The organism is Marininema halotolerans, from assembly GCF_900116235.1.
Taxonomy (GTDB): domain Bacteria; phylum Bacillota; class Bacilli; order Thermoactinomycetales; family DSM-45169; genus Marininema; species Marininema halotolerans.
Genome location: NZ_FPAA01000007.1, coordinates 1 through 57,671 on the forward strand (window position 1 = coordinate 1; position 57,671 = coordinate 57,671).

Consider the following 57,671-nt stretch of genomic DNA (forward strand, 5'->3'; position numbering starts at 1 on the left):
CTGCGCCGATGGTACTTGGGGCGCGAGCCCCTGGGAGAGTAGGGCGTTGCCGGGCAACACACGAAGCACTCACATTGCGTGAGTGCTTCTTTCGTTTGATTGTATATCTGGATTTGTTAATCAATATCGTCAGCTATCTCGGGGTTGCCCCTTGGTTGTTGAACATAATACAGTAAGGTCTTCATGATCGCCATGATCGGCAAATAACCGAGTAACATCCATTCCATTATGGTTTTAGTCGTCATGGTTTCCTCCAAAAAGAGATTGCCCCTCGATTATCGTGGGGGTATTACATGAAATGCGGTATGATTTGATTGGTTACATTTGATGCTTGATTCCCTTTTGTACAACCCACCAATTGGCTGGATAACTGGTTATAAAACCAACTATCAAAGCAATTTGCATCATAAACCAAAACGTAGGGGTGGTTGGCTCAGGCGGATGTGTGAAGAAGACAAAATGGACCAACGCCATCCATGTAAACATGCCGACTTCATAGGCGACAAGAGAAAATGTATCCGCTTTGATCGCATGATAGAGTCGCTCTTTCAAAGTCGTTCCAGTGACCATGGGGAGTTGAAAAGAAAGTCCAAATAGATAAGCTAAGGTGAATTCGACAGCATAGTCAGCGAATAGTCGGGATCCTATGATCGTCAATCCGAAGCCTACAACAATAGGGACTCCGATCAAATCACCTACAGCACACCCTGCTGCACAATGAGTCGTTGAAGTGAATACGGACTGCCAGAACGGCTTTTTATTGTGCTCATGATGATCATGCGAATGTGAATGGCTAGGGGAGTGATTATGTACATGCTGTTCGCTTCGTCCCATTTTCCAATAGGCCCAGAGCCCAATCGGCCCTAGATATAATCCAGTAATGGGCCATACAATATTCATGATGCCATGAGTTGATCGTAAGCGATAAATATCCACCCCAATAATTACAGCAGATAGCCCGCCTAAAAGAAGTGCCACTGTCGAGATGTTCGATAACACGATACATAAACCCTCCTTGTAGGGTGCTCTTCCCGGCGTCAAGTAAGATGAAACTTTTCTAAGAGAATGAAGATGGGGTTTTACTAGCATCGGGTACAACCAAAGAAATAAGAAATTAATTACTAATTTTATTAGATAATGGAATCAGAGGATGGAATTAACGCGGTGGATGCAATGGCCAGTTAAATGCGACAGAATCAACGGTTTATTCAATTTATACGATTTCATCTGGATGAATTATCAATTATTAAATGTAAAAATTATATTAAGAAATGGACTTGCCCCCTTCCAAACATGGTATATTTAATTTTGATGTCCAACACATCTCTCAGGGGGCTAAGTACATGCGACGTGTAGTTACATGGTTCATGATTGTTGCCTTATTATTTACTTTTGTACCGATTGCAAACCATGTTTTTGCAGAAGGACCGAATGACCCAGCACCAGAAATTAAAGCGAAAGTTGTCAATGGGAATGCGGGTAAAAAGATCCTGTTTGACAACACCCATGGTCAAACATCGGGTGCTGCAGACTGGGTGATCGACGGAGGGTTTTCGGACTTTGCCAATGGATTGGCGGATGACGGGTTTTATGTCAAGGAATTGCGCAAGAATTCCGAACTAACTTACGACGATCTAAAATCCTATGATGCTTTTGTTATTGGGGAAGCTAATGTCCCTTATAAAGTATCAGAACAAGACGCGATGCTTCAGTATGTGAAGAATGGCGGAAGTATTTTCTTCATTGGTGATCATTATAATGCAGATCGTAACAAAAACCGTTGGGATGCAAGTGAAGTATTTAACGGTTATCGTAGAGGCGCCTTCACCGACCCTACTAAGGGAATGAGTGAAGAAGAAAAAAGCTCCGCTGCGATGAAAGGGGTTTCAGGATCTGATTGGTTAAAAGATAACTTTGGCGTACGCTTCCGTTACAATGCGCTCGGGGATATCAATGCGGATCAGGTTGTTTCTTCCGACCAAACATTTGGTATTACGGAAGGTGTTAAGAGTGTTGCCATGCATGCAGGTTCTACCTTAGCCATTACGGATCCGGAAAAGGCAAAGGGGCTTGTCTACTTACCAGAGACGGATGCTGCATGGCCTTATGCAGTTGATCAGGGTGTATATGCAGGTGGAGGCGTAGATGAAGGTCCTTTCGCAGCCATTGCAAAAGTTGGAAAAGGAAAAGCGGCTTTCATCGGTGACTCCTCTCCAGTAGAGGATGCAACTCCAAAATATCTACGAGAAGAGACCGGTGCTAAGAAAACCACTTATGATGGTTTTAAAGAAGTGAGCGATGGAAAATTTCTTGTTAATCTGGTCAATTGGCTTGCAAAGCAAGAAGACTATACACGGTTGAGTGATGTTGATCAATTAGAATTGGATAAACCAACACCACTGTTGGATATTGAAAATCCAGCCACATCGACTGAACCACAAGCAGAGCCATGGGCTCCGCCAAGTGAGGGTTACCAGTGGTGGAATGCGAGCACCTTTAAACCAGGTTCATATGGTTCTAGCAAAGAAGCGCCTGTGACTGCGACGTATGATATGGTCCGTCAGGATGTCCTACCAAATAAGAAAGAATTTAAAATCCGAGTGGTTGGCGATAAGATGGCAGCCAACTCCACGGTAACCGGATTCCAATTGGGGATTTACCAATCTGGTGGTCAACAAGTTGCTAAAGTGCAAAACGAAGATGGTACATGGCCTTCCAGCTATGGTTATAGTGAGAAGTTCTCACTCACAGCCAATGATAAAGGGCATGCTGCAAAAGAATTGTCCATCTCCATCAATCCTGATGTTAAAGGCGATGCGAGCTTGCGTCTTCGCCTCAATGGAAGCAACCTGAAAACCGAAACCGTCTCCATCGACGATGTTGAAGTAAAACCGCTTCCTGAAGATGGACCCAGTGTTCCTGATAAAATCTCCATTGCAGATGCTCGGGAGAAAAAAGCAGACGATATCGTAACGGTTGAAGGAACCGTCACTTCCAAGCCTGGAATATTTGGTGGACAAGCCTTTTACTTACAGGATGATACCGCGGGTATCTATATCTACCAATCCGAAGCTGGATTTGACCTTGGTGATCAAGTAAAGGTTAGTGGTAAGCTCACCACCTATAACAACGAAAAAGAACTGACGGATATTGTGCAGATTAAAAAAACAGGCACAAAAGATCTGCCAGAACCCAAAGTAGTACAAGCGATTACCGAAGGAAATCAAGGTCAGTTGGTTCGCCTTGAGGGGGTAACGGTTCAAGGGATTGAAAAGAAAGGCAGCTCCTTTGAATTTAATGCGGTAGCTGGAGAGAATACAACACGGGTGCGTGTAGATGGTCGTACGGGTTACACCGTGGATGATTTTTCAAAGGATTACCCAGAAGGAAGCAAAATTCAATTAGTTGGGGTTGCATCCATCTTTAAGGATCAATTTCAATTAAAACCTCGTTCCTCAATGGACTTTGCAAAAGCCAATGTAGATAAAGTAGCACCGGTAACGGAAAGTAAGTTGGAAGGGACGAAGTTATCTCGTGGCGAGTTCCTCGAACAAGCCACATTCGCTTTAGAAGCTTCCGATGATCAAAGTGGTGTCGAAAAGATTGAATATCGCCTGGGTAGTGAAGGTTCATGGACAACCTATGAAAAGCCTTTGACTCTCGATCAAGCAAAAACCTACACCGTAGAATATCGGGCGATTGATCAGGCAGGGAATACCGAAGAAAGTAAGCAAACAACCATCAAGGTCATTGCAGGTACGTTGACTCAATTGAAACAATCCATTCAGGCAAGTGACATTAGGTTCTCCTCTACCAAGAAGCTATTGCTGCAACAAATGAACATTGTTAATGGTTCGTTAAAGAAAGCAGAAAAGGCAGAGGACCGTGGTCATGAAATACTCGCGGATGTGTATCGTTTTACGGGTAAAACGCAACTAGGCATCTTTCAATTGACCGTAAAGGGGCTCCCCTCCTTTCTCATCAGTGATGGGGACAAGAGTGATCTTGTGAAAATTGCAAAGGTCGTAGAAGGAACGCTTCAGTAACGATTAGACAGTCTATAAATATCCCCAGGGTTCTCCTTAACCCTGGGGATATTTGTGTATGGATGGCACAAGTTTAATAGGATAGGCACCCCTGTACATCTGTCAGCAACTATAGCGTATGGAAGGGGGGAGAAATGTGACTGAGGTCGAGGTATTGGGTATTCCCCATATGGAGGAGGGGTTGTGATGAAGCTTGAATTTAATTCTAAGGAGGAATTAACTCGATTCATTGCTAAGGAAGTCATCAACTCATCTGCAGCTATTGGGATTTTGGGGTGTTCACGTCAGAATTTTTTCGATGTAATTAGGCGAGGAAAGGATCCCTCGATTAAGAACAGAACCGATTGTTTTGGAAAGAAGACAGACTGATCCGAAAAGAGGAAGCGGATTGGTGGAAAGGAACTGGATAATAACAAGAGTTTGGGATTGATCCTGTTGGTAGACGGAAGTTGCCTAGAATCCACCACCTTTTTAGCGTTAGCGTAGGTGGGATCCAATGGATTCATCCATGACAGAAGGGTGTGTTCTCTATGCCGAATCCTCAAATAACACAAACGAAGTATCGCGAGCGTCTATTGAAAATCATTGCCCAATTGTTAAATGATTCGGGCCCTTATTCAATCCATGAAACAGCAAGCCAGTTTAAAGTGAGTACCCGAAAAATTCGCTCAGATATTGATTACTTAATTGAAAAGTTAAATGATGTTAACGGTAAAGAGTATATTATTAAACATCACGGTTCCTTTGAGGGGAACTTTTCACGGGCGGTTGCTGATTTGAATCCGGAAGTTCGACTTTATTTGTTTATGGCGTTAAAACAAATGCAACCGATGCTAGTCGGAGGAGAGGACGGAGAGCGCGCCTATCAAGATTTATTGAAATTTACATACTCTGTCTTGTCTGAAGAGGATGCAAAGCGATTGAAAGATTGGGAGAACTACTATTATATTAATCAGTTTGGATTACCAAAGAAAAGCGCCCATATGTATCGGACGCTGTCAGAGATATTTGATGCAATTCGATACAGGCAAATTCTATTTTTTTATAAAGGGAGTGATAAGCGATACATGGACCCCTTTAGTGTCTTACAGGCAAAGGGTGGGTTTTATTTATTGGGTCAGTTTCTATCATACCCAAGGGAGAAGGTGAAGGTGGAGGAAATAAATCCACAACATATCCGCCTCGATCGAATTCGAGATTTACAAAGATACCAAAACATTTTTTCAAAGTTGGATCGTAGTCATCGTGAAATTTCGGATTTTAAATTGAATCAATCAAAAACCTACTTTAAATGCATGCTTGAGGCAGAATCTTACGGAGAGAAAGAAACCTATACTATCGATATATGGGATGAAAAGGTATACCAGCGGATTGATGAAAAACGGTGGCATCCAGATCAGGTTGTTTACCCCATTGAAGATGGGAGTTCCAAAGCGATTGGTCGAATCATTATCCGTAACGTTGCCAGTTGGCAGGAACTTAGAAAATGGATACTAGGATGGGGAAGTGCCGTTGAACTGATATCACCCAAGGATAAGCGGTTAGAAATACGGGAGAAAATTAAAGAAATGAGCCGTCGTTATCAAAAATAAAACAAAAAAACCAACTGTAAAAAAATAAAATACAGTTGGTTTTTTTGTTAATCGGAATATCGGAATTGTTAGGAGTTCCAAATTGAATTTTATAACGATTGATCTATTTTAAAATATGAGATAGCCTATCAATAGGGAGGTGAGGAAATATTGTCCATCATTACATTTGTAGATGACTTACTGATTAACTTCGAAGAGCTTACCCACAATGGACAGCGCTTAGCGGATATGGAAGCAAAGGCATATAACTTCCACTTGGGACGAAAAAAAGAATCGAACGGGCTTAAAGTGGAGTTTCTCTCAATCGAACAGAAGAAGAAGCTCACGCGAAATCTACTGGATCAATCGATGAGGGAGCATATCCGTTCAGGGATTCATGCATGCTTGGCGATGATTCACTACCTCGAAGAGTATGAGATCGGTTTTACAGAAGAGGAACAAAAACTTTGTATGATCGCGTATGTTCTTCATGATATGCACAAATTAACCGCAACTAAGGCGATGAATTCGAGCGAGTATCACATCAAGTTAGAGGAGATCACTTTGTTGAGCACGCGGCTTTGCGAGCGATTGGGAGTAGAGCCGCCTCCAGCAGAGTTTATACGGGTAGCAGCTGTATCGAGTTACTCTAACAAACGTGGGGATTATAGTGCATTATCTGGGGAGTATCGCTGGTCATATCTCGCTGATTGGGTACATCTGATGGATCAGATCGCCTCGATTACAGGGGTTGCTGAGTTTCAAAACTCCACCACGTTAAATGGATTGAAGAAAAAATTGCAGCTGGTTCTGCCACCTCGACTGGCTGAATCCATGAGGCTAGAGTATCACGCACTACAAGAAGTCCGAGGAGTGATTACATCCCAGCTTCATAATGGACTAGCCCTATTTATGAAACAGCATGGTTTTTTTCCTTGGTTACGTTTCGGTGATGGAACACTCTATTTCTCCTTAAGACCGCATGAGCTTCCTCAGAAGGAAGTTCTTATCGAAGATCTAGTGAAGGTGTTTTTTCAGTCCGTGGGTGATAGTGCGGATAATGTGGATATGGAGAGGCTCTTGGATCGCTCTACGTTTCGTTCCCAAACGCTTGCATTTATGTTGTATCAAAAAGCAGAGGATTTTGCGAGGCTGTTTCATGCAATTTTTTTAAAACCCTCTGCGAAAAGCAAAGTGTTCCCAGCGGATAAGTTTAACGAAAAGGGACTTGCATTGTATGGATGTGAAGATTTAGATGGGCTATACACCAGATTGGGTGTAGATGCTTTGCTAGAAGAAGATATCAGGGAGAAATGGTCATATACAGCCCGTTACTTGGCAGCTTTGCAGCGGTTAGTTCAGCGTACTCTTGGTCAAAAGTCGAGTGATGCTTTACTATCGATTGCGGACTATGTAGGGGTGGAAGCGGAAGATATCTTAGAGCGAGTGCCAGAAACTCTTCAAACAAACTCAAGGCGATACGATGAAGCCATTTGGTTATCCTACCGTTACTTGATGATCGCCCGTGTGAATGGGAAATCTGTGGCCCAGGTACCGGCAGAGGATTGGCGTGAAGAGGTAAGAAATATGGCCGCAAGATTCCTCGAGGGGAAAGTAACACCTGAGATTGCGCTATCCATTGTTGATCAGGAGCTCAAGATCGCTCAAGATCTATCCCTCTACTTTCAAGAACAACTGACTCTTTCTTGGGAGAGACAAAGAATCCTGAACGAATTGAGCGAAAAAGAGTGGCAGAAGGCGAAGACACGTAGCCAAAAAAGTATTTGCAACATTTGCAATCGAGCGATCTCTCCTGGTGTTGAAAAGAAGGTCAAGGGCTCGATTATTCAAGACGAGGTGAATGTATTTAGTAATCGATTATTACCTAAGAAAAATAATGTTTCAGCTTTACACTGGTGCGGGATCTGTTCTTTTGAGTATATATTGCGGCAGGTATATGGTTTAGTAGCTCCAGGGGATAAGAAAAACTCCCGTCGTCTTTACCTTTTTGCAGTCCCAGCCCATCAATTTTCTGATGAGGTCATGGCGGAGATGAAGCATGATCTTGGGCACATGTTCGGTTCCATCCATGTGCATCACCGTGGACGATTGAAACATGCTTGGCAGGAGCCGTATGTCTCTGCTGAAGAAAGTAAGATGCGTGCTCATATCCGAGAACACTTTGAGCTTCATAGTGAATATTTTCAAACCGAGTTAGCGGAACGGGAACGTCTCCCTAGTACAGGGGAACTTCTTCGAACAAGTCCACTAGGAAATGTGATCACGTTTTTCTTTGATTGTTACAGTCATTCCATCGAACGAACACGGGATGAAGCGTGGATGAAGGGGATGACCGTAGCGCTATCGTTGCACAAACTGTATGGATTCCGGATGTTAGTTACTGAAAAGCCCTTTCTCACCCTATCCGATATAAGAGAACTTCGCTATGCTATTCAATTGGACTCTCCTCCCTTCAAAGTCGGGCAATTACTCCCCGCCATGGTGGACCGTATGACAACGGATTTTGTCATTCCCATCGATTACGTGGATGATATGTTGCACAAACTTGCTTATGTATGGGAAGTGAACCAAGCGGTGCACCCCTATGATTACTTAAAACCAACGGATAAACATGTTTCTTCGATATTACAGCAGTTAGAGGTCCATCCGATAGCAGGCTCCTATTACTTTAAAAGACTGATGAGTGACGGAGCATCTGTTTCGGAAAGTGTCCTTCGGTCATGCAAAGCGTTAGATAAGATTTATGGAGGTGTAGAAATGGAACTAGCCAAGAAAATTGCGATGGCATCGGTTACGTTGTTTGAGCCCTCTTCTAGGATAAGTGGTCGTGCTCATCGATACGAAAATCTGTTTCGTTTGGTCGTAAAAGGAATAAAAGAGGCCAGTACGCTCAGTGAATTAAAAGGGATGGTGATGAAGCGGTTAGAACGATTGGTGGGACAAAATGCTGGGAGAGTCAAATTACCTGTAGATCCAGAGGATGTAAAGCATTTTGTCGAGCTAGTCTATGAAGGGTTTTACCAAGATCGTTGTGGTGGGAACTTGGCCAAGCTTAATCAGAAACAGAATCGATTGGCAGATGGTATATTCTTTGAAACGCACCTTCTAGTAAGGAAAAATCAGACTGATGAAGAGCCTCCAACCGAAAAAGAACAACTACAAGAGGTTTGATTATAACTTCAACAAAAATAAGGGAGATGATTCGTATGAAAACGCTTACGATGACTTGGCAGGATTCCGTGGCAAAAGAAATGTTGGACCAGCATTTAGTAAAAGAGATACCGCTTTCACCACAACGAAATTACGCGAGTATGATCGTTTTGCGCGAGTGCCATTCGACAGCGGTGCTTACGACAGAGGGGACTGTACTTGATGTAGAGCTTGTCCGTAGTGGCGAAGAGCAGGAGGATCTGATCTCTCGTGTCGTCCTACAAAAAAGAAAGCAAGTAGCACCTGAACGGCGTACAGGGCGCGCATTTAATCGACAATTGGAGGTGGGTGAAAAATGCGACTACATGAATGAAATGTGTGGAAAATGTCCAGATTGCTTGATTTATGGTTTTGCGGCAAGTAAAGGGGAAGGGGCACAACGGGCCCGTGTTATGACTGACTCGGGCTTTGCCATCCGCTCTTATGATGGGATGCAGCGTTCTATTACGCTGAATGCAATAAAAGATACCTCCGCAGGGGGTGTCGCAGGTAGTGCCTTTGCGGAGCGAGAACATATTCGTCCCCAGGTTTTCTTTCCAACTGTGGAATCGACGGTGGATGTGACTTCAGCTGAGTTTATGTATATCCTGCGCAACATTCTGACCACGACACGATATGGAGCTGAGAGCAACCGACAGGGGTATGTGAAAAACCATCTGGTTGCGGTTCTTTTCGGAAGTGGTGAACTTCTGTCCAATCTATCCTTGACCCAAAAAGTTTACGATCGGCTGTATGCAAAGACAGGGGATAAGATCCATGAGTTCCCACTCAGTCTTTCTGAAGTAACAGAGGCGACCCATTCAGCGATGAATGATGCGTTAGAAGAATCGTATTTACCCTTCGATCGACTAGTGGGTGAGGATCTCAATAAGTTCTTGGGAAATGTACGGGATCTATGGAAGAGTGAGGAGGGGAATCAACTATGGCAAGAACAGCTAAAAAGCGATCAACAGGAATATATCAGCAATCGGAAATGACCCAGGCTTATCACCTCCGTATCGAAATGGAGGATTATCTGTTCTTTGCTAGCATGGAAAAGGGGAAAGTCGCTGAGACTGCCCCCTTGATCCATAACTATTCATTAGCATATGCGCTAGGTTGGTGTGAGTCCCCGTATTATTTTGAGAAACAAACCCCTCGGTACCAAGAGCACCTTCAACCATTAAATGAAGCAGGAAAATATATTTATCCTGCTATTCCGCTGGATTATTCTCACCGCTTAATGCAATACAACACCACACCGGAACCCTTTCAAATGACTCGAGAACAAAGCATGGGTTTCCCTAACTGGGGGTTTATCAAATGTATCCGCCCAGGTTCTGTTTTTGAAACCTATGTCCTATCGAGTGATGTACTCTCACTCCCTGGCCGGATTCGTCTTGGTAAATGGATGAGCCAAGCAAAGCTAGTTGTAAGCCCATGCGAAATAAAAAAAGGAGAAGCAAGTTCATCTCCTCATCTCATTAATGTAAAAGATATTGATCGGATTCCTTCGTTTTTTTCCTCTATGTACAATATCATGCCAACACGTTTAGTAAGTGAATCAGAGTGGGGAGAAGCAGTACCTGGATATCAAGTAAGACCCGCGTTCTTTACAAAGAACGATCAGGCAGTATTTCTACCGGAGGCATCATTTGGGAGAAGTGGGGCATGACAATTCATTTGAAAGAAGCTACGGCCTATACCTATGATGTTCCGTTTTTAAAAGAAATTCAGCCCTATGCCCATCAAGTCGTGCAATCTCAGATGATCAAGGAAGCAGTCACAAGTAATAAGCCAACGATTATCTGGAATCAAGCGATGACGGGGGCAGGAAAGACCTTGGCTAACTATAGTCTACTGACACATATGCCAAAAATACGTGCTCTTGGGATGTATCCTGTCAATGAATTGATTAAGGATCAGTATCAATCAGTGAAGGATAGTGTGGAGCTAGGGAAATGGGATGAAGTGGCGATTTGGACGGCTGAGGAGATGAGAGGGGAGAGGAAGCCTGGAGAGAGTAAGGTCGATCAGATTAGACGGATGACATCTAGCTTTTATCGAAGTATTTTTACCAATCCTGATCATCTGATGTTGATCTCGCAAGAGCGCTTCTTCTCTTATAAGAAGGGGGATGTACCTGAACTACTCTACCGCCTAGCAGATTATCACCTCCAAATCTTTGATGAGTTTCATCTTTACGACATTGCCCAGGTTAATTTTTTGGCTCAGTGGATGGCATTGATTACGTCGCTTTTTCCTAGCCGCGGGTACGCCTTTGTACTCTCTTCAGCGACTCCCCGTGTCGAATTTTTTCAATTGGCTAAGCGGATGGGCATCCAGATACGAAATGTACAGGAGGAAGTGGATCGGTGGTTAGAGGAAGAGCGTCCAAGAGTTTATGAGGAGCGGGTTTATCTAGAACCGCTTTCCCTCGACCTTTGTTCGACTAATTTACATCGCTGGAATACAAGTGAACGTATTTTGGAACAGTGGGAGGAGCAGGTGGAGTACCTGCGAAAATGGCCAACTGCGAAGGGGATCATTATCTTAGATTCGATTCATGAGGCACAAATGTTGGCTCATACTCTACGACAAAAAGGGTATGACGTAGGGGAAGTTCATGGCTTATCCGATCGCACAAATAGTCGTATAGCTCTGGCGAAGCCGATCACTGTAGCGACAGCAACAATCGAAGTGGGTGTCGATTTCAAGGGGGATATCCATAAGGATTTCCTTATCTTCGAGTCGCGAAATGCAGGGAGTTTCATGCAACGTTTGGGACGAGTCGGGCGTGGAAGTCGCCGTTTGCCAGAGCCCCCTATTAAGGTATGGGCACATGTACCTTCCCATGTGAAGGAATGTATCGACATGGATGAATGGAGTGAAATGACACGACAGGATTTAAAGAGGGTCGTTATGGACTCCTATCAGCGCTACCAAGACTTCTATCCTTTCTTAGAAAAGGTAGGGGGAATGAACCTGGTTCATGGCTACTACCTTGCAAAGCGTCATCAACTAGAAACAGCAAATAACCCTATCTTAGAGAGTCTGAAAACGATTGTGGAGAAGATGTATGGTCTCGGTTTTGAAGAGCAGAATCGTCAGTATCAAACATGGAAGAAACTACGAATGATCGAGCCGATTCTCAGCTTTCGTGGTCAGAATTCCTTAGAAAACCAAGTGCTTCATCCTGACCAAGAAGAGAGATTGGATACGTTTTATCCAGATATCTGGTTCTGGGATGAGACGGAACCCAAGATGCCTATAAAGAAATACGATTTTCGCCATGTGTTAAGCCGAAAACGTGTTCGATTTGAGCCGAAGGAAGTTTTTTTAGCTAAAGCAAAAGGATTCATTTCAGCGGAGGAATGGTCGGATTGGAAGAAAAAGTTTGAAAACGACCGGGTGTTAGGATATGCCACCGTAATGGGTATCCGAGATAAACCAGCCAAACTTTATTGGAAGTTGCCCCCAAATGCCCACCTTTATACTGAGAAGGTGGTGCGTATGAAGAGGTTGCAGCTCCTATCCGATGATCCAGGACTGAATGAACAGCTGAGTGATCTATTTTCAAATCCAGCTAGTACCTCTTGGATCGTTACCATTCTGAAAATCTCTACTGGCGAGGCTAACGATAGACTGAAACTACCACCGATGTTCCGCCTTCACACTGCCCAGACTGTACAAAAAGCGGATTGGTGCATCGCTTTTAATGTAGATGCTTTTAAACTTTGGAGTGTGTGGAGTCAGGAAAGCGTGGTGTACTAACCATGGAATCGACTCAGGTGATGGTAGAGGCCCATGCGATCAATACGTATGCCTATTGCCCGCGGAGATGCTATTACGAATATGTGGAAAAGGTGTTCTATCATAATGTGTATACCATACATGGTAAGCTCCTCCATGATCATGTTGATCAGCCTGGCTATGAACAAAGAGGGGAGCGCGAGCTTACGCGCTCTCTTATTTTTAGGTCGAGTCGGTTAGGACTTGTGGTGAAGTGTGACATCGTAGAAGAAGCGGGTGGAGAGATCTATCCTGTAGAGTATAAGCGCGGTAGCATGTCCGATTGGGAAAATAATTATTTACAACTCTGTGCTCAAGCGATGGCTATGGAAGATAAACTAGGTACAACGATCTCCTATGGGTTTATCTTTTTCTATGCTTCCCAGCGGCGTATTCGAGTGGATATCAATGAGAAATTGAGGGAATCAACTAATGAGGTTATCCGAACAATTCGTAATCTCTTCCAACAATCGACACCACCGGAGGGCATTGATGATTGGTCACGATGTAAGAATTGTAGTCTAGTACATTATTGCCTTCCCCAAGAACGAAAAAAACTGAAAGGAAAAATTCCATGGGAACGTTTTATTTAACTGAGCCTCATTGCTTTGTGCGTAAGAAATCAGAAAGGCTACGGATTTTTAAGAACCGGGAGTTAGTGAAAGAGGTGCGGGTACAGGATTTTTCCCGTTTTTTTATCCACAATGGATCCACGATAACCACAGATGCCTTGCATCTTTTAATGGAAAAAGGGATTGATGTCGTTTATTTTACAGGTAGCCAAGTGACGGGTCGCTTTGTTGGGACGGAGAATAAGAATGTGCGGTTGCGCATTGCTCAGGTAGAGACTCATTTATCGGAGGAGAAAAGCTTTGAGATTGCAAGGAACATGGTGCTTGCGAAGATTAAAAATACTAGAACAAGCCTTCTCCGTTTTTCCAGAAGGCGTGAAGTGAGTTTGGATGAGGCAGTTTTAAGTTTAAAACAGGGTATGGAGCAGTGTTTACGTGTTTCTACCTTGAATCAATTGCGAGGCATTGAAGGAAACGCAGCACGAAGCTATTTTCAAGTCTTCCCATCACTGATTTATAAAAGTGACCTCGTTTTTACAGGACGTAGCCGCCGACCGGCAACTGACCCGATTAACTCTCTACTAAATTACGGATACGCTTTACTTCGCTCGGAGATAACGGGAGCTTTGCAGGCGGTAGGTTTGGACCCCTATATTGGCTTTCTACATCGAGAACGGTATGGGCGTGAATCCTTGTCCCTCGATTTAATGGAGGAGTTTCGCTCAATCCTAGTAGACAATCTCGTAATTAAGATGGCGAACCAAGGGAGCCTACAACTAAAGGATTTTCACCAGGATCAGGGGGAACCTCGGCTGAAGGACCATGCACGTAGAGAGTTTCTCCAAGCATTTGACGCCCGCCGCCGAGATGAAATCTTTCATGAACTACTTAAGAAAAAGATGTCCTACCGTGAAGTGATTCAGCAGCAAGCAATTCTACTAGCTAAATATATAATCGGGGAGCTCGATGATTATTATCCTTTCTTGGCGAGGTAAGGGAGTGCTTTCATATCAAGAGAATTGTAAGTTATGATATCGAAAACGATCGCCGTAGATCAAAGGTCTTCAAACTACTAAAAGATCACGGCCAGTGGATCCAATACTCTCTATTCGAAGTCAACTGTGATGATACTGAGTGGATTCAATTGGAATTTCAATTGCGTGATTTGATCGATTCATTGGATTCTCTATGTATTTATGTAATATGTAGTTCATGTAATAAGAAAACTTTTTATACAGGTGAGTTACGATATCGACTAGAGGAAGATAAGAACAATATTCTTTGAATGTTGAAACCGTGTCGTGCACCTCATTGGGAGGATGTAAGCTAGACAAAAATAATGACTTGTATACTGAAAGGATTGATCTTATTGTATAGTCTCCGTTTGAATATCTCTTCTACTGATGTTCCAAAGGACCAGTGGGTGCTCTCTCGCAGATTTCATGCTTTTATCTTTCATAGCATTCAAAGGCAAGATCCACAGCTATCGGAGTGGTTACATAGCCGCAAGGAACGTCAACTTTTTGGAACCTATCTCTCTTTTAAAACAGGTGACTTCTTTGTTCGTACCCCAATAAAAGAGATTGTACAGTGTTTACAACAATCTTTACTTTCCCAGATGTCCATTGATTTAAAATCTTGGAGTACGCGGATTCAAAGGATGACATGCGAGAGGATTACATCGGAGGAGTTGTTGTCGAAGGTTTCTTCTAAAATCACCTTTGATTTTTTGACACCAACGACTTTTTATCAATGGGGTAATTATTTTCCCATGCCAGATCTTCAGCGTTTGTTTTCTAGTGGGTTAAAATCTTTTCAACTAACAGATAATCAAGGGATTGGCTGGCAAGAAATTGAGCCTTTAATCAAGGAACTACGTGTGGAGAATCTCTCTGTATCGACTGAGCGAGTCGATTTTGGGTCTTTCAAAGTTATTGGATTTCGAGGGACGCTTGCATTTACCACCAAATTTTTATCACTGGAGGATCAGAGGCGACTTTGGCTTCTTGCTTCATATGGTTCAATGATTGGCTTTGGTTATAAAACCGCATGGGGACTAGGTCAGACAAAGCTTCGTGAACTTTCCACAATAAGAGACGACCAAACATTGGATACCAATAAAAAAGCTTTTACAAAGGGAGGATGATTGTGTGTTAAAAGTAGCAATGCATGAATCATTTTTGAAATCATTTAACAAGCTACCTTCATCAGAGCGCAAGAGAACGGAAGATATGATTCGAAAACTACGCAATAACCCTCAGAATACGGGATTAAATGTTGAAAAATATAAGGAAGCAATGGATTCGCGCGTATGCTCAATCCGCACAAGCCATTCATATCGGGCGATTGGATTATTACCGGATCAAGGGAAAACTCTACTCCTTCTATGGGTGGATCATCATGATGAGGCATATCGTTGGGCACGCAAAAAAAGATTTTCGATGAACCCTCAGTCGGATGCAATTAGTATCTGGTCAACTACAGAAGAGCAGATTGGTCAGCCTGATATATCCCAAGATGAAAAACTATACACATTGTTTTCGCGATATACTGATCGAGAACTTTTGGATATCGGTGTTTCCGATGATCTCTTGGATAAAGTAAAAAGTTTGCAGTCCATTGAAGATTTACTGAGAACGAAGGAGTTGTTGTCAGAAGCAAGTTTTGCTGGTCTGCAATTTCTTACAGAAGGAGATTCTTATGATGATGTCTACCAGTTTGTACAGGAATATAGAGTCGATGAATTAGCATTCATTCAACGAAAAGAGCAACAAGTAGAAAATTTCGAACAATCAATCCGAAAAGCTGATAAAGAGATTGTGCTCGTGACATCGGATGAGCATTTACAAGCGATATTAGATCAACCATTGGAAAAGTGGCGGATTTTTCTACATCCCGATCAGCAGGATATTGTGGATAATCATTATGCTGGACCCGTTCGGGTATTGGGAGGGGCTGGGACAGGAAAGACGGTAGTTGCTTTACATCGAGCATGTAAGTTAGTACGTAACTTGTTAATGCAAGATGAAAAGATTCTTATCACTGCATTTAATCTTTCATTGACGGATACCCTTCGTAAGACGATGCAAGGTTTGTGTACGGTTGAGGAGATGAAGCAAGTGGATATCATCTCTATTGACCGACTAGCACGTCAAATAGTAGATAAACATCTGCCTGGTGTGGTGAAAAATGTCGCGATTGATCGTAAGAAGTTTGAGTATATTTGGTTGGAAGCTCTATCGAGTGTGGGTTGGGATAGAAGATCCCTTTCTTTTGTGCAGGATGAGTATGATCAAATGATTCAATACCACGGTATTGAAATATGGGAAGAGTATCAGCATAAGGCTAGAAAGGGCCGAGGTTCTCGGATTTCCTCGTCCGATAGGAAGAAGGTGTGGCAGATTGTAGAGAATTATCGTAGAGAGATGAGGAAAATTGGGTGGATGGAATATATTGATGTATTAAGGTTAGCGCGCAAGTGGTTAGAGGCGCATCCAAATGTAGAAATTTACCGTAGTGTCATTGTGGATGAGGTACAAGATTTTCATCCAGAAGCGTTAAAATTACTGCGTGCATTAGTACCGAATCAGGATAACGATATGTTATTGGCAGGGGATTCACACCAACGGATATATGCTCGCCACACGACTTTTAGAGAATGTGGAATCGACATCCGGGGACAACGATCGAAGCGCCTAAGTCTCAATTATCGAACGACTGAGGAGATTCGTTCACATGCAGTGCAAATACTTGGAGATCATCATTACGATGATCTGGATGGAGGGGAGGATAAAGGAAGAAAGCAAGAACGTTCTATTCTCAGAGGCATAGCACCCAATCGTGTTCATTTTTCCTGTGCTGAGGGAGAATTTTGTTACGTGGTGGAGCAAATCTCCCAATTACTCGAACAAAGAGTATCTTTAGAAGAAGTAGCCATCTTGGCACGAACGAATGGGCTTGCTGAACAGATTAGTCATAAGTTAACTGAGGCTGGGATCTTCGCATGGATGATGACAAATCAGGTAACCGAGGGTAAAGGAATCATGTGCACAACGATGCACCGCAGTAAGGGATTAGAGTTTCGGGTGGTTTTTTTAATTGCCGTTAATGAAAATATACTCCCACCTATCTCGGTTCAACGGATGGCTTCAGATGAAAAATCGAGGGAAGAGATCGATAGATTAGAACGCTCACTACTCTACGTAGCTGCCACCCGGGCTCGAGATTGTGTGCATGTTACATCCTATGGAACAAGTAGTATGTTGTGGCCAGTAAAGAATTAGAAGCTGGGACGACTTGTGTTTGCGAAGACCCCCAGCGTCGGATTAGACCCAAGGGGTGTTCGCAATCGGTGTATGCCATACGGGATAAGGGATGGCGCCATTAGCAGACTTCCCTTACAGAGAAAGGAGGATGGAAAAATGGAGTTTTTGAAGAGGTGTTCGCAAAATGGTGAAGAATAGTAAGTGTATAGAGGGATGGAGCTCACGCCGTAACAACCAAATGCACCTCAGTAAGAGGATTGAAACAACATTTTAAGTTCTCCATGTAAACAAAACCTGTGCCCGTAACAACCAAATGCACCTCAGTAAGAGGATTGAAACTTCGGTAGGCTTCAGTCAAACACAGTTAACCAAAAAAGTAACAACCAAATGCACCTCAGTAAGAGGATTGAAACCTTTCGGAAGAATGCGGTGTTTCAGCTCACCGCGGTAACAACCAAATGCACCTCAGTAAGAGGATTGAAACTCGTATTCAAGATGTTGTTTTCCTTCATAAGTGCCACGAGTAACAACCAAATGCACCTCAGTAAGAGGATTGAAACTCCAGGGCAACTAGCCTTGTCAATACAATACGTTTTGTAACAACCAAATGCACCTCAGTAAGAGGATTGAAACGATTTCTCACGCTTTTTCCTGGCCGCTAGTTCTTGTAAGTAACAACCAAATGCACCTCAGTAAGAGGATTGAAACTATGTCGTCTTTGCGACCAAGGAAGTGCAGAGCAGGTAACAACCAAATGCACCTCAGTAAGAGGATTGAAACCAGAATATGGCGAATTGGTATTTGATACGGTAATTAGTAACAACCAAATGCACCTCAGTAAGAGGATTGAAACCTACTTGGATCATCTCTTGTTTCTCTAACCACGATAAAGTAACAACCAAATGCACCTCAGTAAGAGGATTGAAACTCTCTGACATCTTGCAATTACGAGTAGGGGATATGGTGTAACAACCAAATGCACCTCAGTAAGAGGATTGAAACCCATTGTGAAGTTTCTTGATGATTCTTCTACGCAATGGGTAACAACCAAATGCACCTCAGTAAGAGGATTGAAACGATCGCACAGCAAGGAATGCCGATGGGACCGCGGCGTAACAACCAAATGCACCTCAGTAAGAGGATTGAAACTGCTTTACGGTTCAAAGGAAGGCGCCACCCTTTTTTTGGTAACAACCAAATGCACCTCAGTAAGAGGATTGAAACGGGGACGTTGACGGGGTATCTATCGTGTCCCAGCGTGTAACAACCAAATGCACCTCAGTAAGAGGATTGAAACTTGTTGTTGAACTGGGTGGAAGAACAAAAGCAACGCGGTAACAACCAAATGCACCTCAGTAAGAGGATTGAAACTAATAACTACAAAAAGGCTTGCGCGGTATCCCTTTCTGGTAACAACCAAATGCACCTCAGTAAGAGGATTGAAACGTTTGACAATTTTGTCCTTACGCTGTCTGCAAATTGTAACAACCAAATGCACCTCAGTAAGAGGATTGAAACGGATTGTCCTTTCTTTCGGATCGATAATTCTATCGGCGAGTAACAACCAAATGCACCTCAGTAAGAAGATTGAAATGCTTTCAATTAGAAGTAGAAAACCCGCCGAAGAATGTAACAACCAAATGCACCTCAGTAAGAGGATTGTAACGTCTTGGGTGGATCAAACAGTTATTATTCCGTTCGTCCCCCTGGGGTATTGAACTTCATTGGGTTCCTGATGTTGCTTTTTCTTTGTGTGGAATTAAAGGAAACAACGGAATCGGCGATGCCATATGGGTAGGATGTATGAATTAGCAAAGGGCAAATTGATTTGACTAGCGGGCTAATCCCATGCCAAAGAAGAAATTTGGAAAGCCATAAGGGAGTACCTCACATACGTTTTGATGAGGGGGAGCTGGGGGCCCAGTTCTCTACTCTACTTACCCTTAAACGCTTACCACATCTAATTCTCCGCTTGGTCAATGGCAAAGTTCTTTTTGCCCCTTACATGCCTGTTTGTTTCAATAACGGGTTAATCAACATGCCTGAACTTTTGACTATATGGAGTTGGATGGCGATGATGATAACCAGATGGCAAAAAACGAACGAAATTACAAATGGTAAAATCATCGTTCGTTTTTTCGTTGACGGGTGGAGGTGGTGCTGTTAAACTGGGGGTACATAAGGCAAAAGTACCATCTATCATAAGAAATGAGTTCTCATATATGCTCGGGAATATGGCCTGAGCGTTTCTACCCGGATACCGTAAATTTCCGGACTATGGGAAAATCGATCAGCACGGGGAAATGAAACAGCCCGGGCGGCAGATTTCCCATATCCTGCTGCCTGGGTTATTTTTGTCGAGGGAGATGAGAGAATGGAACAACCGTGGGTGAGCGTCATCATGGGTAGTACGTCAGATTGGCCCACGATGCAACGGACTTGTGAAGTTTTATCGGAGCTAGCGATTCCATATGAAAAAAAAGTAGTATCCGCTCATCGCACACCCGATGAAATGTTTCGTTTTGCAGAGACCGCGGAGGAACGCGGAGTAAAAGTTGTCATAGCGGGAGCTGGTGGAGCTGCTCATTTACCGGGAATGGTTGCATCAAAAACCGTTTTGCCGGTTATTGGTGTGCCCATTCAATCAGCGACCTTGAATGGTATGGATTCACTGTTATCAATCGTTCAAATGCCGGGCGGGGTGCCTGTCGCTACTGTATCGATTGGTAAAGCTGGGGCCGTGAATGCAGGCCTCTTGGCAGCAGAAATGCTAGGGATTCAGTATGCTGAAGTGAGGGATCGTCTCCACCAACGTAGGGAATCGATTCGACAACGTGTCATAGAGAATGGGGAGTTAAGTGAACGATGAGTCTTGGGCTAAAAAGTAGCACAGAAAAAGGCAGTCGTCGTTATATCGCACCGGGTAGTACCGTAGGCATTTTAGGTGGCGGTCAATTGGGGCGCATGATGATTCTTGAGGGGAAAAAAATGGGACTCCGTTTTATCACCTGCGATCCTGCAACCGATTGCCCTGGCTCCCAAGTCGCTGATGAACATCGCGTAGCCTCCTTTAGTGATCAACAAATGGCAAGAGACTTGGCAAGCGTCTGCGATGTCATCACCTACGAGTTTGAAAATGTGGACGGTTCAATCGCTCGATTACTGGAAGAGAAGGCGTGGCTCCCTCAAGGAGCGTCGCTATTGGAAACCACTCGTCATCGGTTGCGGGAGAAACAGGCATTGGTGAATGCAGGCATTCCTGTAGCGCCGTATCGTGGTGTCACTCAGGCAGGGGAGTTGGCTATAGCCATCGAAGAAATCGGACTGCCTTGTGTCTTGAAAACCGTGACAGGTGGTTATGATGGGAAAGGGCAACAACTGATTCGCTATCAAGAGGATATCCCTCGGGCAGCCGCTAACATCCGAGTGGGGGAAACCTGTATCGTTGAAGGGTTCATCCCCTTCATCAAGGAGTTATCCGTGGTGGTTGCACGAGGGCAGGATGGGGAAATATGCTGTTTTCCTCCCGTTGAAAACATCCACAAGAATCACATTCTTCATATGACGTTAGCTCCAGCTCCGGTAGCGGAGGAGATTAACCAAGCTGCGGAGCATCTAGCAAGGAGAGTCGCTGAAGAGTTAGGTGTGGTGGGGATTCTTGCAGTGGAGATGTTTTTGCAGGAGGATGGTACGTTACTCGTTAATGAGTTAGCTCCGCGTCCACATAATTCCGGTCACTTTACACTGGATGCCTGCAATGTTTCTCAGTTTGAACAACATCTTCGGGCGATTTGTGGCTGGCCGTTAATGACACCGCATCTATTAACTCCGGCGGTGATGATCAATGTACTGGGACAAGATACCGAAAAACTGATGAAGCAATTGCCTAAGCTGTCACCCGAAGTAAAAGTGCACTGGTACGGTAAGAAAGAAAGCCGAACCAATCGTAAAATGGGTCATCTTACGGCACTGGGTGCCACAATCGAGGAAGCACAACAATACTTTACGGACGATAACTTGCTGTTTTAAGTCATCAGGAGAGGTGGATGTAACGTGATTCAACGGTACACGCGACCGGAAATGGGCGCGATTTGGACAGAGGAAAATCGATATCGTGCCTGGTTAGAAGTGGAGATCCTCGCATGTGAAGCATGGGCAGAACTCGAGGTGATTCCTCGAGAAGACGTACAGGCCATTCGTAAGAATGCACAAATTCATGTTGATCGCATTCTGGAGATTGAAGCAGAGACGCGTCATGATGTGGTTGCTTTTACCCGGGCCGTGGCAGAAACGTTGGGTCCTGAATCCAAATGGGTTCACTATGGGTTAACCTCTACGGATGTGGTAGATACCGCTCTTTCCTATCTAATCAAACAGGCAAACGACATTTTATTACAAGATGTCGATCGCTTCCTCGATGTCTTAAAGGCGAAGGCCTTGGAGCATAAAGATACCGTCATGATGGGACGTACCCACGGTGTTCATGCAGAACCCACCACCTTTGGGTTAAAAATGGGGCTATGGTATACAGAGATGAAACGCAATCGCGACCGCTTAGTGCAAGCCATGGAAACCGTCGCAGTCGGAAAATTATCGGGGGCAGTGGGTACCTATGCCAACATCGATCCCTTTGTCGAGGAGTATGTTTGTCGGAACCTTGGGCTTTTGCCTGCTCCCATCTCTACTCAAACCTTACAACGGGATCGCCATGCGGAGTATTTGTCGACATTAGCCCTGATTGCTACATCATTAGAGAAGTTTGCTGTTGAAATTCGTGGGTTACAAAAAAGTGAAACAAGGGAAGTGGAAGAAGCCTTTGCCAAAGGGCAGAAAGGTTCTTCTGCCATGCCTCATAAGCGAAATCCCATCGGTTCAGAAAACATTACGGGGCTAGCTCGTGTGATTCGAGGTCATATGGTGACAGCATACGAAAATGTTCCGCTGTGGCACGAACGGGATATTTCCCATTCTTCTGCGGAGCGTGTCATACTTCCTGACGCCACGATTCTTCTCGATTACATGTTAAACCGCTTTTCGACCATTGTTGCGAACCTCACCGTTTTTCCTGAGAATATGAAACGAAACATGACACGTACCTTTGGCTTAATCTATTCTCAACGGGTGCTACTGTCGCTAATTAATAAGGGGTTAAAGCGCGAAGAAGCATACGACCGTGTACAAAAGCTTGCGATGAAAGCTTGGGAGGAAGGGATTCAATTTCGCCAATTGGTAGAGTCAGATGACCAGATCCCGACGATTCTCAATGAGGAAGAAATTGCGGATTGCTTTGATTACCAATATCACTTACAACGAGTGGATGAGCTGTTTCACCGACTTGGGTTGACAGAGGCTTAACAATCAGGCAAGTGCACGATGTTGGTTCAACCAAAAGAAATTACTGGGAAGGGGAAAACCAGCATGAAGCGGGGGGAGCTCCTCTACGAGGGGAAAGCAAAGAAGGTTTATCTCACAGATGATCCAGATCAGGTGTGGGTGGCTTACAAGGATGATGCCACGGCTTATAACGCTCAAAAGCGAGGGAGCATTCAAGATAAGGGGCAATGGAACAATCGCATTAGTGCCCGTCTCTTTCAGTATTTAGGGGAAAAAGGGATTTCTCATCATTTTATAAAAGAGCTCTCCGCCACCGAGCAGTTGGTCAAGCGAGTCTCAATCATTCCACTGGAAGTGATTGTGCGAAATATTGCAGCGGGTTCCTTGGCCAAACGTTTGGGAATGGACGAAGGGGTGCGTTTTTCAAAGCCGGTGTTGGAGTTTTGTTATAAGAACGATCAACTGGGAGATCCCTTGATTAATGACGATCATATTGCCACCTTGGGATTAGCCAGCAATGTTCAATTGGCTCAGATGAAGGAAGTGTCCCTGTTGGTGAATCGATTTCTCAGTGAGAAGATGGGTCAATGCGGGATTACCCTGGTGGATTTTAAATTAGAGTTTGGACTTGATGGGGAAGGAAAGCTCGTGTTGGCGGATGAAATCTCTCCGGACACTTGTCGCTTTTGGGATAAAGAAAGTGGGAAACGACTCGATAAAGATCGTTTTCGTCGCGATCTAGGAGATGTAGAAGAAGCTTATCATGAAATTTGGAGCCGTCTAGGAGGAGAAGCCCATGTATAAAGCGACGATCACTGTTCGTCTGAAACCGAGTGTGCTTGACCCCCAAGGGAGTGCTGTAAAAGGGTCCCTTCATTCCCTTGGCTTTGCTGCTGTGACCGATGTCCGGATTGGGAAGACCATGGAAGTCTGGATCAGTGCAACGGAATCAGCCGAGGCAGAACAAAAAGTAGACGAGATGTGCCAGAAACTGCTCGCCAACCCTGTCATCGAAACCTATGATTACGAGTTAGAGGGGGCGTAATCATGCGTTTTGCGGTGCTGGTTTTTCCAGGGTCCAACTGTGATATTGACTGTGAAAAGGCGATTCAGAAAGTACTAGGTGAGCCGATTGACTTTGTATGGCATACCCAGCGCAATTTGGATGATTATGATGCCATCATCGTTCCTGGTGGGTTCTCGTATGGCGATTATCTTCGTGCGGGAGCATTGGCTCGCTTCTCTCCAGTGATGGAGGGCGTAGTCAAGGCAGCAACTGAAGGGAAATTGGTGCTTGGGATCTGCAATGGCTTTCAAATCCTCCAGGAGGCGGGGTTGTTGCCCGGTGCGATGCGGATGAATGATCATCTTAAGTTCCGCTGTGACATTCAGCCTCTCACCGTGGTAAATAACTCCCTACCCTTTACCCAGGATTATCAGATGAATGAAACGATCCGGTTACCCATTGCCCATGGTCAGGGGAATTTTTACTGTGATGAAGCTACCCACTATGAGCTCACGCAAAAAGGACAGATTGTATTCCGTTATCAAGGGGATAATCCCAATGGTTCAGTGGATGACATTGCCGGTGTGTGCAATCAGGCAGGGAATGTTCTCGGATTGATGCCCCATCCTGAACGGGCAATTGTTGAATGGATGGGGAGTCAAGATGGAGGCAAGATGTTTACCTCGATGCTTCGTTACTGGGAGGAGAAAATCGGTGCAGCCTAATCAGAAGAGTAAAGAGACAACAATGGGAATGGAACCGACACCAGAGGAGATCCGGGATCGTCAACTTTTTAGTGAGCTTGGCCTTACACCCTCAGAATATCAACAAGTCCAGCATCATTTGGGACGGTTGCCCAACTGGACAGAATTGGGAATCTATAGTGTGATGTGGTCAGAGCACTGCAGTTATAAAAATTCGAAACCCCTTTTAAAACGATTGCCCACAGATGGTCCTCGGGTTCTGCAAGGGCCCGGTGAAGGTGCCGGTGTGATCGATATCGGTGACGGGCAGGCAGTTGTCTTTAAAATTGAGAGCCATAACCATCCAACCGCGGTTGAGCCATTTCAAGGGGCAGCAACCGGTGTGGGTGGCATTATCCGGGATGTTTTTTCCATGGGGGCTCGCCCGGTGGCGTTACTCAATTCCTTGCGATTTGGTCCGTTGGAAAGCCCGCGTGTACGCTATCTTTTCGAACAAGCGGTGGCGGGGATTGCCCATTATGGAAATATCGTAGGAATTCCTACAGTGGGTGGTGAGGTGGAATTTGATGCCACCTATGAGGGAAATCCTTTGGTGAATGCGATGTGCGTAGGCATTATTGATCATGAAGATCTTCAGCAAGGGGTTGCTAAAGGGATCGGTAATCCAGTAATTTATGTTGGCGCAAGTACGGGACGGGATGGGATCCATGGCGCGACGTTTGCTTCGGAAGAGTTGTCTGATGCCTCAGAGGAAAAACGACCTTCTGTTCAAGCGGGGGATCCATTTATGGAGAAATTGTTGATGGAAGCCTGCCTTGAACTTGTACAAAAGGAAATCTTGCTTGGCATTCAGGATATGGGAGCCGCTGGATTGACCTGCTCCAGTGCAGAAATGACAGCAAAAGGTGGAGTGGGGCTTGATCTCTACCTCGATGATGTGCCCCAACGGGAAGTCGGGATGACCCCGTACGAGATTATGTTATCCGAATCCCAGGAGCGGATGTTGCTCGTTGTAGCAGAAGGGCGTGAAGCAGAGGTCAAAGAAGTGCTCGATAAGTGGGAGCTACCTTCTGCCGTCGTTGGACGGGTCACAGAGGGGAACCGCTATCGTATTTTCCATCACCGTGAGTGTGTAGCCGATATGCCAGTCAATACGCTCGTTGATGATGCGCCGATTAATTATCGTCAAGGGGAGGAGCCATCCTCCTATCGCGATGGTACTACGGCTTCCCATCAAGACCTGCACCACCTCGATGCGACCGATGCATTACAGCAGGTACTTAGGGCGCCTAGTTTGGCAAGTAAACGATGGGTTTATCAACAATATGATTCCATGGTTCGTACCTCGACGGCTGTTCGCCCTGGTTCGGATGCGGCGGTGATCGTGCTCGATGGGTTTGATAAAGCCCTCGCCATGTCAGTGGATGGCAATAGTCGTTATGTGAAGTTAGATCCTTGGGTAGGTGGAGCCAGCGCGGTTGCTGAAGCAGCGCGAAATGTGGTCTGTGCAGGAGCACGTCCCCTTGCGATCACGGATTGCCTTAACTTTGGCAATCCAGAAAAACCAGAAGTTTTTTGGCAATTGGAAAATGCCATTGATGGGATGGGAGAGGCTTGTCGGCAACTGGCAACGCCGGTCGTTGGAGGGAATGTAAGTCTTTACAACGAGACCAAGGGTGTGGCCATCCATCCGACCCCAGTCGTTGGCATGGTGGGATTGGTGGAGAGCCAAGAGCATATAACGACACAGTCCTTCAAGCAAGCCGGCGATGTCTTGCTATTGCTGGGATCGAATCGCGGGGAGCTTGGGGGAAGTGAACTTCAGCAACAAGTGTTAGGATCGATCTCTGGCCGGCCACCGGTGTTGGACCTGGAGGCGGAAAAAGCGCTCCAATCCACCGTCCTTCACTTGATTCAGACGAAAACGGTTTCATCCGCTCATGATCTCTCAACAGGTGGGCTAGCGGTTGCCCTTGCGGAAGCCGCCTTCGCCAATGCCTTAGGGGTTCACATGGATGTGAAAACGGACCTTGAGACCATTCCATATCTCTTTGGTGAATCCCAGTCCAGGGTGTTACTCTCCTTACCAAAGGAGTCTGTAGCCAAAGCGATTTCGATGGCGGATGAGAAAGGTGTGCCATGGTGTCAACTGGGTGAAGTTCGGGGGGATCGACTCTCGATCACCATCAATGGATCAGAGGTGATTTCTCAGCCAGTAAGTCGCCTGCAAACCATTTGGGAGGAGGCAATCCCATGCGCGATGAATGCGTCTTTGACGAACTAAAGGAAGAGTGTGGGGTGTTTGGTATCCTACAGCACCCTGATGCGGTTCAATTAACCTACTATGGGCTCCATGCCCTCCAGCATCGCGGCCAGGAAAGTGCAGGCATTGTTGCTACCAATGGAGACGGGTTTCGATATCATCGAAGTATGGGGCTGGTTAATGAGGTGTTTACCCCGGATATTATGGCGGGTCTTGAAGGGAACAGTTCCATCGGGCATGTTCGGTACTCAACGACGGGAGAAAGCATGCTAACCAATGCACAGCCGCTGGTTTTCCATCATTCGGTTGTGGGACAAATGGCGGTGGCAACCAATGGCAACCTCGTCAATGCTCATCGATTACGAGAAGAGTTGGAAAAGGCAGGAGCCGTATTTCATACCACCTCGGATACCGAAGTGATCTTTCACTTAATTGCTCGTTCCACGGCAAGGGATTTGGAAGGGGCGATTAAGGATGCACTCAATCAGTTGACAGGTGCCTATGCGCTACTGATTCTCACCAACAACCGGTTATTCGCCGCACAGGATCCTCATGGATTACGTCCGTTGTCTATGGGGATGTTGGGGGATTCGGTGGTTTTCTCCTCTGAAACCTGTGCCTTTGATACGATTGGTGCTGAATTTGTAAGGGCTGTACAACCGGGAGAACTGCTGTGCTTGGATCATGATGGGATGCGAAGTACACGCTTTACCGCTCCTGCGCCTAAAGCGGTGTGCTCCTTTGAATATATTTATTTTGCCCGTCCTGATAGCGATATCGATGGAATCAATGTTCACTCCGCTCGTAAACGGCTGGGTCAAAAGTTATATGAAGAGGCACCAGTGGAAGCCGATGTTGTCACAGGGGTACCAGACTCCAGTATTTCGGCAGCAATTGGTTTTGCGGAAGCAGCAGGCATTCCTTATGAGCTTGGACTCATTAAAAATCGTTATGTAGGCCGAACGTTTATCCAACCGAGTCAGCATTTGCGTGAACAAGGCGTGAAGATGAAACTTTCAGCCGTCCGTAAAGTGGTAGAAGGAAAACGTGTGGTGATGATTGACGATTCCATCGTACGTGGAACCACATGTCGCCGAATTGTGAATATGCTTCGGGATGCTGGAGCAACTGAGGTTCATGTTCGGATCAGTTCTCCACCAGTGAAGTACTCTTGCTTTTATGGAATCGATACGGCTAATCGTCAGCAATTGATAGCGGCGACCCATTCCATTGAAGAAATCTGTCAGGTGATCGGTGCCGATAGTTTGACCTTCCTCAGTCCAGAAGGGTTACTCGCAGCAGTGGATCGTCCCGTAGAGAATGGACACCATGGCCATTGCCTCGCCTGCTTTAACGGTCGTTACCCTACGAAAATTGATGAAGAAGAATCCCTGGCTGTGGAGGGAAAACGATGAGTGAAGCATATCGGCAAGCCGGTGTGGATATTGATGCCGGTAATGAAGCAGTCGAAGGAATCAAGAAACATGTCGCACGCACAAACCGTCCAGAGGTGCTGGGTGGTCTAGGCGGCTTTGGTGGCATGTTTGCTTTAAAAGGCTATAAGGAACCCGTTCTCATTGCGGCGACGGATGGGGTTGGAACGAAGTTAAAGCTTGCTTTTATCACTGATCGTCACGATAGCATTGGTATTGATTGTGTTGCCATGTGCGTGAATGACCTGATTGTGCAGGGAGCAGAACCCCTCTTCTTTTTGGATTATGTAGGCACAGGCAAACTTTCTCCAACGCAAGTCGAACAAATCGTGAAGGGAATTGCCGATGGGTGCCAAGAGGCGGGGTGTGCCTTAATTGGTGGAGAGACTGCCGAGCTACCCGGGATGTATGCCAAAGGGGAATATGATGTTGCCGGATTTAGCGTTGGGGCCGTCGAAAGGGATCAACTTCTTGACGGTAGAACCATTCAACCAGGGGATGCCCTAATCGGTTTGGCTTCAAATGGTCTCCACTCCAATGGTTTTTCATTGGTAAGACGGGTTCTACTGGGGGATGAGGAGGAGCATATCCATCGTCTTCATGAATCGGTCCCATGGGGAGAACACACCTGGAGTGATGAGCTTTTAACACCAACACGAATCTATGTGCGATCCTTTCACCAATTGATTAAACAGTTTACGGTCAAAGGGGCCGCCCATATCACGGGTGGAGGGCTTGTGGAGAATGTTCCCCGAATGTTGCCCAAGGGGCTTTGTGCACAAGTATGGGAAGGTTCCTGGGAAATCCCTGCGGTTTTTAAAGTGATTAAGGAACAGGGTTCGTTGAAGGATGAGGACCTTTATCGGACCTTCAATATGGGGATTGGAATGGTACTTTGCCTCCCCTGGGAGGAAGCGGAGGCTGCATGTGAAGCCGCTTCAGCATTAGGAGAGAAGGCAACGCTTATGGGTCGTGTGTCAGAGGGAGAAGAGCCCTTTATGTGGTCAGGAGGGATGAGGCGATGAGTATTGCGGTGTTTGCATCGGGAAGTGGAAGCAACTTTGAAGTGCTCACTGAACAATCTCGTAAAAAATGGCCCGAAGAAGTTTCCCTTCTGATTTGTGATCAACCCGACGCAGGTGTACTAGAGCGAGCAGAGCGACTGGGAGTGCAAGCGGTCACTATACTCCCTCGTCACTATGAGAATAAAGCAGCGTATGAAAAAGCAATTTTGTCATGTTTACAAGAGCAAGGCATTGAATGGATTCTCCTAGCGGGATACATGCGACTAATTGGCCCGACGTTATTGCAAGCCTACCCATGGCGAATTTTAAATATCCACCCATCCCTCCTTCCCGCTTTTCAAGGCAAGGATGCGATTGAAAAGGCGCTGGATTATGGGGTGCGCTGGACAGGGGTTTCAGTGCATTGGGTGGATGAAGGGATGGATACGGGACCCATCATTGACCAGAAACCCGTTCTTGTCGAACCAGGGGATGATCTTCATACCTTGATGAAAAAAGTTCAGTTTGTCGAGCATCATCTGTACCCCAATACCATGTATAAACTATTAACCGGAAAGATTTCCGATAGTCCCAGGGTTAGAAGATAGGCCTTATCTTTACATGTCATCATTCGTATTGTTCATCCCTTGTCACCATGGTGGTCATTTTAAAGGAGGATTACCCATTGCAACCGATTCGACGTGCACTCATCAGTGTTTCTGATAAAACTGGGGTAGTAGAATTGGCACAGGCTCTCGCATCGCGGGGAGTCGAGATTATCTCCACAGGAGGAACCAAACGCCAGCTAGCTGAAGCGGGAATTCCTGTTATCGGTGTGTCAGAGGTGACAGGATTCCCTGAGATCCTTGATGGGCGCGTGAAAACCCTTCATCCCCGCATTCATGCGGGTCTTCTTGCTGTTCGTGATGAAGAGAGTCACCGTCGTCAATTAGAAGATCGGCAAATTTCGGTGTTTGATTTGGTTGTTGTGAACTTATATCCTTTTCGTCAAACCATTGCCAAACCCGATGTGTCCTATTCGGAGGCGGTGGAACAAATTGATATCGGTGGGCCCTCCATGGTGCGAGCAGCGGCAAAGAATCATCGTTATGTGACGGTACTGGTGGATCCATCTGATTATCATGAAGTGATCCAGCAGGGAAGAGATGGCGTCGATATGGCTACACGTCGTCGTCTTGCGGCGAAAGCTTTCCGTCATACTGCTGCCTATGATGCTGTGATCGCGGGTTACTTGACCGAAGAAGTAGGGGAAGAATCACCGGATTCCCTCACGGTAACCTATGAAAAAGTTCAATCCCTTCGTTACGGAGAAAACCCTCAACAAACGGCTTCATTCTACCGAGAACCCTTAGCAAAAGGCCCGTCCATTGCTACGGCTGAGCAACTCCATGGGAAGGAACTCTCCTATAACAACATTAATGATGCCAATGCGGCATTGGAAATGGTGATGGCGTTCGCTGAACCGACGGCAGTGGGGGTTAAACATATGAACCCTTGCGGTGTGGGCAGTGGGAACACATTGTTGGAGGCATGGGAGAAGGCACTTGCATCCGATCCTGTCTCGATTTTTGGTGGAATCGTTGCTTTGAATCGCGAAGTGGACCAAGATGTCGCTTTACAGTTGAAGGAGATTTTTCTCGAGATCATTCTTGCACCTGGATTCACTAACGAAGCACTTTTGATCCTTCAAGAGAAGAAAAATCTACGTCTTTTGCGTTGGAATGAGGATGCTCAAGGCAGAGCTTCTTCGCTACAGTTGCAGTCCGTTCGTGGGGGGATGCTTGCTCAAAGTGCCGATGAACAAACGGTTACCAAGGCAGAGTGTGAGGTCGTCACAAAGCGAAACCCAACGGATCAAGAGTGGGAAGCACTTCTCTTTGCTTGGAAAGTAGTGAAGCATGTGAAATCCAACGCCATTGTCCTAGCGAAAGAAGGGCGTACTATCGGGATCGGTGCGGGTCAGATGAATCGTGTGGGGGCTGCTAGCATTGCCATTCAACAGGCAAAGGAAAAAGCAAAGGGGGCAGCTCTTGCATCCGATGCATTTTTCCCGATGGCAGACACCGTTGAAAAGGCAGCAGAAGCGGGAATCACAGCCATAATCCAACCCGGTGGATCCATCCGAGATCAAGCATCCATTGATGAAGCAAACAAACATGGCATCACCATGATCTTTACAGGGACCCGTCATTTCAAGCATTAACGCCTAGACCCTCTCTGGCGTATATATAAATCCACGGAATGCCGAGGGAGGGTCTTGTCATGCATGTCATTCGATGGTCGGTCGCCCTCGTAATGATCACGGGAGCACTTATGTTGTTGGCGGCAGTCACAGGTTTATATGTCCCGGATTCATGGCAATACAGCCTGCGAATGGCAGGGGGCGTCTTTTTCTTATTTGCTCTTATCTCAAGCGGAGTGATGTCAATTCCCAGTGTGCATCGGCAGTCGCAAAGTGGGATCACACGGGAGGATTGGGCATTTGTTTTCATAATTTGTACCATCCTGTTGTTTGGAATCAGTCTTTTTTTTAAATAACAAGGGGAAGCGGGCGCAAGTCGCCCATCACCCTTCCTTATGGGACAAGCTCGATGTTGTTTAGAGGTGCGTAGGTTCTCTTGGAAGAATAAAGTTGGCTGGATCATGGTGTAGGAGGGGAAATCATTGCGGATTCTAGTGATTGGTAGTGGAGGTAGGGAACATGCACTTGTTTGGAAGTTAAAGCAAAGTTCGAAAGTCACAGCGCTCTATTGTGCACCGGGTAATAGTGGGATTGGACAAATGGCGGAATGTATCTCCGACTTATCTGCCACCGATATCGAGGGATTACTCGCTTTTGCTGAAGAGAAGGAGATTGATCTGACAGTTGTAGGACCAGAGGCTTCTTTATTGGCAGGGGTCGTGGATGCCTTTACCAGTCGAGGACTTGAGATCTTTGGACCCAATCAAGCCGCGGCTAAAGTAGAGGGAAGCAAGCGATTCGCCAAAGAATTGATGGAGAAGTATCAGATTCCCACTGGGACCTATCGCGCCTTTACTGAAGCGAAAGAGGCTCTTGCTTATGTACAGGAACAGGGGGTACCCATTGTCGTCAAGGCAGATGGACTGGCTGCGGGAAAAGGAGTAACGGTTGCTCATACTCTTTTGGAAGCAGAACAAGCGATTCGTGAAATCATGGATGAGCGTGCCTTTGGTGAAGCCGGTGCACAAATTGTCATTGAAGAATATTTAATGGGGCAAGAGATTTCACTCATGGCATTCTTGGATGGAGAAACCCTGCGTCCAATGGTGATCGCCCAAGATCATAAGCCGGTCTTTTCGGGGGATCAAGGTCCGAATACGGGGGGAATGGGAGCCTACTCTCCAGTTCCTCAAATTGCGGATTCCCTGGTCGATGAAGCAATCAACACCATCCTGATTCCGATGGCAAAAGGGTTGAAAGCCGAAGGCATTAATTATCTGGGTGTTATCTATGCAGGCTTAATGATGACGGAAGAGGGACCGAAAGTAATTGAATTTAACGCGCGCTTTGGGGATCCTGAGACCCAGGTGGTCTTGCCTCGCCTAGAAAACGATCTCGTCGATGTATTGATGGCGACGGTTCACGGGGAACTTCACTCAACTCAGTTATCATGGAGGAAAGAGGCAGCAATCTGCGTGATCCAGGCATCCAAAGGGTATCCAGGATCTTATGAAAAGGGAGCTGTCATTACAGGCTTGGAGGAAAGCAAGTCTTCTGATTCCATCCTCTTTCATAGTGGGACAATCTACCGAAATGGAAAGTGGTTAACCGCAGGCGGACGTGTGCTTGGCATCACCGCTCTAGGCGCTGATCTGACCCGAGCGCGGGAGAAAGTATATCAGCAGGCGAACAATATCCAATTTGATGGGGTTCACTATCGCAAGGATATTGGGGCGAAGGCGGCAGAGGCAGTAGAGAAGGGATAGAGTTGGCGTCACCGGGTGTACTTATGGTTGTTAGACGCTAAGTATATGAATCCTTTACAAGTACCTCTTCAGCTTAGATGAAGGGTACTATTTCATTGCGCCGCAGGTTAAACAAAAGATAGAGGTTTTGAGAGACTAATTTTAACGGAATGACCCATTAATAAAAGGAAGCCACTTAATTAAGTGGCTTCCTTTTATTACGGTAAGCAGCATGGGGGACAACCCTTCTCAAAAATGATGGGTAGAGGTCACACATGTGCAAATCTACAATTCATTTAAATAATCACCAAAACGAAGTTCAAAGTCGCCGGGCTGTCCTAATCCTTTTTTAAGGGCACGGGGGATACGTTCTTGCGCTCCTTGCCAAGTCGATGCAGAACGGAAAATTTGTAGGGTTTCTAAGAGGTGACCCACATCAGGAAGTCCGCTACGGTTAATTAATCGTTTGGCTTCCTTCAATGCTTGTTGATCAAAGGTGGATAAACGGTGAGCAAATCGATCAACGAAAGAGTCTAATTCATCATCAGGAATGGCTCGATTAATCCAGCCATAACGTTCGGCAATCGGTGCATGAAAATCTTCTCCCCCCAGGACAATTTCCAAGGCGCGCGCACGTCCAACTAAGAGAGAAAGCCTTTCGATCCCACCCCCTCCAGGTATCACACCGGTACCCACCTCAGGCTGACCAAGGATGGTTTTCTCCAGGCTTGCAAATCGCATATCACAGACAAGAGCAAACTCACTTCCCACCCCGCGAGCTCTGCCGCGAATCTTAGCGATACTGACAACAGGAGATCGCTCTAATCGAGTCGCAATATCAATAAAAGCCGGCAATTCTGAGGGGATCGTTTTGTCCACTTTTTCTGCAGCACGAGCAACATCAAAGTGAGCGAGGAAAAAATCTGGATTGGCACTGTCAAATACGAGCACTTTCACTTCTGAATCATTCTCTACTTCATCAAGTAAGTTCAATAAATCCGTGTAGGTATCTACGTTCACCAAATTTAGCGGTGGATTATCAAAGGTGACGCACCAGTACTGCGGGGTAATTTTTTGAATGGTGATATGTTTCAATAGGAAATACCTCCAAATACTTGTATTTAATTTTGGTGTTTGATTAATGCGGAATTGGTTTGCGTACAACAATTCGATTGACTCAAGTCTAAGGGATATTATGCTTGGAATGTGCATGGGGTATACAAAGTATTTTGGTTGAATATTTTCATTATAACAATTAGGTATTATTCAATATACATAATTTAATTGACAAGACGATTCATTATATTAAAGAATGAGGAGAAGTAGCCATTTCTAATATAGGGATCAGATAGTCTACTTTCTTTCTGGGGTCGTTGTGGATGAATTGTTTGATCACGTTGGATTCCCTTTGGATGGTCAATAAATCAGAGAACTCAGGTTTTTCCCCTTGTTTGAGTAACTGGAAAGTATATTCATGGTATTGTTTTTGTAATTCATTAGCTTTAGTACGAAGCTGAACATCAAATATGAGTACGATTGAACCAAAATCTCCTCCGGTTTTGAGATATTTAGATTCAATTCTTTGGATATGAGACAGTGAGATACCCACCTCTTCATTTAGTTCCCTGACGATACTTCTTTTAAAATCGACATGCCCATCGTTAATATCAACGGTATCCAGTCCGCCAGCCACCAGTTGTAAACGATTAGCATGGGCGTTATGAGATGCCATTTCGCCAATCACAAAGCAATGGTCTAAGGTTTGTACGAGAGCGGCGGTATGTACTACCCGACAAGCATAGGGGCTACTTACAAAATCTTTGTTAGTGATAGTGTACAAGTAGTGTGCGTAATCGGTATTTGCTAATTGAATATGAGTACCGTCTTTCATCTGCTCGTATTGATGAACAGCAAAGACAGGACCCCTAGTCAATTTTTTACCTCTGCTTACTTCAGCCATCCAAAAGCGATCAATTCTTTCTTGAACAGCTTGTGGCAACACCATTTTTTCGTTACGATAAGTGGCTACAATATGAGAGGGTGCATGTTGAATATGAACGGGTGTATCCATATAAGGTTCCTCCTGTTATAGAGATTGAAGTGCTATGAGTGTTTATTTACTGATTCTTTTGATTTCATTAACATAGTATATAATATATATTGAAAAATTAACATTAAAGCGTAATTAAGAAACGAGAAAGAATTTCGTAGCCAGAGAGGGGAGTGAAAGAGAATCGATATGCCGGTGATTAACCTCGAAGCTTTGACAAATCAACAGCCCTTCTGTGCGGGAGTGATTATAAAACAAGGGTTAGGCATCGTCATTACCTTAAACGAGGATGGGTTACCCAACGAGAGAATGAAGAATTCTTGGCGGGTGGGTGCAGTGGGAGGTGGACAAGAACCGAATGAGACGATTTGGGAGTGTGCGCTTCGGGAAGCGAGGGAGGAAATGTCAACTGAAGTAACATTGATTCATTCGCCAGTGACTTATTATCATGATATCGACACGGGTTTAATTGAAAAGGTGAAAGTGGCAGATGAAATTGCTCCATTTTTATTTCAACGTAAAAAGAATCCATCTCCCAAGCGACCATATAAAGAAGGGTTACCCTGCGGTCCCTATATCTATTTTGCGATGTTTTTAGTAGAAGAAAGGATCAGTTGGGACAAGATGTCCCCTGGCGATGATGTAAAAGGGTTAGTGCTTTTTCCTCAGGATCGATTCGATGAAATTAAGCAAGATCACCCCTTATCATATTGGCTCCAAAGGGGTGCGCAGTTAGTTGGGGTTGAGGATGTTGATACAAATAAAAAATTATGGGCGCCCGCAGATGAGTCTTCCTTGACCGTGGCACGGCTATTGAGATAATGGAAAATCACCATGCCTGATCCAGCCATTATATAAGAAAAAGCAGCCAAAAATCCATTTACCCAAGATGGAACGGATTTTTGGCTGCTTTAAAAAGTAAAAAGGCCTTTGTAGGGTTTGTCCAACATAGAAATGGATGGCGGAGGTACTTCTATCGATCATAAGTGTTAAACAAGATAAAAGCCTGTGCCTAAAATTGCATAAACAATAAGAAGTAGGACGCCTTCGAACCAGTTCGTTGAACCATCGCGTGAGATGGAGGTGGCAATAAAAGCAGCAATCGCAATGGCGGCGATTTCGATCGCCGTAAAGGTGAGATTCATGGTCTTTCCAAAAAGGAGACTGATAAATACCAAGGCAGGGGCAACAAAGAGCGCGATTTGCAGGCTACTTCCGACAGCAATTTCAACAGCGGCACCGATGCGATTTCGCATGGCGAGGAAGATAGCAGCACTGTGTTCAGCGGCGTTTCCGATAATGGCGATGAGGAATGCCCCTACAAAAAGCTCTGACCAACCTAGGGTATGGGCGACAGCTTCGACACTTCCTACTATCCACTCACTCTGAATAGCAACAAAGACAGCGGCGATAAAGAGAAGTAAGATGGAGCGATTCTTCGTCCATTCAGGTTTCTCTTCATGGGCGACTGAGGTTTGAGAGATGTCACTGGTGGGAACTTCCACAGCTGGCTCTTCCCCAAGTTCCTTTTTGTGAGTGATCATTGAAAAGATTAACCACAGTAAGTAACTGGCAATTAATAAACCCGCGATGATCAAGCTAAAAGTTTCCATCTCCGATGGATCCAGTTGGGTGTCAAAGGCTGCCGGACTAAATAGGGCGATAACGGCAAGGAGCATTAATGAAGCATTATGCCCTGCAAGTAGGGTATTGAAGGATTGGGTTTTAAACTTGAGCCCTCCTGCAAAAATACTTAGCCCAAGTACAAGTAATAAGTTGCCAATAATGGAACCGGTAATGCTCGCCTTCACCATATCAAATAATCCTTTTTGTACCAGGAAGATCGCAATAATTAATTCCGCAGCATTTCCAAAAGTCGCATTTAAAAAGCCCCCCAAACGTTCCCCAGCATAGTGTGCAACACTTTCCGTAGCTTTACCCAATAAGGCAGCCCATAGGAGTAGGGATATTGAGGCCAATGTAAAACGAAGGGGTTCATTAGTGCTCCAAAAATGAACGGCAATACTAGCGAGTGTCAGTGCAATGAGTAAGGGAGTAAACCAACGGGATTTCACGATCCAATTCCTCCATGTCAGTAAGTTAAGATGGCAATGATTCCTCGATATTCTTTTTGTTAGTTGACCCAAGAAGAGATAAGATCATACCTCGAAAAAATGCTAAAAGATGTATACGATTCATATTCAATTAAAAGTGGAGTGGTTATCATTCACCTCCGTCGTTATGATTGATGTACCCTTTGATTCACTAATAATATCATGCATGTACTACCGCAAAATGGTATGATAGAAGTTGTGCCCTCGTCAAAACTTTCAGAGTCCTCAGGTGTGGAGAATGTGTAACAACTGGGCTTGTTCAATTGTCGAGAACTCTGTACCATGTTATGATGTCTGTATGGTCATTTGCCTGCGTATGTCGTTTGCGGGAGAGGAGTGATCTTATAATGAAACCTGAACTTATTTTCTCTTTTTTATTAGTTGTACGCAATGAGGAAGCTTATATAGAGAATCTTCTGGATTCGATTCTCCATCAAGATTTTCCTGCGAAACAGTACGAAATTATCGTTGTAGATGGTGAATCCACAGACCGGACACCAGAGATCATCGAGGAGAAGGTACAACGCCATCCTGGACGGATCCGTGTCCTTTCAAATCCACGCAAAACATTACCCACCGGTTGGAATATTGGTATCCAACATTCGAGTGGGCGTTATGTGATCCGTGTGGATGGTCATAGCCAAATCCCGGATAATTTCTTATCACGCACCTATGAAACTGCACAAAAAGTGCCAGAAGCCTCCTGTGTAGGAGGCGTGGTGAAGACGGTAGGGACTGGTTTTTGGGGAGAAGTGAATGCCCATGTGTATTCTCATCCCTTCGGTGTGGGTAACTCGAAGTTCCGCACAGCGAAGAAGGATTGGGAGGGTTATGTTGACACGGTCCCTTATGCCGCATATAAACGAGAAGTCTTTGAAGAAGTTGGCTATTTTGATGAGCAGTTAAAGCGTAATGAAGACTTGGAGATGCATGCTCGTGTTCGTAAAAACGGGGGTTCCTTCTTCTTGTCGACCCGTGTGAAATCCACTTATTTTGTCCGGAACACGTTATCAACGTTTTTGCAGAAATCCTTTGGAGATGGCAAATGGACAATGATGGCAAGTAAAAGAGGCGGCGGAGTTTTACGCTGGAGACATCTCATTCCCTTTGGTGTTGTCATGACGAGCTTGGTATTGGGAATTGCCTCTTTCTTTAGTGCGATTGCACTCGGTACGTTACTGGCATTAAGTAGTCTTTATTTTGCTTTGTTGATCGCCTCATCTTGGGGTATGCTGAAAAAGAAAGGCCCAACGTATTTCTTCGCGTCCATGTTGTCCTTTTTCTTACTCCACTTTAGTCGTGGATTAGGTTCAGCGGCAAGTTTCTTAAGTACCCAATACTGGAGGAATGAACGGGCCTATGAAGAACGATATGGCAAAAAAATTACCAACATTGCCCGTTGATTCTGCGCAAATTCTTCAATATCGATCGATTTGCCAGAAACCCCGTCAATCTGAGGAGATCTGGTCTTGGTATGTACTGCGAAGAATTTCCATCTATGTAACCGTGGCATTAAGCCGCACTCCCATTACACCAAACGGAGTTAGTTGGCTGAGCCTCTTCTTTTTTACGTTATGTGGCTGGATGCTGGCAACAGGGGAAGTTGGCTGGCTCCTAGGTGCTGTGGTAGCTTATAATTTGGGCTACCTAGGAGACTGCTTGGATGGTGAACTGGCTCGGCTGACAAAAGTAACGAGTCAATTGGGTGTTTTCTTAGACACCTTAATCCGAGCGATTAGTATCCCCATCACAGTAGGAATGCTTTTGGGTATCTATCGGTTGTTAGGGAAGACGGATCTAACCTTATCGATGGTTACTCTGATTTATTTGGCGGCACTAATAGGGACATTAGCCCTATTGGTGCCACTCGCTTACAACTATATTAATTTGAAAAGTGATGAAAATGATCCGGTTAGCGACATGCGTACTGCATCCACCCGGCTTGAGTGGATCGCTTTTTTTACCGGAATGCCCGGTTTTTTTGCGTTGTTACCCATCACAGTGGTTGTAGAAATACTGTGGCAGGTTCCCATGATTAGTTTATGGGGAATGGCTTTTCTATTCATTCAGGCTTTGAAAACGATGGTACGATTGTATCTTACCACATCAAAGTTACGTTAGATTTCATCGGTATTAAATTTGTGTAAATTAATGATGACGATTCCTATAATAAGGAGCGATTGGTATGAAAGTGGTAATTCTTGCGGCTGGCGTAGGGAGTCGTCTACGTCCAGAAACAGAAGATAAACCAAAAGCAATGATTCGTGTGGGGGAGAAACCCCTTGTGCAATACCAGGTAGAAAGTGTGCTAAAAGCAGGCTTTAAAGAAGAAGATATTCACATTCTTGGTGGGTATAAGATGGAACGGATTCAAGAACACTTTGAGGGCTCGAATGTTAAATTTATCCACAACCCGGAATATGACACCATGAATAACATTTATTCGTTTTTGTTAACAAAGGAAATCGGTGATGATATTCTTTTGATTAACTCTGATGATTTCTTTGATGGTAAAATGATTTCCTTGCTATTAGAAGATGGGCATCCCACTTCGATCTTAGTTGATCAACAAAAAGAAGTTACGGAAGAGTCTATGCGGGTAAAGCTTAAGGAAAATCGTTTATTTGAGGTCAATAAACGGATGGGTCTTGCTGAAGCGGATGGGGAATACATTGGCATTTCTAAGTTGGCAAAGGAAGACCTGGCAGTCTTATACCGGATGGCTGAAGAGATGATTGCAGCCGGGGATACCGATGCTTGGTATGAAAATGTGTATGAAGCTTGTGCTAGTGATGTTGTCATTAAGGGTACGGATACAAAAGGACTACCTTGGGTAGAGATTGATGACTTTAATGATTTGGAAACGGCTCGGAAACTAGCCGCAACAGTCCTGTCCTGATCGACGGGGAGGAGATTACGAATGGCAAAAAAAGTGCATATCCCACTCCAGTTGATCATTGAACATGAGGCAATTCCCAAGTTGTATAAAAGTCCTATCGGTAGTTGGATCCAAGGTGCACGCATTCTATTGATCAGTGGGAGCGGAAGTACTCGGAAAGTAACCGAAAAGATTTCTAACGCGATCGAAGGCTATGCCTCTGAGGTATCTGTACTTACTTGTCAGGATAATAAGCTGGATACCATCAATGATATTGAACGACAGGTGCTGGAGGATACACCGGATTTAATTTTTGGTGTGGGTGGCGGCAAAGCGCTCGATATGTCCAAAGTGGTCGGTACACGAAGTAATGTACCCGTTGTCCTCTTTCCAACAGCCATTTCCTCTGATGCAATTTGTTCACCAGTTGCTGTGATTAAGATGATGAGTCAATCGACCAGCATTGGGGTGAAGATGCCGCAAGCCGTAGTAATTGACTTGGATGTCTTAACTTCGTGCCCACCTCGCTTGATGTCAGCGGGTATAGGCGACCTATTGTCAAACAAAACGGCGCTTTATGACTGGAAATTGGCTCATCAAGCAGGTAAAGAGGAAATGAATACTTTTGCGAATCTGATGGCCAATAATGCTGTTGATTCCTTTATGAATTTGCTTAACCGACCGGAGCTCAATCAATCTCAGTTAATGAAAGTCGCTGCTGAAGCATTAATTATGAGTGGGATTGCGATGTCGATTGCAGGTTCCAGTCGACCGTGTAGTGGTTCCGAACACTTAATTAGTCATGCGTTGGATTACCATTGTGGGGCGAAGGCCTTACATGGTGAACAGGTGGCGATTGGCGTTCTTTTCTCCCAGTATCTTCAAGGTCAGCAGGAAAAGATTGAAAAACTGACGCCGTATTATGAGAAGTTGGGTCTACCTACTCACTATGCAGATCTTGGATATACACGTGAGGAAATGCACCGCGCCATTGTTAAAGCTCCATCGATGCGGGATCGATATACAATCTTTGATGAGTTTAATTTGACTGAGGATCGGATCGATCGAATTATGGACGAAGTGTACCCCGACCAGGCGAAAAATCGTTATTGCCTGACCGGTTTATCCGTCGGATAAGGAGTAAAGATCCTATGTTTGCAGATATTATGAAGTACAAGGAGTTGCTCTATTTCCTTGTCCATAAGGAAGTGAGAATTCGCTATCGTAATTCTCTGTTTGGGTTCTTGTGGACTCTTCTTGAACCAATTGGTTTAATGCTGATTTACACCATTGTGTTTGGGGTTATCTTAGATGGAGCAGGAAAAAATCATCTCGAGGCTTATCCGGTGTTTATCCTGATTGGTTTAATTCCGTGGACCTTTTTCAATAATACGATCCGTAGAGGGACACGAGCGTTATCGGGTAATTCCTCGCTGATCAAGAAGGTCTATTTTCCGCGAGAGATCTTTCCCATCACGATTCTCTTAGCTAATTTAGTTAACTTCGTCCCAGCTTTTTTATTGGTATTGGTTGTTGGGATTTTCACACCAAATTTACACCTGCAATTTGCTCAATTACTCTGGTTGCCAGGAGTTATTATCCTGCAGTGCTTATTTACCCTGGCCTGTACATTTTTGGTAGCCGTGTTGAATGTGTATTATCGGGATGTTGAGTTTATTGTCAATTTGTTGTTAAGAGGTTGGATGTACCTGTGCCCTATTATTTATCCAATTTCTAGAGTGATGGAAACTAAAGAGATTCAGGAATTTACATGGCTATACTTTTTTAACCCGATGGCGATTATTATCTCTGGATACCATGGAATCTTTTACCCAGAAGAAGGGTTAAATCATATTCCACCGAGCATGATTATCTATGTCATCATTTTGACTTTCTTCTTACTAGGAGTTTTCTGGCTGATCTTTAAGCGGCTAAATCGCCGTGTGGGGGAAGTGATTTGACCATGGAAGCGATTGTCGTCGAGAACCTGACAAAACATTTCCGTAAAGCATATGATAAGACCTTAAAAGGTTATTTTATTTCACTAGCAAAGCGGGAAAATCGCTATGAAGAATTTGTCGCTTTGCACAACGTTTCCTTCTCGGTGAAGAAGGGGGAATCCTACGCCATTATTGGAAAAAATGGAGCGGGGAAATCAACGTTGTTTAAGGTGTTATCGGGGATTATTGCGCCTGATCAAGGGCATGTGCAGATGAATGGAAAAGTGGCTCCGTTAATTGAATTAGGAGCGGGTTTATCGAGGGATTTGACTGGGGCAGAAAACATTCGCTTGAACTGTGCCATCTTTGGTTTATCAAGGGCTCGCATTCGTGAGGTTTATGATTCCATTGTGGAATTCTCAGAACTTGAGGACTTTATTAACACTCCTGTTAAATTCTATTCTTCAGGGATGAAGTCCCGTTTGGGCTTTTCCATTGCGATCCATGTTGATGCTGAAATCATATTAATTGATGAAGTATTGGCGGTTGGTGATAAGGACTTTAAGAAGAAGTGCTATGCAAAGATGGAAGAGCTTCGGAATGAAGGGAAAACCTTAGTGGTCGTCTCCCATAGTCTGAAGCCTTTACGAACGATTTGTGACCGTGCACTGCTCCTCGAAAAGGGAGAAGTAACGGATATCGGTAGTATCGATGAAATTCTCGATAAATACGAGCAGGAAAAGCCTAAGAAGAAAAAAAAGAAGGAAGTGTGAGTTCACATTGAGCGTGGAACGGCAAAAATACACGTTAGAAGAAGTGAAAAGTGCCTATAAGAAAAAAGATGCTTGGTGGACGGTGCTTTTGGTAGATCCAGTGGCCTCTCGTTTAGTAATTCCGACGGCGAACTATACAAATATCACACCGAACCAACTCTCTATCTTCTCCTTTATCTTGGGGTTATCAGCAGTCTACTGCTTTTACCTTGGGGACTATGCGGCGTTAGTTACGGGTGCGATTCTATATCATATTAGTTTTATTGTTGACTGTATGGATGGTAAAATTGCCCGATTAAAGGGAACAGGTTCTAGTTTCGGGGTACTCCTTGATATCAGTCTCGATCATATCCGAGTGGTTTTATGTGGCGCAGCACTCTGTTATAGCCAGTACCGAATAACAGGAGATATATCCTTCTTGTATCTGGCGTATCTCTTTTTAGCAGTTTATTGTGCTCGTCATATTAATGCCTTAAACCTCTTTAAGGTTCGTCGAGATATGCGTGGTAAATTGCGCAAAGCGCGGAAAAAGCTTAGAAAAACCGCGATTGAAGCAGGTGTCATCGTAGAAGAGTCGGAAGCGAAACCCGAAGAAGACGAAGATAATCACCAGGATGAGGAAGAGTCCCTGGACCAGATCGCAGCACCGAAAGAAGTAGAAGAAGAAGACGATTTGCTACAAAAAAAGAAAAAAATTGACCTTCAACAGGGTTTTAAGAAACGATTTTCTTTTTATCTTGGGATACGCGAGTTTTTCTTAAATCGTCGGATACGGATGCACCTTTTTAGTGGAATTGAATTTCAGATGTTTATTTTTGTTCTGGCTCCAATCTTAGGGTTTATAAAAGAAACGATCATTTTTAGTTGTGCAGGGCTGCTTATATTTGAAGTAGCGATTCTCTATAAAATCTGGTTATCGACCAAGGATTTTGAACGAGAGTTTAGCCGTATTAAAGAGAAGCAAATGGAGTTGGACGCGTTGCTGCCTGAAGAAGAGTTAGAAAATGGTTCTACTATCTAAACCAAAAGTCATGATAAAAATCCCCTGGGTGAAATCTCACCTAGGGGATTTTTTTACGCAAACTGTAGGGTTTGTTTTTTGCCTTGAATGTGAAGAGCCTCTATCGGGATTTGAAACCACCAAGCACCTTCAGCTCTTTTAATAGGAGTGTACCCTGCTCGTTTGAGACTGCGTGCAATATCCCAGCTCGCTGTATAGATGATGGCTTCGTCTCCAGTTTGATCAAACTGAATGACAGTCTCTTTTTCTGCTTCGGATAGAGTCATGAAAGCATTCCTCCTGCAAGAGTTAATCTCTCGAACGCTTGTTCTTATTTGTAGTATATAGTATCACGATGCATTCTATTTGTCACCTGCTATTGACGTTTTTTGCTGCATTGGTTGATGGGTAAAACAAAAACGCCAGAGTGATGAACATCTGGCGTCTTATATTTATATCTATGGATGCGGGGTATCGACACGAATTTCACCATTGGTGGTAGAGAGTTGGATAGCGTGTTTGCCTGATCCAAGGGTGAGTTGATCATTCTTCCATTTTACATTTCCGGTTAATTCTCCGGAGGATACGTTGCCATGGATGGTTGCATCAGTCGGTTCAGTAAGAAACAACATGATATTTCCATTTTCAGTGTAGGTCATCCAGTCACCTTTTAGTTTTGACGCATATATCGTGACATCACCGTTGGTGTTTTTTAGATCAAGTGGTCCCATGCAATGATCGACACGAATTTGACCACTCACATTTTCTACTTTGATCGAGCCCTTGATATCGTTCAGCCGAACATCACCCATGTCATGGTCGACAGTGAGATTGCCGTCCATCTGTTTTAAAGAAAGATCTCCCATACTCTGTCGAATGGTGGTGGCAGCCTTTAAATTGCGTCCTTCAAGATCGGCTGACTTCGCTTCAATATCTAAAGCAAGTGATTGGGGAAGATCGATGGATACTTGGGGCTTTTTATCAAAAAAGAGGGAACGTACCCCTTTTTGTGAAGAGCGAATCCGTAAGGTGGCGATATCTCCTTTAACGGACCACTCCAGTAATTCCTGATTGGATGGGCTATCGGTTGGAGTGGGGTAGGTGCCGTCTACATGGATGTCATTCGTCGATTGCCCTCTGAGGATAAGATCTCCCTCTGGAATGTTAATCCGTAGTTTTTTTATGGTTTTCGGTAGGTTGTAATCCTTTGCGATCGTTTTGGACTTCATAGGAGTGAAGGCATCTGACAGGTGGAAAGCGTGAAATGGAATTAAGACGATAGAGACGACTGCGATGACGAAGATGATGAGGATACTGACTCCATCATATTGCACCTTGCCTTCCTTTTTGAGGAACTGATAGGCCAGCACTTCGACTCCCAATAGGATCAGTATAATCGGCCAATATTTGATTAAGGTATCTAAAAACGGGAGCTTACCAAAGGTGCTTGCTAACAGCAGCGTTCCTAATAAGATTAACAACAATCCGGAGGATAACGAGCCAACTCGCCATTTTCTCATGGACGCCTCTCCTCCTCTTTTTGCATAGACTGAGCAGGAAGAATCGGTTTGCCTGAGATAATTCGGTATCCAATGGCAATCATCAGCAATGCAATTAAACCGGTGCGCACCATCGTATAGGTATCCCAGCCGATCACCTCAGGTAGAATACGATCGATGAGTAATAAGATCCCACAAGCGATCAGTACCCAACCGATCCAACGTCCGACGGTTTGTCGATTGGTTGTTAAACTCCATGGGACAAAAGGGTGATCCTCGAGGTGTCCCTCTTCACGTAATCGCTGATGTTGTTGTAAGGCATCAAACATGCCATAAAACCAAAGGATAGGGAGAAAGAAACTCAGAGAGAATTCGAGAAAATTAAACAGAAAAGCTAATCCGAAAAACGCGGTCATTAACTGGAGTCCTCGGTTCATCAGCCCTAGGTAAAAGTGACCCAAGCCAGGAACAAAGGAGAAGAAAAAGGTGCCGACTTTTGATTTTTCCATAGGTTCCTCCTTTAGATAGGTTTTTACGAGAACAATTTGCCAACTTGTTGTTGAAGCAATGGAAAGAGATTGTGGTGATCTGTTCCCACGGTTCCCATGATCGTTGAGAAGCGGAACCATGTATGGTTCACCCAATAGAAGCCATTGCTAAAAAAGATCACAAAGGTTGCGGCTAGAGCAGAGAGGCTATGGATGATTGCACTCTTTTTACGCCAGAAAGGGATGATGGAGATCTTCGTGGGTGCTTTTTTAGGCAACGAGTCCATGACTTGATTGGTAAAGGAATCCGGTTCCGGAATGTCGTGGTCAGGGAAATCCCAAGTCCCCCGTAAACCCTCCATCTCTTGAAGCATCTCTTGGCACGAGGGACATTGAGAAAGATGATGGTGGAAGGTTTGCTCCTCTTGTGACGAGAGTTCACCAAAATGATAGGCCATCAATTGATCCCTTTGACAGTGGTTATGCATCATCGTATCCCTCGCTTTCCAATGGATTGCAGTAGTTTTCGGGCGCGATATAGACGGGTCTCTACCGTTTTTTTTGCAATGCCCAGATCCGTGGCGATTTGATCACAGGAATGTTGCTTTAAGTAGTAGCGCGTAACAACACTTTGGTATTTATCAGGAAGTTCGCGTACCCAGGTTCTTACTTGTTCACTCTCTTCACTAGCCAGTAAAGAGGTTTCGGGAAGACCCACCACCGTGGGAAGGTTTTGTATCAAGGCAGATTCGGGAGGGAGCGGCTGAACTTGGGTTTTACGTTTCCGGTCCAATCCGAGATTGACAGTGATGCGATAAAGCCATGTGGAAAAGGAGGATTCAAAACGATAGTTGGGAAGTGAGCGATAGGCGCGGATAAATGCTTCTTGGGCAAGATCTTCTGCATCAACGCTGTTCCCAGCCATTTTGAGTGCTACGGAGTAGACACGAGGGCGGTAACGGTCGACAAGAATTCGATATAACTCATGCTCTCCTGCTAGTATCTCACGGATGAGTCCGTGCTCTTCATCTTTCATAGCCACCTCCTCGTGGGACCTTCCGTTCTTTAGACGAATCATACAACGTAAACCCTTCACTTTTTTTAAAAAACATGACAGGAAGGCAGGAATTGATTGAGGTACGCAAAAAACGTGGATAACTGACAAAATCCTTGCGAGGAAGACTCTTTTTTTCGTTGAAATGATATGGATGAGGGAGGAGAGGCTGGAATGATTCGAAAATCATGGGTGTTGGTAGGAGTCTTCTTGTTGGTCATCATGGGTACGGCATGTGGATCTAAAGATCTATCTTTAAATCAAGGGAAGAAAGATGAACAGCAGGAGAAGCCACAGGTAACAACGAAGGAGCCTTTTACGGGTGAACCTCTTGTAGAAGAGAACCGCCCCGCCGTCATGGTGATGATTAATAACCATCGTGCAGCCCGCCCTCAGACTGGATTATCAAAAGCGGATATGGTCATCGAAGCATTGGCAGAGGGAGAAATTACTCGCTTTGCTGCTTTTTATCACAGTAATATGGAAGGAACAGTGGGACCCGTTCGAAGCGTTCGCCCGTATTTTTTAGACATGGCAAAAGGAAGTCATGCTGTTGTGGCGCATGCTGGCGGGTCCAAAGCGGCATTGCAAGAAATTAACGATGAAAAGCTCCCTAGCCTTGATGGTATTCACAAGGAAGCGCGTCGATTTTACCGGGTACATTTTCGCAAAGCCCCACACAATTTATACACGGATTTGCAAAAGCTTCACGAGGGTGCCAATGCCATTACGAATATCACCAAGAACCCCATTGTCAGTCCCTATCATTTTAACAGGAATGGCGCAATGGAAAAGGGACAAGTGGCAAAGGAGGTCCATCTCTCATATCATCGTCTCTATAAGGCGAGCTATCGTTATGATGAAGAGAGTGGCCGCTATATTCGTTATTCCCAGGGGATTGAACAAAAGGATCGAGAGACAAAGGAACCTCTTACCATGGAAAATGTTTGGGTGATCAAGGCCCCTCAACGGGTGATTGATTCAGCTGGGCATCGCCGTATTGATTGGGATCAGGGTGGAAACGGGATGCTGTTCCAAAAAGGGAAAGGAATTTCAATCGCTTGGAAGGAAGAGGACGGATGGATCATTCCCCTCATGGATGGCAAAGTGGCTCCCCTGATACCGGGAAAATCTTGGATTAATATCATTCCAGAGAATGAAAAGGTAACATGGAGATAGAAAAAAGGACTAGACGTGCCGCACCAAATGCTATACTTTAAAGGATGAAAGTAGTATTGGTTGGTGCCCGCTGGAAGGGAGGGATATGATGCAACTGGATAAGTTACGCAAAAAAGAAGTCGATAACCTATTTGCTGCAATCTTGCGAATGGAGAACATCGAGGAATGCTATCAATTCTTTGATGATTTATGTACAGTAGGAGAAATCAAATCCCTGGCCCAGCGCCTAGAAGTTGCTCGGATGCTGCGTACAGGATCGACCTATAATCAAATTGAAGCGGATACAGGAGCGAGTACCGCAACGATTTCCCGGGTAAAACGATGCCTCCATTATGGTACTGATGGCTATGTGATGGCCTTGGATCGACTGGAAACGGATACAGAAACCAAGTAGTAGGGTTTCCTTTACAATACACCCCCTTATCACCTCCGATGGTGGTCGGCAGGATGAGGGGGTGTTTAGCATGTCAAAACAGCACCTTGTCACCAAAGAAAGTGGATTCGGAATGCGTTTACTAAAGAGAGGAAGTGCAACAACGATTGTCTCATCGCTTTCTCCACCTTCCACAGTACGTTATAATGGGGCTGGTACTTAGCAAAGTAAGGGCGCCGGAAAGGGTGCATAACGGCTGAAAGCCAATGGGATAGGAAGGGAAAGAAAAGCCCGTGCGATCCCGTTGATGGATAAGGAAATACGGCACGTCCAAATGCCATCCGAAGTGGAAACGTGGATGCCATCGATGTTTTTGGGATGAAGCAATGCATGTCCTTTAAATAGAAGCAGGAGAGACCGGTATAAGCCGGCATTTTTAATTGGAAAAGGAAGGTGTAGAACTCTTGGCACAAACTTGGGAAAAAGAAAGGGTGTTGGACGGATTAAATCCTGACCAACGACGTGCAGTGGAAACAACAGAGGGGCCCCTTTTAATTGTTGCAGGAGCAGGAAGTGGAAAGACACGCGTCTTGACCAATCGGGTGGCGTGGCTACTCTCTGAAAAAGCGATTCATCCATGGAACATTCTCGCAATCACCTTTACAAATAAAGCCGCTAGAGAGATGAAAGAGCGTATTCAGCAATTGGTAGGTGACATCGCAGAAGATATCTGGATTTCTACCTTTCATTCGATGTGTGTTCGTATTTTGCGGAGGGATATTGACCGCATTGGTTTCAATCGGAATTTTACAATCTTAGATTCATCGGATCAGTTGACGGTGATCAAGCAAGTGATGAAGGAGAAGAATCTAGATCCTAAAAAGTTCCCTCCTCGCAACTTCCTTCATCAGATTTCCAATGCAAAAAACCAGCTTTGGGGGCCAGAGGAGCTTCAGACCCACGCTAGTAACTATAATCAAGAACTGGCCGCCGATATTTATCAGGCGTATCAGGATAAACTACGGACGAACCAATCCCTTGATTTTGATGATCTTTTATTGGAAACGGTACGGTTGTTTCAACAAGTCCCCGAGGTATTGGACTTTTATCAAAAGAAATTTCAGTATATCCACGTCGATGAGTATCAAGATACGAACCATGTTCAATATATGTTGGTCAAGATGCTAGCAGAAAAGCATCAAAACATCTGTGTCGTAGGGGACTCGGATCAGTCGATCTACCGCTTTCGTGGCGCGGATATTGGCAATATCCTCTCCTTTGAGCGGGATTGGCCGATGTCGAGCACAGTGAAACTGGAACAAAATTATCGGTCAACCCAGACCATTCTCGATGCCGCCAATGAAGTGATTGGGAATAACACGGGAAGAAAGGCGAAAAACCTCTGGACACAAAACCCTTCAGGAGAGCCTCTTTGTCTATTCGAAGCCGGTAATGAACACGAGGAGGCCTATTTTGTTGCAGATACGATTGTGAAACAGCGACAGTCGGGAAGGCCCTATCACGACTTTGCCGTTCTTTACCGCACGAATGCTCAGTCTCGGGTGATTGAAGAGGTTTTTCTCAAATCCAATATTCCCTACAAAATGGTTGGGGGAATGAAATTCTACGAGCGAAAAGAGATTAAGGATTTGCTGGCGTATCTGCGTCTGATCGTCAATCCCGATGACGATCTTTCGTTGACACGTGTGATTAATGTACCCAAACGAGGAGTGGGACAAGCTACCCTTGACAAGATTGCGGCTTATGCAGAGCGTTATCAGCTCTCATTGTTTCGTGCATTGCTTGAAGTAGAGAATATTGGTCTGACGCACCGGTTTATTAAACCATTAACCTCCTTTGCCTCGTTAATTCGTGAACTATCGGCGATGATGGAGTATCTGACTGCCAGTGAACTAACGGAAGAGGTGTTAAGCCGCTCGGGTTATCGAGAGGAACTTCGTAAAGAAGAGACGGTGGAAGCGGCAAGTCGCCTGGAGAATATTGAAGAATTTCTTTCCGTTACCCATGAATTTGAATCCAAAAATGAAGATAAGACCTTGGTTGCTTTCTTGACGGATCTGGCCCTTGTCTCCGATGTGGACTCCCTTGGTGAAGAAGGGGAGGAAGCAGGGGAAGTCGGCGTTACCATGATGACCCTCCATTCTGCAAAGGGATTAGAATTCCCTCAGGTATTTCTAGTCGGGATGGAGGAGGGGATCTTCCCCCATAGTCGAACCCTCGATGATGCAGAGGAGCTCGAGGAAGAGCGACGACTGGCTTATGTAGGAATCACCCGGGCAGAAGAAAAATTATATCTTACTAGGGCACGATCACGGATGCTCTTCGGCAAACAAAATGCCAATCCGCCCTCCCTCTTTTTAAAGGAAATTCCTGAGCATCTCTTAGAGCTGATCGGTAAACCTTCAGCGGTACTGAAGAAACCCATGCTACGTCAAGGAACCAGTCGCCCGGCGACCAACACGGATCTCGATTGGAGTGTCGGAGATAAGGTGCAACATGGCAAATGGGGCGTGGGAACCGTAGTGAAGGTTCAGGGCAGTGGTGAGGATACAGAGCTGACGATTGCTTTCCCTGCACCAACCGGTGTGAAGCGGCTGCTAGCAAAATTTGCACCCATCAGTCGGGCTTGAACCGATGTAAAGGAGAGAAGTCATGGATCGGCAACGAGCAGAAGAACGGTTACACCAGTTAAGGGTCGAACTTAACGAATACAATCATCAATATCATGTGATGGATAACCCAACCGTGAGTGATGCGGAGTATGACCGACTGATGCGGGAGCTGAAAGAGATCGAGGAGCAGTATCCTGAATTCATCACCCCGGATTCTCCATCCCAGCGTGTGGGAGGAGAACCTCTGCCCTTTTTTGAGAAGGTAGAACATCCTTCGCCAATGCTCTCCCTTGGCAATGCCTTTTCCTTTGAAAACCTAAAGGAGTTTGACCAACGGATTAAAAAGGCGACGGGAAGAGAAGTCATCGATTACGTATGTGAACTAAAAATCGATGGGCTTGCCGTCTCCCTTCGCTATGAAGAAGGATTAATGGTCCGGGGGGCGACACGTGGGGATGGACAGACAGGTGAAAAGATCACTTCCAATATCAAAACGATTCGTTCTCTACCCCTGCGCTTGAAGGAGCCGATCACCTTGGAAGTACGGGGAGAAGCATTCCTACCGAAACGCGAGTTTGAACGAATCAATGAAGAAAAAGCGGGAAAAGGGGAAGCGTTATTCGCCAATCCGCGGAATGCAGCAGCGGGATCGCTGAGGCAGCTCGATCCACGTTTAGCTGCAGAACGGGCATTGGACCTTTTTCTCTATGGAATTGGTGAGATCGAGGGGAAGGATATCCCACAAACCCATACCGAATCCTTGGAAATGTTGTCGCGTCTAGGGTTAAAGGTGAACCCTGACCGGGTTACAGTAAAAGGGATCGATGATGTGATGGATTACATTGATTACTGGCGGGAACACCGGCTTGATCTGGGTTATGAGATTGACGGCATTGTGATCAAAGTGGATGACCTTGCTCTACGAGAAGAATTGGGTACCACAGCGAAGAGCCCACGCTGGGCAATCGCATATAAATTCCCCGCAGAAGAAGGCGTAACCACCTTACGGGATATTACCATCAATGTGGGGCGCACGGGTGCCGTTACGCCTACAGCCATTCTCGATCCAGTCACCTTGGCAGGGACGACGGTTCAACGGGCAAGCCTTCATAATGAGGACTTTATTCGAGAAAAGGGCATTAGACTAGGCGACTCGGTCATTGTACGAAAGGCAGGGGACATTATCCCAGAGGTCGTTGAAGTATTGACAGAGCAACGGACAGGGGATGAGCGAGAGTATGAGATGCCGACTCAGTGTCCTGAGTGTGGGAGCGAGTTGGTCCATCTCGCTGAAGAGGTCGCTTTGCGTTGTGTCAATCCACAATGCCCCGCCCAAACCCGGGAAGGAATTATCCACTTTGTCTCCCGTGGGGCGATGAACATAGAAGGGTTAGGGGAAAAAGTGGTATCCCAACTCTTTCGTGAAGGACTGGTTCGGGGACCCGCTGATTTGTATGATTTAACTGAGGAAGATTTGCTTCCCTTGGAGAGAATGGGGAAAAAGTCCGTTGAGAATTTATTGGCGGCAATCGAAGCAAGTAAAGAAAATTCTGTGGAACGGTTGTTGTTTGGTCTCGGTATTCGGTTTGTTGGTTCAAAGGGAGCGCGTGTACTTGCCCGTCACTTTGGTGACCTTCATCAGATGATGAATGCCGATCAAGCAGCCTTAGAAGAAGTCGATGAGATTGGTCCGAAAATGGCTGAAAGCATAGTGACGACCTTTCATAATCCTGAGGTGCAAGAGACGATTCGCCGACTCGAAAAAGCGGGTCTCAATCTTTCCTATAAAGGACCCAAAGCGCTGCCCGTGGAAGACATGGATTCTCCCTTCGCGGGGAAAACCGTTGTCCTTACGGGTACCTTAGCGTCGATGTCCCGGAAAGAAGCGGGATCCAAGGTAGAAGCATTGGGAGGCAAAGTGACGGGAAGTGTGAGTGCCAATACCGATATGCTGGTCGCCGGAGAAAAAGCGGGTTCCAAATTGAAGAAGGCTCAGGAACTAGGCGTTCGAGTCGTTGAGGAAGAAGAGTTCTTAACCCTTATCGAAAGTTAATCCAGTCAAAAAGAAGCCCTTTAAAGAGGGCTTCTTTTTTTTGAGTTGCCACCCGTTCAAGAGATTGGTGGGAAAATAGATAGAAAAAATGGGGTGTAGATGAAAGGAACGATTCTCTCAAACTACCATATGATAAATAAAATTGTCCTTCTATCATCGTTTGATAACGACCTGGATAGAAGTCTAGGAGGCGTTCATATGCCATCGAGACGAAGGCGTATTCCTTTTTCGCAGGAATTACAGCAACGGCTTGCTCTTGCAAAGGGAAATGTCGCTATGGCTCTGTTTATCTCTCAATCGCTGGATTCAATTCCAATACCCAGAAAAATCTTGAAGCTATCCAATGAAAGTCAACTCACTGCTGCTTATAGTTTAATTGTACAACAATTGTATACCTCAAGTACCATTCTCGCTAGACGATTTGCTGCGGGGAACCGTCGCGATCAGATACCGAAAGCGTCGCAAATCCCGCTCTGGGCACGTCCTCCAATAGTGAGAGCGGCTGTTAACATTCGAAGAACGTTACAAAATCCATTGACGCCTTCTTGGGCAAGACCCCCTTTAACGGCGGCATTAACTGAACTGAGTAACCTTCTAGGTGTGTCGCAAAATCACACTCGATAACATAATAAGGGAGATAGGTGGATGAATATCCAACAATTACGTCTTAGAAAAGCAATTGCCCCTGCCCTGGGACAATTTATCTTACGCGCAAAAAGCGATACGGCGGAAGTACTCCAACAAAATCAACAGCTTAAAGCCCGTCGGGGTGTGGCGCAACCCCTTCCTTTGGTAGTGGATATTGAAGTATCCAAGGCGAATCAGCTTCTTATTGGAGTGCTTCGTTCATCGGCTTCGATCTATGCTGATCAAATTGCCAAGGGGTCTTCCTTTAACAATGTCAGAACTTCTTTAACATTGCCCCTATGGGCACGACTGACCGTGGTTGAAGCGCAAATTTCTCTTAAACTTGCGCTGAATAATCCAAGAACACCAGCATGGGCCAAGGAACCGCTACGACTTGCGATCGCATTAGTTCAACAGGCGTTAGCGGGTCTCTAACACCCTACCATGAAAGACTCAAAACCATCCGGATCACATGATCGTGATCCGGATGGTTTTCAATGACTCCTCCTATTACGTGGCCACGTTCATTAAAGCGTGTTCATGAAGGAATCAAGAACCCACGGGTTCTGCAAATTGGGTGATGGGTTCATTCGAGGGTGGGCTGTACTGGACATGGATGCTTGCAACATTTGAAAATATCAGCGGGATGAGGAGGACGGATGAGAGAAGAAGGCGATGAATCTTATGCATCGAAGAGGTCTCCTTTTGCGTGTCGTTTTTTCATTTCTAGTTGAAACATGACCTGAGAGAGTGCTTGAAAATCATCATTATTTTGCAAGTGGGCAATTTCCGTCATCTGATAGACGGCTTCTCGTTCATGCTCGACAGAACCGCTAGTGCGTGCCAATTCCATCGCTTCTTGATAGAGCGCTTTTGCGTGATCGAGTTGTTCATGGGTCTTTAACATCTTTCCATAGGAAACCAACAGCTCAATTTTTCGAATCGTATCCCGCTCTTCCTCGGCAATTTGAATCCCTGTGCGATAGGCTTCAGTGGCCTCGTGAACCAATCCACAGGCACATCGCACTTCCCCAATCTTTTGATAGATAGGAAGGAGACGCCGCCGGTCCCGGACATGACTTTTAAATTCAAGGGCGTTGTTCAAACATGGGATGGCTAATTGTTGTTGACCCTGGGCAAAGTACCACTCCCCTAGTCGAGACCAAAACACCGCAAACCAATCCGTTTTTTGATTGATCCGAGCAAGATATAACGCGTCGTAGATTACTTTTTTTGCTTCCTGAAATTCTTGGTTGGCAATGAAGTGTTTCATCATCATGTCATGTACATTCAGGTTGACATCGGTGATGAGAATGGTGTCTCGCTGATCCCATAGTTGTTTTAGATATAAATAGGCTTCTTTCTCTTTTTTAACGCGATCAAGGTAGACGGTTAAATTGATGTGGATGATGGGTCGAAGCATCGTAAAGGGTTCCTCTACGGATGCAATAAATTCAATCGCCTGTTCCGTTATTCGAATGGCTTCTGCAAAATGATTATCGTAGTAATAGGCTAAGCCCAGTTCATTGCAAATGGCTGGGGTGAGGGGGTCGCTAGCGGGTAGGAGATCCAGCGCTTTTTTATGGGCGTCGATTCCTTTGCGGGGTTGTTTTAAGCGGGTATAGCACTTTCCTTTTAAATAGGAAAGATGAGCGGAGAAGAACCGATCATCACACATCGCTAAGCGGGTGAGTGCCTTCTCAAGCTCTCCGGTAGCGATCAGGGTATCAATCGTGTTCAGTTCCAGATAGGCCTTCTCTCTACACTCTTCAAGGGCTTGAAGGTCCTTTCTGGTGACCCCCAGAGCATCCATATAGGATTTGATGTTTCCTTCTTTGACACGTTGGCCATTTTCAATGCGAGAGATGGTGGGTTTAGAAAGCTGATCGAGAATGACATAGCGGGACTGGGGATTTCCTGTGGAAATCCGATACACACGAAGAATATCGCCAATGGCTTTTACGTAAGTCCAATCCATAAGAGGTACCAGCTCCTTTCCGTTAAGCGAGGGTTTCCATCACCAACCAATGATGTTTCAGTCGAAAATTATCGATTGCTGAAACGTCCATTTACTTTTAAACTAGGGTTAGAAATAGAACGTATGTTCGTGTTATGGGGGTAAAAAATTCGGATGCAGTAAACACCCGATGCGGTAGGAAGGATATCACCGTGTTGTATAGATGCATGCGATGATGCTAAGAAAACATGACATCGATACATCCTATGATAATAAGCAATGAAAGGGATGTCAATCCATTGATGTTTGCAACAATACCAAGATGGGAGGAACGTGATGCATAGGACAAGGAGAGGAAGCGTGGTTTGCGATGGAGCATGGATCTATTTACAAACACCCTTTCCATTGATGGGGAGGGCTCGCTTAATCCGTGGGGGACGCTTTGATTCGACAACCCTCGCCTTTCGATACCCTCAAACCCGTGAGGTGGCAAAAGAGATTGTGCGACGATTTGGATGGCAAGGACTCCATGTGGATCACCAATTTAAAAAATTACTCAGAGCGACAAAGGAGGAAACGCTATGAAACAATTTTTAGCTGAATATCGTACATCACTCACTCAGGTGCAGAAAATACGAGCACGGCTGACAGCAAAGGGTAGAACCAAGGATGAAGCCGATATTAAAACCCTCAAGCGTATGGAAAATGACCTGCGTTGGGTGATTTCCTGGATCGAACATGGCCGAGAGCCGGGACATCGACGTGGGATGGAAAACCGATCAACGACGCAGCGTGAAGTCTTATGGGATCAACTCTCAGAGAAAAGACAGCGTGAAATTGAATGGATGGAAAGTCAGCGTAAGGCACCATCCTCACAAGAAAATGTGTGGCTCGAGCACATGCTTCAGTCACTTTCCAAGTCCGAATATGAAGCCTTTGTTGCTGTACGCGGAGAAGGTCTTAGTTTTGGTCAAACTGCTTCGTTGTTGCAATGTTCCAAATCATCGGTTCAATCCTATGTGCAACGGGCGGAGGAAAAGTTACGACGTCATCTATGTGAATATGGGCGTGATCGAAGTGGATCGAATGGGACGCCGACAAGGGTGATCCACCCTGTATTTCAAGGAAAGAAGAGGAGTCCAGGGAAAAAACTTTCGTAATACCTGTACCCTGCCATACGAAAGCCACCTATATATGACGGGAACGTATGTTCTTGTTATAACCATAACAAGTGAGGTGATTCCATCGAGTAGCGCTCTCTTAGCGGCTCACCAGGCGATGGTGAATGCCCTGACGAAGGACAATGCCCTGATGTCTAAGGTCACGGCGGTAGTCAATCGCGTGCCGAGTAGCCCCCCCACTCTCCCTTATATTGTGGTGGAGGGAGGGGATTCTCTTCCTTTCCGCGGGCTTTCCCCGGAGGGAGAAAAAATAACGATTCCCCTTAGTGTCTATGGCAAGACGGATGAACTTAGCGATTTACAAGCAATTCTTAGCGATGTGCAGCGCGTTCTTATTCATCAACCTTTAGTGATTTCCGGTGTTGGACAAGGGGTGGGTGTTCTGGTTACCAGTCAATGGATCCAAAATCCCGCCAATGACCAAGTGCGTATGAAAATAAGTATGGATTGTTAATTTGATCAGTTAAGGAGCGATGATGATGGCATCACAAGCGATTCGTGGGTTTGAAGGAAAAGTGTATGTATCCAGCGATGAGGGAACGACCTATCAAGCGATTGCAGGGATTACGGATTCGACATTGACCATTAGCCAAGAGGAACTCGAAGCGGGTAGCTTCGATAGTAAAGGCTGGATGGAATATATCCCAGGATTGAAGGAATGGGAACTCGAAACCGAAGGGCTGTATATTTTAGCAGATGCAAGCCAGGAAAGTTTATATCAAAC

The 57,671-nt window shown here is 45.2% G+C and carries 54 protein-coding genes, 1 CRISPR repeat array and 1 riboswitch (1 of these 56 running past the window's edge); of the genes, 43 read left to right on the plus strand and 11 right to left on the minus strand.

Annotated elements, in window-relative coordinates; genetic code table 11:
- Positions 1 to 318 precede the first annotated feature (318 nt).
- The gene (locus CHX35_RS09965) at positions 319 to 999 is read right to left on the minus strand and encodes a DUF4396 domain-containing protein (RefSeq protein ID WP_091837100.1); all 681 of its coding nucleotides are present in this window, start codon (positions 997 to 999) and stop codon (positions 319 to 321) included.
- Between the two features lie 368 nt (positions 1,000 to 1,367).
- Here CHX35_RS09965 and CHX35_RS17875 point away from each other — a divergent pair, with 368 nt between their 5' ends.
- The 24 genes from CHX35_RS17875 to purD all read left to right on the plus strand — a co-directional run bounded on the left by CHX35_RS17875 (position 1,368) and on the right by purD (position 33,169).
- Positions 1,368 to 4,046 carry an OmpL47-type beta-barrel domain-containing protein gene (locus CHX35_RS17875; protein ID WP_245838762.1) on the plus strand — a complete coding sequence of 893 codons (2,679 nt, stop codon included), beginning with the start codon at positions 1,368 to 1,370 and terminating at the stop codon, positions 4,044 to 4,046.
- Between the two features lie 530 nt (positions 4,047 to 4,576).
- The gene (locus CHX35_RS09980) at positions 4,577 to 5,638 is read left to right on the plus strand and encodes a helix-turn-helix transcriptional regulator (RefSeq protein ID WP_091837103.1); all 1,062 of its coding nucleotides are present in this window, start codon (positions 4,577 to 4,579) and stop codon (positions 5,636 to 5,638) included.
- A gap of 150 nt (positions 5,639 to 5,788) precedes the next feature.
- The gene (gene cas10d / locus CHX35_RS09985; protein ID WP_091837104.1) at positions 5,789 to 8,809 is read left to right on the plus strand and encodes a type I-D CRISPR-associated protein Cas10d/Csc3; all 3,021 of its coding nucleotides are present in this window, start codon (positions 5,789 to 5,791) and stop codon (positions 8,807 to 8,809) included.
- Between the two features lie 35 nt (positions 8,810 to 8,844).
- Positions 8,845 to 9,825 (plus strand): type I-D CRISPR-associated protein Cas7/Csc2, encoded by a 981-nt coding sequence (gene cas7d, locus CHX35_RS09990; RefSeq protein WP_176392014.1) that lies wholly within the window; start codon positions 8,845 to 8,847, stop codon positions 9,823 to 9,825.
- Complete coding sequence (cas5d, locus tag CHX35_RS09995; protein WP_091837420.1) at positions 9,771 to 10,502, plus strand: type I-D CRISPR-associated protein Cas5/Csc1; 732 nt, start codon at positions 9,771 to 9,773, stop codon at positions 10,500 to 10,502. Before cas7d ends, cas5d begins: the two co-directional genes overlap by 55 nt.
- Positions 10,499 to 12,601: a type I-D CRISPR-associated helicase Cas3' gene (cas3, locus tag CHX35_RS10000; RefSeq protein ID WP_091837108.1), complete on the plus strand. Its 2,103-nt coding sequence runs from the start codon at positions 10,499 to 10,501 to the stop codon at positions 12,599 to 12,601. The genes cas5d and cas3 overlap by 4 nt, the downstream gene beginning before the upstream one ends.
- Positions 12,602 to 12,603: 2 nt before the next feature.
- Positions 12,604 to 13,212 (plus strand): CRISPR-associated protein Cas4, encoded by a 609-nt coding sequence (gene cas4 / locus CHX35_RS10005; protein WP_091837109.1) that lies wholly within the window; start codon positions 12,604 to 12,606, stop codon positions 13,210 to 13,212.
- Complete coding sequence (cas1, locus tag CHX35_RS10010) at positions 13,194 to 14,186, plus strand: CRISPR-associated endonuclease Cas1 (protein WP_091837111.1); 993 nt, start codon at positions 13,194 to 13,196, stop codon at positions 14,184 to 14,186. The genes cas4 and cas1 overlap by 19 nt, the downstream gene beginning before the upstream one ends.
- Positions 14,187 to 14,209: 23 nt before the next feature.
- Positions 14,210 to 14,476 (plus strand): CRISPR-associated endonuclease Cas2, encoded by a 267-nt coding sequence (gene cas2, locus CHX35_RS18160; RefSeq protein ID WP_425435346.1) that lies wholly within the window; start codon positions 14,210 to 14,212, stop codon positions 14,474 to 14,476.
- Positions 14,477 to 14,560: 84 nt separating this feature from the next.
- Complete coding sequence (gene cas6, locus CHX35_RS10020) at positions 14,561 to 15,337, plus strand: CRISPR system precrRNA processing endoribonuclease RAMP protein Cas6 (protein ID WP_176392015.1); 777 nt, start codon at positions 14,561 to 14,563, stop codon at positions 15,335 to 15,337.
- A 4-nt stretch (positions 15,338 to 15,341) separates the two neighbouring features.
- Positions 15,342 to 17,474: a UvrD-helicase domain-containing protein gene (locus CHX35_RS10025; protein WP_091837116.1), complete on the plus strand. Its 2,133-nt coding sequence runs from the start codon at positions 15,342 to 15,344 to the stop codon at positions 17,472 to 17,474.
- Positions 17,475 to 17,683: 209 nt separating this feature from the next.
- Positions 17,684 to 19,122: a CRISPR direct-repeat array (repeat unit 37 nt; unit sequence GTAACAACCAAATGCACCTCAGTAAGAGGATTGAAAC).
- A 530-nt stretch (positions 19,123 to 19,652) separates the two neighbouring features.
- Positions 19,653 to 19,754: riboswitch (purine riboswitch) on the plus strand.
- A 76-nt stretch (positions 19,755 to 19,830) separates the two neighbouring features.
- Positions 19,831 to 20,325 carry a 5-(carboxyamino)imidazole ribonucleotide mutase gene (gene purE / locus CHX35_RS10035; RefSeq protein WP_091837120.1) on the plus strand — a complete coding sequence of 165 codons (495 nt, stop codon included), beginning with the start codon at positions 19,831 to 19,833 and terminating at the stop codon, positions 20,323 to 20,325.
- The gene (purK, locus tag CHX35_RS10040; RefSeq protein WP_091837121.1) at positions 20,322 to 21,485 is read left to right on the plus strand and encodes a 5-(carboxyamino)imidazole ribonucleotide synthase; all 1,164 of its coding nucleotides are present in this window, start codon (positions 20,322 to 20,324) and stop codon (positions 21,483 to 21,485) included. Before purE ends, purK begins: the two co-directional genes overlap by 4 nt.
- 24 nt (positions 21,486 to 21,509) lie before the next feature.
- Positions 21,510 to 22,811: an adenylosuccinate lyase gene (purB, locus tag CHX35_RS10045; protein WP_091837123.1), complete on the plus strand. Its 1,302-nt coding sequence runs from the start codon at positions 21,510 to 21,512 to the stop codon at positions 22,809 to 22,811.
- Positions 22,812 to 22,874: 63 nt separating this feature from the next.
- Entirely contained in the window at positions 22,875 to 23,594 is a 720-nt protein-coding gene (gene purC, locus CHX35_RS10050; protein ID WP_091837126.1) for a phosphoribosylaminoimidazolesuccinocarboxamide synthase, read from the plus strand.
- Entirely contained in the window at positions 23,587 to 23,835 is a 249-nt protein-coding gene (gene purS / locus CHX35_RS10055; protein ID WP_091837128.1) for a phosphoribosylformylglycinamidine synthase subunit PurS, read from the plus strand. Before purC ends, purS begins: the two co-directional genes overlap by 8 nt.
- Positions 23,836 to 23,837: 2 nt before the next feature.
- On the plus strand, positions 23,838 to 24,521 hold the full coding sequence (purQ, locus tag CHX35_RS10060; protein ID WP_091837130.1) for a phosphoribosylformylglycinamidine synthase subunit PurQ: 684 nt from the start codon (positions 23,838 to 23,840) through the stop codon (positions 24,519 to 24,521).
- A gap of 22 nt (positions 24,522 to 24,543) precedes the next feature.
- Positions 24,544 to 26,784, plus strand: a complete 2,241-nt coding sequence (gene purL / locus CHX35_RS10065) for a phosphoribosylformylglycinamidine synthase subunit PurL (RefSeq protein ID WP_091837422.1) — start codon at positions 24,544 to 24,546, stop codon at positions 26,782 to 26,784.
- Positions 26,754 to 28,178 (plus strand): amidophosphoribosyltransferase, encoded by a 1,425-nt coding sequence (purF, locus tag CHX35_RS10070; protein WP_091837132.1) that lies wholly within the window; start codon positions 26,754 to 26,756, stop codon positions 28,176 to 28,178. The genes purL and purF overlap by 31 nt, the downstream gene beginning before the upstream one ends.
- Positions 28,175 to 29,221 carry a phosphoribosylformylglycinamidine cyclo-ligase gene (gene purM / locus CHX35_RS10075; protein WP_091837134.1) on the plus strand — a complete coding sequence of 349 codons (1,047 nt, stop codon included), beginning with the start codon at positions 28,175 to 28,177 and terminating at the stop codon, positions 29,219 to 29,221. Before purF ends, purM begins: the two co-directional genes overlap by 4 nt.
- The gene (purN, locus tag CHX35_RS10080; protein ID WP_091837136.1) at positions 29,218 to 29,808 is read left to right on the plus strand and encodes a phosphoribosylglycinamide formyltransferase; all 591 of its coding nucleotides are present in this window, start codon (positions 29,218 to 29,220) and stop codon (positions 29,806 to 29,808) included. The genes purM and purN overlap by 4 nt, the downstream gene beginning before the upstream one ends.
- A gap of 47 nt (positions 29,809 to 29,855) precedes the next feature.
- The gene (gene purH, locus CHX35_RS10085) at positions 29,856 to 31,424 is read left to right on the plus strand and encodes a bifunctional phosphoribosylaminoimidazolecarboxamide formyltransferase/IMP cyclohydrolase (RefSeq protein ID WP_091837137.1); all 1,569 of its coding nucleotides are present in this window, start codon (positions 29,856 to 29,858) and stop codon (positions 31,422 to 31,424) included.
- 59 nt (positions 31,425 to 31,483) lie between these two features.
- A complete protein-coding gene (locus tag CHX35_RS10090; RefSeq protein WP_091837139.1) occupies positions 31,484 to 31,759 on the plus strand; it encodes a hypothetical protein in 276 nt (91 codons plus the stop codon).
- 126 nt (positions 31,760 to 31,885) lie between these two features.
- On the plus strand, positions 31,886 to 33,169 hold the full coding sequence (purD, locus tag CHX35_RS10095; RefSeq protein ID WP_091837140.1) for a phosphoribosylamine--glycine ligase: 1,284 nt from the start codon (positions 31,886 to 31,888) through the stop codon (positions 33,167 to 33,169).
- Between the two features lie 264 nt (positions 33,170 to 33,433).
- Here purD and CHX35_RS10100 read toward each other — a convergent pair whose 3' ends face one another.
- Positions 33,434 to 34,243 carry an enoyl-CoA hydratase/isomerase family protein gene (locus CHX35_RS10100; RefSeq protein WP_217895879.1) on the minus strand — a complete coding sequence of 270 codons (810 nt, stop codon included), beginning with the start codon at positions 34,241 to 34,243 and terminating at the stop codon, positions 33,434 to 33,436.
- A 205-nt stretch (positions 34,244 to 34,448) separates the two neighbouring features.
- Positions 34,449 to 35,219, minus strand: coding sequence for a hypothetical protein (locus CHX35_RS10105; protein WP_091837144.1), 771 nt, complete (start codon positions 35,217 to 35,219; stop codon positions 34,449 to 34,451).
- Between the two features lie 168 nt (positions 35,220 to 35,387).
- On the opposite strand from CHX35_RS10105, the gene CHX35_RS10110 reads away from it, so the two are divergent.
- Positions 35,388 to 36,020: an NUDIX hydrolase gene (locus CHX35_RS10110; RefSeq protein WP_091837145.1), complete on the plus strand. Its 633-nt coding sequence runs from the start codon at positions 35,388 to 35,390 to the stop codon at positions 36,018 to 36,020.
- Between the two features lie 167 nt (positions 36,021 to 36,187).
- Here the strand turns inward: CHX35_RS10110 and cax are convergent, their stop codons facing one another.
- Complete coding sequence (cax, locus tag CHX35_RS10115; RefSeq protein WP_091837147.1) at positions 36,188 to 37,273, minus strand: calcium/proton exchanger; 1,086 nt, start codon at positions 37,271 to 37,273, stop codon at positions 36,188 to 36,190.
- A gap of 386 nt (positions 37,274 to 37,659) precedes the next feature.
- Between cax and CHX35_RS10120 the strand changes: the two genes are divergently transcribed.
- The 7 genes from CHX35_RS10120 (at position 37,660) to CHX35_RS10150 (ending at position 43,924) form a co-directional block, all read left to right on the plus strand.
- Positions 37,660 to 38,715, plus strand: coding sequence for a glycosyltransferase family 2 protein (locus CHX35_RS10120; protein WP_091837149.1), 1,056 nt, complete (start codon positions 37,660 to 37,662; stop codon positions 38,713 to 38,715).
- Entirely contained in the window at positions 38,672 to 39,433 is a 762-nt protein-coding gene (locus tag CHX35_RS10125) for a CDP-alcohol phosphatidyltransferase family protein (RefSeq protein ID WP_176392016.1), read from the plus strand. Before CHX35_RS10120 ends, CHX35_RS10125 begins: the two co-directional genes overlap by 44 nt.
- Positions 39,434 to 39,497: 64 nt before the next feature.
- On the plus strand, positions 39,498 to 40,211 hold the full coding sequence (locus CHX35_RS10130; RefSeq protein WP_091837153.1) for a phosphocholine cytidylyltransferase family protein: 714 nt from the start codon (positions 39,498 to 39,500) through the stop codon (positions 40,209 to 40,211).
- Positions 40,212 to 40,232: 21 nt separating this feature from the next.
- On the plus strand, positions 40,233 to 41,327 hold the full coding sequence (locus CHX35_RS10135) for an iron-containing alcohol dehydrogenase family protein (RefSeq protein WP_091837155.1): 1,095 nt from the start codon (positions 40,233 to 40,235) through the stop codon (positions 41,325 to 41,327).
- 14 nt (positions 41,328 to 41,341) lie between these two features.
- A complete protein-coding gene (locus tag CHX35_RS10140) occupies positions 41,342 to 42,151 on the plus strand; it encodes an ABC transporter permease (protein WP_091837156.1) in 810 nt (269 codons plus the stop codon).
- 2 nt (positions 42,152 to 42,153) lie between these two features.
- Positions 42,154 to 42,903: an ABC transporter ATP-binding protein gene (locus tag CHX35_RS10145; protein WP_091837423.1), complete on the plus strand. Its 750-nt coding sequence runs from the start codon at positions 42,154 to 42,156 to the stop codon at positions 42,901 to 42,903.
- A 13-nt stretch (positions 42,904 to 42,916) separates the two neighbouring features.
- Positions 42,917 to 43,924: a CDP-alcohol phosphatidyltransferase family protein gene (locus CHX35_RS10150; RefSeq protein ID WP_245838764.1), complete on the plus strand. Its 1,008-nt coding sequence runs from the start codon at positions 42,917 to 42,919 to the stop codon at positions 43,922 to 43,924.
- Between the two features lie 53 nt (positions 43,925 to 43,977).
- Here CHX35_RS10150 and CHX35_RS10155 read toward each other — a convergent pair whose 3' ends face one another.
- The 5 genes from CHX35_RS10155 to CHX35_RS10175 all read right to left on the minus strand — a co-directional run bounded on the left by CHX35_RS10155 (position 43,978) and on the right by CHX35_RS10175 (position 46,926).
- Entirely contained in the window at positions 43,978 to 44,190 is a 213-nt protein-coding gene (locus CHX35_RS10155) for a hypothetical protein (protein ID WP_091837160.1), read from the minus strand.
- A gap of 171 nt (positions 44,191 to 44,361) precedes the next feature.
- Positions 44,362 to 45,423 (minus strand): DUF4097 family beta strand repeat-containing protein, encoded by a 1,062-nt coding sequence (locus tag CHX35_RS10160; protein ID WP_091837162.1) that lies wholly within the window; start codon positions 45,421 to 45,423, stop codon positions 44,362 to 44,364.
- Positions 45,420 to 45,911 carry a hypothetical protein gene (locus CHX35_RS10165; protein ID WP_091837164.1) on the minus strand — a complete coding sequence of 164 codons (492 nt, stop codon included), beginning with the start codon at positions 45,909 to 45,911 and terminating at the stop codon, positions 45,420 to 45,422. Before CHX35_RS10165 ends, CHX35_RS10160 begins: the two co-directional genes overlap by 4 nt.
- Before the next feature lie 23 nt (positions 45,912 to 45,934).
- Positions 45,935 to 46,378, minus strand: a complete 444-nt coding sequence (locus CHX35_RS10170; protein ID WP_176392017.1) for an anti-sigma factor family protein — start codon at positions 46,376 to 46,378, stop codon at positions 45,935 to 45,937.
- Positions 46,378 to 46,926 (minus strand): RNA polymerase sigma factor, encoded by a 549-nt coding sequence (locus CHX35_RS10175; RefSeq protein ID WP_176392018.1) that lies wholly within the window; start codon positions 46,924 to 46,926, stop codon positions 46,378 to 46,380. The genes CHX35_RS10170 and CHX35_RS10175 overlap by 1 nt, the downstream gene beginning before the upstream one ends.
- A gap of 192 nt (positions 46,927 to 47,118) precedes the next feature.
- Between CHX35_RS10175 and CHX35_RS10180 the strand changes: the two genes are divergently transcribed.
- The 7 genes from CHX35_RS10180 (at position 47,119) to CHX35_RS10210 (ending at position 54,244) form a co-directional block, all read left to right on the plus strand.
- On the plus strand, positions 47,119 to 48,123 hold the full coding sequence (locus CHX35_RS10180; RefSeq protein WP_176392019.1) for a DUF3048 domain-containing protein: 1,005 nt from the start codon (positions 47,119 to 47,121) through the stop codon (positions 48,121 to 48,123).
- An 88-nt stretch (positions 48,124 to 48,211) separates the two neighbouring features.
- A complete protein-coding gene (locus CHX35_RS10185) occupies positions 48,212 to 48,517 on the plus strand; it encodes a YerC/YecD family TrpR-related protein (RefSeq protein WP_091837171.1) in 306 nt (101 codons plus the stop codon).
- A gap of 70 nt (positions 48,518 to 48,587) precedes the next feature.
- Entirely contained in the window at positions 48,588 to 48,719 is a 132-nt protein-coding gene (locus CHX35_RS18035) for a hypothetical protein (protein ID WP_281252077.1), read from the plus strand.
- 241 nt (positions 48,720 to 48,960) lie between these two features.
- Entirely contained in the window at positions 48,961 to 51,147 is a 2,187-nt protein-coding gene (pcrA, locus tag CHX35_RS10190; RefSeq protein ID WP_091837425.1) for a DNA helicase PcrA, read from the plus strand.
- Positions 51,148 to 51,169: 22 nt separating this feature from the next.
- Positions 51,170 to 53,182, plus strand: coding sequence for an NAD-dependent DNA ligase LigA (ligA, locus tag CHX35_RS10195; protein WP_091837173.1), 2,013 nt, complete (start codon positions 51,170 to 51,172; stop codon positions 53,180 to 53,182).
- Positions 53,183 to 53,380: 198 nt separating this feature from the next.
- A complete protein-coding gene (locus CHX35_RS10205) occupies positions 53,381 to 53,806 on the plus strand; it encodes a hypothetical protein (protein ID WP_091837175.1) in 426 nt (141 codons plus the stop codon).
- Positions 53,807 to 53,827: 21 nt separating this feature from the next.
- A complete protein-coding gene (locus CHX35_RS10210; protein WP_091837176.1) occupies positions 53,828 to 54,244 on the plus strand; it encodes a hypothetical protein in 417 nt (138 codons plus the stop codon).
- 114 nt (positions 54,245 to 54,358) lie between these two features.
- Here CHX35_RS10210 and CHX35_RS17555 read toward each other — a convergent pair whose 3' ends face one another.
- A complete protein-coding gene (locus tag CHX35_RS17555) occupies positions 54,359 to 54,499 on the minus strand; it encodes a hypothetical protein (RefSeq protein ID WP_176392020.1) in 141 nt (46 codons plus the stop codon).
- Complete coding sequence (locus CHX35_RS10215) at positions 54,492 to 55,787, minus strand: helix-turn-helix domain-containing protein (RefSeq protein ID WP_091837178.1); 1,296 nt, start codon at positions 55,785 to 55,787, stop codon at positions 54,492 to 54,494. Before CHX35_RS10215 ends, CHX35_RS17555 begins: the two co-directional genes overlap by 8 nt.
- Before the next feature lie 315 nt (positions 55,788 to 56,102).
- Between CHX35_RS10215 and CHX35_RS10220 the strand changes: the two genes are divergently transcribed.
- The 4 genes in view from CHX35_RS10220 to CHX35_RS10235 are tightly spaced (at most 34 nt apart) and all read left to right on the plus strand, a layout consistent with a single transcriptional unit that may run on beyond the window.
- The gene (locus CHX35_RS10220; RefSeq protein WP_140413593.1) at positions 56,103 to 56,351 is read left to right on the plus strand and encodes a hypothetical protein; all 249 of its coding nucleotides are present in this window, start codon (positions 56,103 to 56,105) and stop codon (positions 56,349 to 56,351) included.
- Positions 56,348 to 56,926 (plus strand): sigma factor-like helix-turn-helix DNA-binding protein, encoded by a 579-nt coding sequence (locus CHX35_RS10225; RefSeq protein ID WP_091837181.1) that lies wholly within the window; start codon positions 56,348 to 56,350, stop codon positions 56,924 to 56,926. Before CHX35_RS10220 ends, CHX35_RS10225 begins: the two co-directional genes overlap by 4 nt.
- Before the next feature lie 34 nt (positions 56,927 to 56,960).
- Complete coding sequence (gene gp17, locus CHX35_RS10230; RefSeq protein WP_091837183.1) at positions 56,961 to 57,401, plus strand: tail completion protein gp17; 441 nt, start codon at positions 56,961 to 56,963, stop codon at positions 57,399 to 57,401.
- A 25-nt stretch (positions 57,402 to 57,426) separates the two neighbouring features.
- Positions 57,427 to 57,671, plus strand: partial view of a phage tail tube protein gene (locus CHX35_RS10235; protein WP_176392021.1) — the 5' portion only. Its footprint extends 184 nt past the window's final position; the window shows 245 of its 429 coding nt (coding positions 1-245); it begins with the start codon at positions 57,427 to 57,429; its stop codon lies beyond the right edge, outside the window.

What these genes read in the sequence shown, in the direction of transcription:
- CHX35_RS10130 (WP_091837153.1), top strand. Translation starts at nt 39,498, where the DNA reads ATGAAAGTGGTAATTCTTGCGGCTGGCGTAGGGAGTCGTCTACGTCCA.
- CHX35_RS10205 (WP_091837175.1), top strand. Translation starts at nt 53,381, where the DNA reads ATGCCATCGAGACGAAGGCGTATTCCTTTTTCGCAGGAATTACAGCAA.
- purK (WP_091837121.1), top strand. Translation starts at nt 20,322, where the DNA reads ATGAGTCTTGGGCTAAAAAGTAGCACAGAAAAAGGCAGTCGTCGTTAT.
- CHX35_RS10105 (WP_091837144.1), bottom strand. Translation starts at nt 35,219, where the DNA reads ATGGATACACCCGTTCATATTCAACATGCACCCTCTCATATTGTAGCC.
- cas3 (WP_091837108.1), top strand. Translation starts at nt 10,499, where the DNA reads ATGACAATTCATTTGAAAGAAGCTACGGCCTATACCTATGATGTTCCG.
- purS (WP_091837128.1), top strand. Translation starts at nt 23,587, where the DNA reads ATGTATAAAGCGACGATCACTGTTCGTCTGAAACCGAGTGTGCTTGAC.
- purN (WP_091837136.1), top strand. Translation starts at nt 29,218, where the DNA reads ATGAGTATTGCGGTGTTTGCATCGGGAAGTGGAAGCAACTTTGAAGTG.
- CHX35_RS09980 (WP_091837103.1), top strand. Translation starts at nt 4,577, where the DNA reads ATGCCGAATCCTCAAATAACACAAACGAAGTATCGCGAGCGTCTATTG.
- CHX35_RS10125 (WP_176392016.1), top strand. Translation starts at nt 38,672, where the DNA reads ATGAAGAACGATATGGCAAAAAAATTACCAACATTGCCCGTTGATTCT.
- CHX35_RS10155 (WP_091837160.1), bottom strand. Translation starts at nt 44,190, where the DNA reads ATGACTCTATCCGAAGCAGAAAAAGAGACTGTCATTCAGTTTGATCAA.
- ligA (WP_091837173.1), top strand. Translation starts at nt 51,170, where the DNA reads ATGGATCGGCAACGAGCAGAAGAACGGTTACACCAGTTAAGGGTCGAA.
- cas1 (WP_091837111.1), top strand. Translation starts at nt 13,194, where the DNA reads ATGGGAACGTTTTATTTAACTGAGCCTCATTGCTTTGTGCGTAAGAAA.
- purH (WP_091837137.1), top strand. Translation starts at nt 29,856, where the DNA reads ATGGTGGTCATTTTAAAGGAGGATTACCCATTGCAACCGATTCGACGT.
- CHX35_RS10175 (WP_176392018.1), bottom strand. Translation starts at nt 46,926, where the DNA reads ATGAAAGATGAAGAGCACGGACTCATCCGTGAGATACTAGCAGGAGAG.
- CHX35_RS17555 (WP_176392020.1), bottom strand. Translation starts at nt 54,499, where the DNA reads ATGCATAAGATTCATCGCCTTCTTCTCTCATCCGTCCTCCTCATCCCG.
- purQ (WP_091837130.1), top strand. Translation starts at nt 23,838, where the DNA reads ATGCGTTTTGCGGTGCTGGTTTTTCCAGGGTCCAACTGTGATATTGAC.
- CHX35_RS10140 (WP_091837156.1), top strand. Translation starts at nt 41,342, where the DNA reads ATGTTTGCAGATATTATGAAGTACAAGGAGTTGCTCTATTTCCTTGTC.
- cas7d (WP_176392014.1), top strand. Translation starts at nt 8,845, where the DNA reads ATGAAAACGCTTACGATGACTTGGCAGGATTCCGTGGCAAAAGAAATG.
- cas5d (WP_091837420.1), top strand. Translation starts at nt 9,771, where the DNA reads ATGGCAAGAACAGCTAAAAAGCGATCAACAGGAATATATCAGCAATCG.
- purM (WP_091837134.1), top strand. Translation starts at nt 28,175, where the DNA reads ATGAGTGAAGCATATCGGCAAGCCGGTGTGGATATTGATGCCGGTAAT.
- purE (WP_091837120.1), top strand. Translation starts at nt 19,831, where the DNA reads ATGGAACAACCGTGGGTGAGCGTCATCATGGGTAGTACGTCAGATTGG.
- CHX35_RS10180 (WP_176392019.1), top strand. Translation starts at nt 47,119, where the DNA reads ATGATTCGAAAATCATGGGTGTTGGTAGGAGTCTTCTTGTTGGTCATC.
- CHX35_RS10160 (WP_091837162.1), bottom strand. Translation starts at nt 45,423, where the DNA reads ATGAGAAAATGGCGAGTTGGCTCGTTATCCTCCGGATTGTTGTTAATC.
- CHX35_RS10090 (WP_091837139.1), top strand. Translation starts at nt 31,484, where the DNA reads ATGCATGTCATTCGATGGTCGGTCGCCCTCGTAATGATCACGGGAGCA.
- CHX35_RS10120 (WP_091837149.1), top strand. Translation starts at nt 37,660, where the DNA reads ATGAAACCTGAACTTATTTTCTCTTTTTTATTAGTTGTACGCAATGAG.
- CHX35_RS10220 (WP_140413593.1), top strand. Translation starts at nt 56,103, where the DNA reads ATGCATAGGACAAGGAGAGGAAGCGTGGTTTGCGATGGAGCATGGATC.
- CHX35_RS10185 (WP_091837171.1), top strand. Translation starts at nt 48,212, where the DNA reads ATGCAACTGGATAAGTTACGCAAAAAAGAAGTCGATAACCTATTTGCT.
- CHX35_RS10165 (WP_091837164.1), bottom strand. Translation starts at nt 45,911, where the DNA reads ATGGAAAAATCAAAAGTCGGCACCTTTTTCTTCTCCTTTGTTCCTGGC.
- CHX35_RS10110 (WP_091837145.1), top strand. Translation starts at nt 35,388, where the DNA reads ATGCCGGTGATTAACCTCGAAGCTTTGACAAATCAACAGCCCTTCTGT.
- purL (WP_091837422.1), top strand. Translation starts at nt 24,544, where the DNA reads ATGGGAATGGAACCGACACCAGAGGAGATCCGGGATCGTCAACTTTTT.
- CHX35_RS10135 (WP_091837155.1), top strand. Translation starts at nt 40,233, where the DNA reads ATGGCAAAAAAAGTGCATATCCCACTCCAGTTGATCATTGAACATGAG.
- gp17 (WP_091837183.1), top strand. Translation starts at nt 56,961, where the DNA reads ATGACGGGAACGTATGTTCTTGTTATAACCATAACAAGTGAGGTGATT.
- cas4 (WP_091837109.1), top strand. Translation starts at nt 12,604, where the DNA reads ATGGAATCGACTCAGGTGATGGTAGAGGCCCATGCGATCAATACGTAT.
- purC (WP_091837126.1), top strand. Translation starts at nt 22,875, where the DNA reads ATGAAGCGGGGGGAGCTCCTCTACGAGGGGAAAGCAAAGAAGGTTTAT.
- purF (WP_091837132.1), top strand. Translation starts at nt 26,754, where the DNA reads ATGCGCGATGAATGCGTCTTTGACGAACTAAAGGAAGAGTGTGGGGTG.
- CHX35_RS18035 (WP_281252077.1), top strand. Translation starts at nt 48,588, where the DNA reads ATGTCAAAACAGCACCTTGTCACCAAAGAAAGTGGATTCGGAATGCGT.
- CHX35_RS10215 (WP_091837178.1), bottom strand. Translation starts at nt 55,787, where the DNA reads ATGGATTGGACTTACGTAAAAGCCATTGGCGATATTCTTCGTGTGTAT.
- CHX35_RS17875 (WP_245838762.1), top strand. Translation starts at nt 1,368, where the DNA reads ATGATTGTTGCCTTATTATTTACTTTTGTACCGATTGCAAACCATGTT.
- CHX35_RS10210 (WP_091837176.1), top strand. Translation starts at nt 53,828, where the DNA reads ATGAATATCCAACAATTACGTCTTAGAAAAGCAATTGCCCCTGCCCTG.
- CHX35_RS10170 (WP_176392017.1), bottom strand. Translation starts at nt 46,378, where the DNA reads ATGCATAACCACTGTCAAAGGGATCAATTGATGGCCTATCATTTTGGT.
- CHX35_RS10225 (WP_091837181.1), top strand. Translation starts at nt 56,348, where the DNA reads ATGAAACAATTTTTAGCTGAATATCGTACATCACTCACTCAGGTGCAG.
- CHX35_RS10145 (WP_091837423.1), top strand. Translation starts at nt 42,154, where the DNA reads ATGGAAGCGATTGTCGTCGAGAACCTGACAAAACATTTCCGTAAAGCA.